The organism is Azohydromonas australica DSM 1124 (assembly GCF_000430725.1).
GTDB classification, from domain to species: domain Bacteria; phylum Pseudomonadota; class Gammaproteobacteria; order Burkholderiales; family Burkholderiaceae_C; genus Azohydromonas; species Azohydromonas australica.
Genome location: NZ_KE387203.1, coordinates 330,976 through 385,713, shown reverse-complemented (window position 1 = coordinate 385,713; position 54,738 = coordinate 330,976). Strand labels below are relative to the sequence as shown.

The 54,738-nt window shown below is 71.7% G+C and carries 52 protein-coding genes, 2 tRNA genes and 2 pseudogenes (1 of these 56 only partly in view); 31 read left to right on the top strand and 25 right to left on the bottom strand.

Going from position 1 to position 54,738, the window contains the following annotated elements:
• Together argH and ppc are read right to left on the bottom strand one after the other, a co-directional pair.
• Window positions 1-286 carry the 5' portion of an argininosuccinate lyase gene (argH, locus tag H537_RS0120880; RefSeq protein ID WP_028999394.1) on the bottom strand. The gene continues 1,112 nt to the left of window position 1, outside the view, so 286 of the gene's 1,398 nt are visible here — the first part of the coding sequence; its start codon is at window positions 284-286; its stop codon lies off the left edge, out of view.
• A 94-nt stretch (window positions 287-380) separates the two neighbouring features.
• On the bottom strand, window positions 381-3,212 hold the full coding sequence (gene ppc / locus H537_RS0120875) for a phosphoenolpyruvate carboxylase (RefSeq protein WP_084150848.1): 2,832 nt from the start codon (window positions 3,210-3,212) through the stop codon (window positions 381-383).
• Window positions 3,213-3,298: 86 nt separating this feature from the next.
• Here ppc and hemC point away from each other — a divergent pair, with 86 nt between their 5' ends.
• From hemC to greB, 9 genes are all read left to right on the top strand, one after another.
• On the top strand, window positions 3,299-4,234 hold the full coding sequence (hemC, locus tag H537_RS0120870; protein WP_028999392.1) for a hydroxymethylbilane synthase: 936 nt from the start codon (window positions 3,299-3,301) through the stop codon (window positions 4,232-4,234).
• 5 nt (window positions 4,235-4,239) lie between these two features.
• Window positions 4,240-5,040 carry a uroporphyrinogen-III synthase gene (locus tag H537_RS44470; RefSeq protein WP_169517058.1) on the top strand — a complete coding sequence of 267 codons (801 nt, stop codon included), beginning with the start codon at window positions 4,240-4,242 and terminating at the stop codon, window positions 5,038-5,040.
• Window positions 5,037-6,125, top strand: a complete 1,089-nt coding sequence (locus H537_RS0120860; protein ID WP_084150847.1) for a uroporphyrinogen-III C-methyltransferase — start codon at window positions 5,037-5,039, stop codon at window positions 6,123-6,125. The genes H537_RS44470 and H537_RS0120860 overlap by 4 nt, the downstream gene beginning before the upstream one ends.
• Window positions 6,125-7,366, top strand: coding sequence for a heme biosynthesis HemY N-terminal domain-containing protein (locus tag H537_RS0120855; RefSeq protein WP_028999390.1), 1,242 nt, complete (start codon window positions 6,125-6,127; stop codon window positions 7,364-7,366). The genes H537_RS0120860 and H537_RS0120855 overlap by 1 nt, the downstream gene beginning before the upstream one ends.
• A gap of 32 nt (window positions 7,367-7,398) precedes the next feature.
• Window positions 7,399-7,475, top strand: a tRNA-Arg gene (locus tag H537_RS0120850).
• 70 nt (window positions 7,476-7,545) lie between these two features.
• Window positions 7,546-7,677 carry a hypothetical protein gene (locus tag H537_RS56320; RefSeq protein ID WP_259375239.1) on the top strand — a complete coding sequence of 44 codons (132 nt, stop codon included), beginning with the start codon at window positions 7,546-7,548 and terminating at the stop codon, window positions 7,675-7,677.
• A gap of 114 nt (window positions 7,678-7,791) precedes the next feature.
• Window positions 7,792-7,868: transfer RNA gene (locus tag H537_RS0120845), tRNA-Arg, on the top strand.
• Between the two features lie 145 nt (window positions 7,869-8,013).
• Window positions 8,014-8,268 carry a hypothetical protein gene (locus H537_RS0120840; protein WP_028999389.1) on the top strand — a complete coding sequence of 85 codons (255 nt, stop codon included), beginning with the start codon at window positions 8,014-8,016 and terminating at the stop codon, window positions 8,266-8,268.
• A gap of 97 nt (window positions 8,269-8,365) precedes the next feature.
• A complete protein-coding gene (greB, locus tag H537_RS0120835) occupies window positions 8,366-8,926 on the top strand; it encodes a transcription elongation factor GreB (protein ID WP_028999388.1) in 561 nt (186 codons plus the stop codon).
• 66 nt (window positions 8,927-8,992) lie between these two features.
• Here the strand turns inward: greB and H537_RS0120830 are convergent, their stop codons facing one another.
• The 4 genes from H537_RS0120830 to H537_RS0120815 form a co-directional block, all read right to left on the bottom strand.
• Window positions 8,993-11,272 carry a RelA/SpoT family protein gene (locus H537_RS0120830; protein ID WP_028999387.1) on the bottom strand — a complete coding sequence of 760 codons (2,280 nt, stop codon included), beginning with the start codon at window positions 11,270-11,272 and terminating at the stop codon, window positions 8,993-8,995.
• A gap of 103 nt (window positions 11,273-11,375) precedes the next feature.
• Window positions 11,376-11,579, bottom strand: coding sequence for a DNA-directed RNA polymerase subunit omega (gene rpoZ / locus H537_RS0120825; protein WP_028999386.1), 204 nt, complete (start codon window positions 11,577-11,579; stop codon window positions 11,376-11,378).
• Between the two features lie 33 nt (window positions 11,580-11,612).
• Complete coding sequence (gmk, locus tag H537_RS0120820) at window positions 11,613-12,233, bottom strand: guanylate kinase (RefSeq protein WP_028999385.1); 621 nt, start codon at window positions 12,231-12,233, stop codon at window positions 11,613-11,615.
• A 39-nt stretch (window positions 12,234-12,272) separates the two neighbouring features.
• The gene (locus H537_RS0120815) at window positions 12,273-13,181 is read right to left on the bottom strand and encodes a YicC/YloC family endoribonuclease (protein ID WP_084150846.1); all 909 of its coding nucleotides are present in this window, start codon (window positions 13,179-13,181) and stop codon (window positions 12,273-12,275) included.
• Between the two features lie 28 nt (window positions 13,182-13,209).
• On the opposite strand from H537_RS0120815, the gene H537_RS0120810 reads away from it, so the two are divergent.
• From H537_RS0120810 to hemW, 5 genes are read left to right on the top strand one after another with little or no spacing between them, the layout of a single operon-like run.
• Complete coding sequence (locus H537_RS0120810) at window positions 13,210-14,178, top strand: serine/threonine protein kinase (protein ID WP_028999383.1); 969 nt, start codon at window positions 13,210-13,212, stop codon at window positions 14,176-14,178.
• A gap of 43 nt (window positions 14,179-14,221) precedes the next feature.
• Entirely contained in the window at window positions 14,222-15,127 is a 906-nt protein-coding gene (locus H537_RS0120805) for a PP2C family protein-serine/threonine phosphatase (RefSeq protein ID WP_028999382.1), read from the top strand.
• Window positions 15,128-15,151: 24 nt separating this feature from the next.
• The gene (gene rph, locus H537_RS0120800) at window positions 15,152-15,892 is read left to right on the top strand and encodes a ribonuclease PH (protein WP_028999381.1); all 741 of its coding nucleotides are present in this window, start codon (window positions 15,152-15,154) and stop codon (window positions 15,890-15,892) included.
• Entirely contained in the window at window positions 15,889-16,524 is a 636-nt protein-coding gene (locus tag H537_RS0120795; protein WP_028999380.1) for a non-canonical purine NTP pyrophosphatase, read from the top strand. The genes rph and H537_RS0120795 overlap by 4 nt, the downstream gene beginning before the upstream one ends.
• The gene (gene hemW, locus H537_RS0120790; protein WP_028999379.1) at window positions 16,517-17,728 is read left to right on the top strand and encodes a radical SAM family heme chaperone HemW; all 1,212 of its coding nucleotides are present in this window, start codon (window positions 16,517-16,519) and stop codon (window positions 17,726-17,728) included. The genes H537_RS0120795 and hemW overlap by 8 nt, the downstream gene beginning before the upstream one ends.
• A gap of 16 nt (window positions 17,729-17,744) precedes the next feature.
• Here the strand turns inward: hemW and H537_RS0120785 are convergent, their stop codons facing one another.
• From H537_RS0120785 to H537_RS0120770, 4 genes are all read right to left on the bottom strand, one after another.
• Window positions 17,745-18,839: a protein-glutamate methylesterase/protein-glutamine glutaminase gene (locus H537_RS0120785; RefSeq protein ID WP_028999378.1), complete on the bottom strand. Its 1,095-nt coding sequence runs from the start codon at window positions 18,837-18,839 to the stop codon at window positions 17,745-17,747.
• Between the two features lie 11 nt (window positions 18,840-18,850).
• Window positions 18,851-19,498, bottom strand: coding sequence for a chemoreceptor glutamine deamidase CheD (gene cheD / locus H537_RS0120780; protein WP_028999377.1), 648 nt, complete (start codon window positions 19,496-19,498; stop codon window positions 18,851-18,853).
• Window positions 19,498-20,346: a CheR family methyltransferase gene (locus H537_RS0120775; protein ID WP_028999376.1), complete on the bottom strand. Its 849-nt coding sequence runs from the start codon at window positions 20,344-20,346 to the stop codon at window positions 19,498-19,500. The genes cheD and H537_RS0120775 overlap by 1 nt, the downstream gene beginning before the upstream one ends.
• Window positions 20,347-20,551: 205 nt before the next feature.
• Window positions 20,552-21,049 (bottom strand): YajQ family cyclic di-GMP-binding protein, encoded by a 498-nt coding sequence (locus H537_RS0120770; protein ID WP_028999375.1) that lies wholly within the window; start codon window positions 21,047-21,049, stop codon window positions 20,552-20,554.
• A gap of 36 nt (window positions 21,050-21,085) precedes the next feature.
• Between H537_RS0120770 and murB the strand changes: the two genes are divergently transcribed.
• Entirely contained in the window at window positions 21,086-22,126 is a 1,041-nt protein-coding gene (gene murB, locus H537_RS0120765; RefSeq protein WP_375136334.1) for a UDP-N-acetylmuramate dehydrogenase, read from the top strand.
• Window positions 22,127-22,132: 6 nt separating this feature from the next.
• On the opposite strand, the gene H537_RS0120760 is transcribed toward murB, so the two are convergent.
• From H537_RS0120760 to H537_RS0120735, 6 genes are all read right to left on the bottom strand, one after another.
• Complete coding sequence (locus tag H537_RS0120760; RefSeq protein WP_028999373.1) at window positions 22,133-24,442, bottom strand: ATP-binding protein; 2,310 nt, start codon at window positions 24,440-24,442, stop codon at window positions 22,133-22,135.
• Between the two features lie 257 nt (window positions 24,443-24,699).
• Complete coding sequence (locus H537_RS0120755) at window positions 24,700-24,951, bottom strand: hypothetical protein (protein ID WP_028999372.1); 252 nt, start codon at window positions 24,949-24,951, stop codon at window positions 24,700-24,702.
• A 167-nt stretch (window positions 24,952-25,118) separates the two neighbouring features.
• Entirely contained in the window at window positions 25,119-25,598 is a 480-nt protein-coding gene (locus H537_RS0120750) for a RidA family protein (RefSeq protein WP_028999371.1), read from the bottom strand.
• A 16-nt stretch (window positions 25,599-25,614) separates the two neighbouring features.
• Window positions 25,615-26,190 carry a DUF924 family protein gene (locus tag H537_RS0120745; protein WP_028999370.1) on the bottom strand — a complete coding sequence of 192 codons (576 nt, stop codon included), beginning with the start codon at window positions 26,188-26,190 and terminating at the stop codon, window positions 25,615-25,617.
• The gene (locus H537_RS0120740; protein ID WP_028999369.1) at window positions 26,187-26,471 is read right to left on the bottom strand and encodes a GNAT family N-acetyltransferase; all 285 of its coding nucleotides are present in this window, start codon (window positions 26,469-26,471) and stop codon (window positions 26,187-26,189) included. Before H537_RS0120740 ends, H537_RS0120745 begins: the two co-directional genes overlap by 4 nt.
• Before the next feature lie 66 nt (window positions 26,472-26,537).
• A complete protein-coding gene (locus H537_RS0120735) occupies window positions 26,538-27,089 on the bottom strand; it encodes a YaeQ family protein (RefSeq protein ID WP_028999368.1) in 552 nt (183 codons plus the stop codon).
• 110 nt (window positions 27,090-27,199) lie between these two features.
• Here H537_RS0120735 and H537_RS44465 point away from each other — a divergent pair, with 110 nt between their 5' ends.
• The 4 genes from H537_RS44465 (at window position 27,200) to H537_RS0120715 (ending at window position 31,351) form a co-directional block, all read left to right on the top strand.
• Window positions 27,200-28,087 carry an ion transporter gene (locus tag H537_RS44465; RefSeq protein WP_043459368.1) on the top strand — a complete coding sequence of 296 codons (888 nt, stop codon included), beginning with the start codon at window positions 27,200-27,202 and terminating at the stop codon, window positions 28,085-28,087.
• A 56-nt stretch (window positions 28,088-28,143) separates the two neighbouring features.
• Complete coding sequence (locus H537_RS0120725) at window positions 28,144-28,887, top strand: 2OG-Fe dioxygenase family protein (RefSeq protein ID WP_043459366.1); 744 nt, start codon at window positions 28,144-28,146, stop codon at window positions 28,885-28,887.
• An 84-nt stretch (window positions 28,888-28,971) separates the two neighbouring features.
• Window positions 28,972-30,174, top strand: a complete 1,203-nt coding sequence (locus H537_RS0120720; RefSeq protein WP_043459520.1) for a cation:proton antiporter domain-containing protein — start codon at window positions 28,972-28,974, stop codon at window positions 30,172-30,174.
• A 43-nt stretch (window positions 30,175-30,217) separates the two neighbouring features.
• Complete coding sequence (locus H537_RS0120715; protein WP_028999366.1) at window positions 30,218-31,351, top strand: YbdK family carboxylate-amine ligase; 1,134 nt, start codon at window positions 30,218-30,220, stop codon at window positions 31,349-31,351.
• Between the two features lie 16 nt (window positions 31,352-31,367).
• Here H537_RS0120715 and H537_RS0120710 read toward each other — a convergent pair whose 3' ends face one another.
• On the bottom strand, window positions 31,368-32,618 hold the full coding sequence (locus H537_RS0120710; RefSeq protein WP_084150845.1) for an MFS transporter: 1,251 nt from the start codon (window positions 32,616-32,618) through the stop codon (window positions 31,368-31,370).
• A gap of 161 nt (window positions 32,619-32,779) precedes the next feature.
• Here H537_RS0120710 and thpR point away from each other — a divergent pair, with 161 nt between their 5' ends.
• Window positions 32,780-33,340: an RNA 2',3'-cyclic phosphodiesterase gene (gene thpR, locus H537_RS0120705; protein WP_051243029.1), complete on the top strand. Its 561-nt coding sequence runs from the start codon at window positions 32,780-32,782 to the stop codon at window positions 33,338-33,340.
• A 4-nt stretch (window positions 33,341-33,344) separates the two neighbouring features.
• Here the strand turns inward: thpR and H537_RS0120700 are convergent, their stop codons facing one another.
• Genes H537_RS0120700 through H537_RS44460 form a run of 3 tightly spaced genes read right to left on the bottom strand, consistent with a single transcriptional unit; the run spans window position 33,345 to window position 35,358 of the window.
• A complete protein-coding gene (locus H537_RS0120700; protein ID WP_043459365.1) occupies window positions 33,345-34,115 on the bottom strand; it encodes an SDR family NAD(P)-dependent oxidoreductase in 771 nt (256 codons plus the stop codon).
• Window positions 34,112-34,708, bottom strand: a complete 597-nt coding sequence (locus H537_RS0120695) for a flavin reductase family protein (RefSeq protein ID WP_028999362.1) — start codon at window positions 34,706-34,708, stop codon at window positions 34,112-34,114. Before H537_RS0120695 ends, H537_RS0120700 begins: the two co-directional genes overlap by 4 nt.
• Window positions 34,709-34,728: 20 nt before the next feature.
• Window positions 34,729-35,358: an RluA family pseudouridine synthase gene (locus tag H537_RS44460; protein ID WP_043459363.1), complete on the bottom strand. Its 630-nt coding sequence runs from the start codon at window positions 35,356-35,358 to the stop codon at window positions 34,729-34,731.
• Window positions 35,359-35,608: 250 nt separating this feature from the next.
• On the opposite strand from H537_RS44460, the gene H537_RS0120685 reads away from it, so the two are divergent.
• On the top strand, window positions 35,609-35,821 hold the full coding sequence (locus tag H537_RS0120685) for a cold-shock protein (protein ID WP_028999361.1): 213 nt from the start codon (window positions 35,609-35,611) through the stop codon (window positions 35,819-35,821).
• 69 nt (window positions 35,822-35,890) lie between these two features.
• Here H537_RS0120685 and H537_RS0120680 read toward each other — a convergent pair whose 3' ends face one another.
• On the bottom strand, window positions 35,891-36,442 hold the full coding sequence (locus H537_RS0120680) for a protein-tyrosine phosphatase family protein (protein WP_238446745.1): 552 nt from the start codon (window positions 36,440-36,442) through the stop codon (window positions 35,891-35,893).
• Window positions 36,443-36,459: 17 nt separating this feature from the next.
• On the bottom strand, window positions 36,460-37,467 hold the full coding sequence (locus H537_RS0120675; RefSeq protein WP_028999359.1) for a Tim44 domain-containing protein: 1,008 nt from the start codon (window positions 37,465-37,467) through the stop codon (window positions 36,460-36,462).
• A gap of 102 nt (window positions 37,468-37,569) precedes the next feature.
• On the opposite strand from H537_RS0120675, the gene H537_RS44455 reads away from it, so the two are divergent.
• Window positions 37,570-39,771, top strand: a complete 2,202-nt coding sequence (locus H537_RS44455) for a TonB-dependent receptor plug domain-containing protein (protein WP_051243028.1) — start codon at window positions 37,570-37,572, stop codon at window positions 39,769-39,771.
• Between the two features lie 20 nt (window positions 39,772-39,791).
• Here the strand turns inward: H537_RS44455 and H537_RS0120665 are convergent, their stop codons facing one another.
• Together H537_RS0120665 and H537_RS0120660 are read right to left on the bottom strand one after the other, a co-directional pair.
• Window positions 39,792-40,046 (bottom strand): RNA-binding S4 domain-containing protein, encoded by a 255-nt coding sequence (locus H537_RS0120665; RefSeq protein WP_028999358.1) that lies wholly within the window; start codon window positions 40,044-40,046, stop codon window positions 39,792-39,794.
• A gap of 7 nt (window positions 40,047-40,053) precedes the next feature.
• Window positions 40,054-41,067 carry an LLM class flavin-dependent oxidoreductase gene (locus tag H537_RS0120660; RefSeq protein ID WP_028999357.1) on the bottom strand — a complete coding sequence of 338 codons (1,014 nt, stop codon included), beginning with the start codon at window positions 41,065-41,067 and terminating at the stop codon, window positions 40,054-40,056.
• Window positions 41,068-41,234: 167 nt separating this feature from the next.
• Between H537_RS0120660 and dbpA the strand changes: the two genes are divergently transcribed.
• From dbpA to H537_RS0120640, 4 genes are all read left to right on the top strand, one after another.
• Window positions 41,235-42,659, top strand: a complete 1,425-nt coding sequence (gene dbpA / locus H537_RS0120655) for an ATP-dependent RNA helicase DbpA (RefSeq protein ID WP_028999356.1) — start codon at window positions 41,235-41,237, stop codon at window positions 42,657-42,659.
• Between the two features lie 16 nt (window positions 42,660-42,675).
• A complete protein-coding gene (locus H537_RS44450; protein ID WP_238446744.1) occupies window positions 42,676-44,601 on the top strand; it encodes an ABC transporter ATP-binding protein in 1,926 nt (641 codons plus the stop codon).
• Window positions 44,602-44,856: 255 nt separating this feature from the next.
• The gene (locus H537_RS44445) at window positions 44,857-47,319 is read left to right on the top strand and encodes a response regulator (RefSeq protein WP_084150841.1); all 2,463 of its coding nucleotides are present in this window, start codon (window positions 44,857-44,859) and stop codon (window positions 47,317-47,319) included.
• A gap of 91 nt (window positions 47,320-47,410) precedes the next feature.
• Window positions 47,411-48,178 (top strand): ParA family protein, encoded by a 768-nt coding sequence (locus tag H537_RS0120640; protein WP_028999355.1) that lies wholly within the window; start codon window positions 47,411-47,413, stop codon window positions 48,176-48,178.
• A 37-nt stretch (window positions 48,179-48,215) separates the two neighbouring features.
• On the opposite strand, the gene H537_RS0120635 is transcribed toward H537_RS0120640, so the two are convergent.
• On the bottom strand, window positions 48,216-49,538 hold the full coding sequence (locus H537_RS0120635) for a PQQ-dependent sugar dehydrogenase (RefSeq protein WP_375136333.1): 1,323 nt from the start codon (window positions 49,536-49,538) through the stop codon (window positions 48,216-48,218).
• Between the two features lie 395 nt (window positions 49,539-49,933).
• Here H537_RS0120635 and H537_RS57065 point away from each other — a divergent pair.
• The 5 genes and pseudogenes from H537_RS57065 to H537_RS44435 all read left to right on the top strand — a co-directional run.
• Window positions 49,934-50,302, top strand: a pseudogene (locus H537_RS57065) (glycosyl transferase family 1); the annotation flags it as partial.
• Window positions 50,285-50,971 carry a glycosyltransferase gene (locus H537_RS44440; protein WP_441293982.1) on the top strand — a complete coding sequence of 229 codons (687 nt, stop codon included), beginning with the start codon at window positions 50,285-50,287 and terminating at the stop codon, window positions 50,969-50,971. The pseudogene H537_RS57065 and the gene H537_RS44440, both read left to right, overlap by 18 nt.
• Before the next feature lie 98 nt (window positions 50,972-51,069).
• A complete protein-coding gene (locus H537_RS56840; protein WP_169517065.1) occupies window positions 51,070-51,489 on the top strand; it encodes a M10 family metallopeptidase C-terminal domain-containing protein in 420 nt (139 codons plus the stop codon).
• Window positions 51,490-51,594: 105 nt separating this feature from the next.
• Entirely contained in the window at window positions 51,595-52,149 is a 555-nt protein-coding gene (locus tag H537_RS0120620) for a hypothetical protein (protein ID WP_156901866.1), read from the top strand.
• 125 nt (window positions 52,150-52,274) lie between these two features.
• Window positions 52,275-54,738: pseudogene (locus H537_RS44435) on the top strand (hypothetical protein); the annotation flags it as partial.

Genomic DNA, 54,738 nt, shown 5'->3' with positions numbered 1-54,738 from the left:
CGTTGAGGTGCACGTCCTCCAGGTCCAGCTTCCACTCGAAGCTGCCGGCCTCGATCTCGGCGCGGATCTGCGCCATGCCGCGGCGGATGTCGGCGAGGTCCTGCTCGGAGATGATGCCCACGGCCTGCAGCATGGCCGCGTGCGCGAGGCTGCCCTCGATGTCGGCCTGCCACAGCCGCTTGTCGAAGTCCACGCTGGCCGTGTAGCGCTTGACCAGCTCGCTCATCGGCTCGGAAAAGAGGGCGGACCAGGCTTGCGCCTTCTTGTCGAGTTGGTTCGAGGACATGGCTGTGATGAAAAGGAAGAGCTTCGGGAATCGGGAGGCGAACCCGCGATTTTAAGCGGCGGGTCCGCCCGGCCCCGCAGGGCCGGTGGGAAGCTCAGCCGGTGTTGCGCAAGCCCGCCGCTACCCCGTTGATCGAGATGTGGATGCCGCGCTTCAGGCGCTCGTCGTTGTGCTCGGTCTCGCGCCGCCAGCGCCGCATCAGCTCCACCTGCAGGTGGTTGAGCGGGTCCAGGTACGGGAAGCGGTGCTCGATGGAGCGCGCCAGCGCCGGGTTGCTGGCCAGGCGCTGCTGCTGCCCGGTGATGAGGTTCAGCGCGTCATAGGTGCGCTGCCACTCGGCCTCGATGGCGGCAAAGATCTTCTTGCCCACGCGCTTGTCCTCGACCAGGTCCACGTAGCGCCGCGCGATGCCGAGGTCGGTCTTGGCCAGCACCATGTCCAGGTTGGACAGCAGCGTGCGGAAGAAGGGCCACTGCTTGTGCATGCGGCGCAGCAGCGCCAGCCGCTTGGTGCGCTCGCCCTCGTCCGTGCCCAGGAAGGTTTCCACCGCCGAGCCGAAGCCCGCCCAGCCCGGCAGCGCCACGCGGCACTGGCCCCAGCTGAAGCCCCAGGGAATGGCGCGCAGGTCCTCGATGGCGCGCGTGGCCTTGCGCGAGGCCGGGCGCGAGCCGATGTTGAGCTCGGCGATCTCGCGGATCGGCGTGGCGGCGAAGAAGTAGTCGACGAAGCCCGGGGTCTCGTACACCAGGTGCCGGTAGGCCTCGAAGCTGGCCTGGCTCAGCTCGGCCGCGGCCTGCAGGAAGGCCTTGCTCGCGCCCTGCGTCGGGTGCAGCAGCGTGGCCTCCAGCGTGGCGGCCACCAGCGTCTCCAGGTTGCGCCGGCCGATCTCGGGGTTGGCGTACTTGGAGGCGATCACCTCGCCCTGCTCGGTCAGGCGGATCTGCCCGTTCACGGTACCCGGGGGCTGCGCCAGGATGGCCTGGTAGCTCGGGCCGCCGCCTCGGCCCACCGTGCCGCCGCGGCCGTGGAACAGGCGCAGCGTCAGGCCGTGCTTCTCGCGCAGCGGCCCGAACAGCGCCACCAGCGCGGTCTCGGCCTGGTAGAGCTCCCAGTTGCTGGTGAAGAAGCCGCCGTCCTTGTTGCTGTCGCTGTAGCCCAGCATCACGTCCTGCTCGGCGCCGGAGCGCTTGATCATCTCCAGCACGCCGGGCAGCGCCAGGTACTCGCCCATGATGGGCGCGGCGCGGCGCAGGTCGCCGATGGTCTCGAACAGCGGGCTGACGATGAGGTCGGCCTTCGCGTCCTCGGCCAGCAGCCCGCGCAGCAGGCCCGTCTCCTTCTGCAGCAGCAGCACTTCGAGCAGGTCGCTGACCTCCTCGGTGTGGCTGATGATGTAGTGGCGCAGCGCCGCGGGGCCGAAGGTCTGGCGCATCTGGCGCGCGGTCTCGAACACCGCCAGCTCGCTCTGCGCCCAGGGCGTGTACTCGTGGCCCATGACGCGCAGCGGGCGCGCGTCGTTGAGCAGCTTCACGAGCAGCTCGCGCTTGGCGGCCTCGTCCAGCCCGGCGTAGTTCGCCTCCAGGCGCGCCACCTGCAGCAGCTCGGCGATGACAGCCTCGTGCTGGTCCGAACTCTGGCGCAGGTCCACGGTGGCCAGGTGGAAGCCGAAGACCTGCACCGCGCGCATCAGCGGTGCCAGGCGCGGGGCGATCAGCGCTTCGGCGTGGTGGGTCTTGAGCGAGGCCTCGATCACGCGCAGGTCGGCCAGGAACTCGTCGGCGCTGAGGTACGGGTTCTGCGGCGCCACGGCATGGCGCAGCGCCTCGGTGCCGGTGAGCTCGTGCAGCGTCGCGGCCAGCCGCGCGTACATGCCGGTGAGGGCGCGGCGGTAGGGCTCGTCCTCGCGGTGCGGGTTGTGGTCGGGCGAGCGCTCGGCCAAGGCCTGCATGTCGCCCGACACGGGCGCGAGCATCTGCGAGATGGACAGCTCGGCGCCCAACTCGTGCGCCTCCACCAGGTAGTGGCGCAGCGCGACCTCGGCCTGGCGCGCCAGCGCCAGCTTCAGCGTCTCGGCCGTGACGTTGGGGTTGCCGTCGCGGTCGCCGCCAATCCAGTTGCCCATGCGCAGGAAGTTGCCGACCTGGTAGCCGGGCAGCAGGTGCTCGATCTCGCCATACAGGCGCGGGATCTGGCGCAGGAAGGTGGTGCGGTAGTAGGACAGGGCGTTGTCGATCTCGTCCGCGACCGTGAGCTTGGTGTAGCGCAGCATGCGCGTCTGCCACAGCTGCGTGATGCGCCCGCGCAGCAGCGCCTCGTTCTCGGCCAGCTCGCGCGACGTGTTCAGGTGGTCGCGCTGCGCCACCAGCTCGGCGATGGCGCGCTCGGCGTCGAGGATGCTCTTGCGCTGCACCTCGGTGGGGTGCGCGGTGAGCACCGGCGAGACGTAGGCGTTCTGCAGCATGCGGGCGATGTCGCCGGTGCGCACGTCGGCGGCGGTGAGCTTCTCGAAGCTCGCGTCCAGCGAGCCCTCGTGCGGCGGGTGGCCTTCCTGCGTCGCGGCCTGGCGCTCGTGGAACTCGCGCCGGCGCACGTGGTGGCGGTCCTCGGCGATGTTGGCCAGGTGGCTGAAGTAGCTGAAGGCGCGGATGACGCTCACCGTCTGGTCCGACGACAGGTTCTTCAGCAGCTTGTCCAGACTCTTGCCGGCGTTGGCATCGTTCTTGAGCCGGTAGGCCACCGAGAGCTGGCGCACGCGCTCGACGAGCTCGTAGGCGGCCGATCCCTCGTGTTCGCGAATCACCTCGCCCAGCAGCCGTCCCAGCAGGCGAATGTCTTCGACCAGTGGGCGGTTCTTCTCAGCGGCGTCGTCAGCGGGAGCAGGGCGGCGGGGCATGGGGTGTGGCTCGCGAAAAACAAAAGCCCGCATCCTAAGGGGTGGCGCTGTCGTGCCGTTTTCACGCCGGTGGCGGCTATGGCCGGAGAGGCCGTAGCGGGCGCCGATAATCCGGCCTCATGAGCAATTCACTGATCATCGCCACGCGCGAAAGCCGCCTCGCCCTGTGGCAGGCCGAGCACGTGCGCGCGCTGCTGCAGCAGCGCCTGGGCGCCAGCGTGACGCTGCTGGGCATGACCACCCGGGGCGACCAGATTCTGGACCGCACGCTGTCCAAGGTCGGCGGCAAGGGGCTGTTCGTCAAGGAGCTGGAGACGGCGCTGGAAGGGGGCCGCGCGCACCTGGCGGTGCACTCGCTCAAGGACGTGCCGATGGTGCTGCCCGAGGGGTTCGCGCTGGCGGCCATCCTGGAGCGCGAGGACCCGCGCGACGCCTTCGTCTCCAACCAGTTCGAGAACCTGGAAGCGCTGCCGCAGGGCGCGCGCGTGGGCACCTCCAGCCTGCGCCGCGTGGTGCAGCTGCGCGCGCTGCGCCCGGACCTGCGCATCGAGCCGCTGCGCGGCAACCTCGACACGCGGCTGCGCAAGCTCGACGAGGGGCAGTTCGACGCCATCGTGCTGGCCGCCGCGGGCTTGAAGCGCCTGGAGCTGGCGCATCGCATCCGCTCGGTGTTCGACGAGAAGCAGATGGTGCCGTCGGCCGGGCAGGGCGCGCTGGGCATCGAGGTGCGCAGCGACAACGCGGCGCTGATCCAGCAGCTCTCCACCTTCATCGACCGGCCGACCTGGCTGTCCACCATCGCCGAGCGCGCCGTCTCGCGCGCGCTGGGCGGCAGCTGCAGCATGCCGCTGGCCGCGCACGCGACCCTGGCCGGCGACCAGATGCACATCGACGTGCTGCTGGGCGAGGACAAGCCCGAAGGCGCCCGCGCACCGCTGCGCGCGCAACTGCAGGCGGTGGTGGGCGACGAGGCCCAGGCCGAGGCGCTGGGCATGCAGGCCGCGCAGGCGCTGCAGCAGCAGGGCGCGGCCGGCTATCTGGGCGCGGCGCACTGAACGCCGTGCCGTCCTCGCTGCGCGTGCTCGTCACGCGCCCGCAGCCGCAGGCCGACGAATGGGTGGCGCGGCTGCGCGGCGCGGGCTTCGACGCGCTGGCGCTGCCGCTGCTGCACATCGACGCGGTCGCCATCGAGCCGCTGCGCGCGGCTTGGCACGCGCTGGCGCAGGCGACGGTCGATGCGCTGGTCTTCGTCAGCCCCAACGCCGTGAGCCACTTCTTTGCCGCGCGGCCGCCGGGGCAGGCCTGGCCGGCGCCCGTGTGGGCCGCCGCGCCGGGGCCGGGCACGGCGCAGGCGCTGATCGACGCCGGCGTGCCGGCGTCGAGCGTGATGCAGCCCGCGCCGGATGCCGAGCGTTTCGACTCCGAGTCGCTGTGGGCGCGCCTGCAGGCGCTGCCCTGGGCGAGCCGGCGCGTGTGCGTGGTGCGCGGCGAGGGCGGGCGCGACTGGCTGGCGCAGCGGCTGCAGGAGGCCGGCGCCCGGGTGGACTTCATCCAGGCCTATGGCCGCGGCGCGCCGCGGCTCGATGCCGCGCAGCAGGCCCTGCTGCGGCAGGCGCTGGCCGACCCTGACCACTTCATCTGGCTGTTCAGCAGCTCGGAGGCCATCGGCCACCTGCCGGCGCTGGTGCCGCCGGGCGCGGACTGGTCGCGCTCGCGGGCGCTGGCCTCGCACCCGCGCATCGCGCAGGCCGCGCGCGCGCTGGGCTTCGTGCAGGTCGATGCCGTGTCGCCCGCCTTCGATGCCGTCTGCGCCGCACTGCGGGACGCGCAAACCCGCTCCCTACAATCCCCGCGACCGTGAATTCATCCGCCTCTCCCGCTGATGCGCCGCCGACGTCGGCGCCCCCGACTTCTCCCCGCCGCCGTGACGCCTGGCGCAACTGGGCCCTGATCGGCGCCTGCGCCGTGGCCGTGGGAGCCTTGGGCCTGGGCTGGAACACCCAGCAGCGGCTGCGCGTGCTGGAGAAGGAGCTGGTCAAGCGCCAGGAGGACAGCCAGGGCGAGGCCGCGCAGGCGCTGCTGATGGCCAAGCAGGCGCAGGACGCCTCGCGCGAGGCCGGCGCGCGCGCGGCGCTGCTGGACGCGCGCGTGTCCGAGGCAGCGCTGCAGCGCACGCAGATCGAGGAGCTGATCCAGTCGCTGGCGCGCTCGCGCGACGAGAACGTGGTGTCCGACGTGGACGCCGGGCTGCGCGTGGCGCTGCAGCAAAGCGCCATCACCGGCAGCACCGAGCCGCTGCTGCAGGCGCTGCAGCAGGCCGACGAGCGGCTGGCGCGCTACAACCAGCCGCGCCTGGAGCGCGTGCGCCGCGCGCTGGCGCGCGACCTGGACCGCGTCAAGGCCGTGGGCGTGAGCGATCTCTCCAGCCTCACGCTGCGGCTCGACGAGCTGGTGCGCCTGGTGGACGAGCTGCCGCTGCTGGCGGCCACCGAATCGCGCCGCACGGTGCCGCGGCCGGCGGCGCGCGGCGCCTCGGCGGCCGAGGCCAGCGCTTCCGGCGCCTCCTGGAACGACGAGCTCAACGCCTGGTGGCAGGCCTGGCCGGTGCGGCTGTGGGAAGAGGTGCGCTCGCTGGTGCGCGTGGCGCAGGTGCAGCAGCCCGAGGCGCTGCTGCTGGCGCCGGAGCAGATGTACTTCCTGCGCGAGAACCTCAAGCTGCGGCTGCTCAACGCGCGGCTGGCGCTGCTGTCGCGCCAGTACGCCACGGCGCAGGCGGACCTGCGCGACGCGCAGGCAGCGCTGGACCGCTATTTCGATCCGGGCTCGCGCCGCGTGCAGGTGGCCACGGAGCTGCTCAAGCAGGTGGCGGGGCAGGCGCGGCAGGTGTCGCTGCCGCGGCCGGACGAGACGCTGGCGGCGCTGGCCGCAGCGGCGGCGGGTCGCTGATGCGCTCGGTCGTCTGGCTGGTGCTGCTCTTCGTGGCAGCGGTGGTGGCCGCCATCACCCTGGGTGCCAACGACGGCATCGCCTCGTTCTACTGGCGCGGCTGGCGCGTGGACCTGTCGCTCAACCTGTTCCTGCTGGGGCTGCTGGCCGGCGTGGCGGTGCTGGTGTCGGCGCTGCAGGCGCTGCGCGCGCTGGTGGGGCTGCCGCAACGTGCGCGCGAGTGGCGCGCCCTACGCCGCGAGCGGGCCGTGCAGTCCGCGCTGCGCCAGGCGCTGGCCGAGTTCCTGGCGGCGCGCTACACCCGCGCGCAGAAGGCGGCGCAGCGCGCGCTGTCGCTGCGCGACGCCACGCCCGAAGGCGGCGAGCAGGAGCTGGCGCAGCTGTCGCACCTGCTGGCTGCCGCCAGCGCGCACCGGCTGCAGAACCGCACCGAGCGCGACGAGCAGCTGCGCCAGGCGCTGGCCACGCGCCGCGTCGCCGTGCCGCGCCCGGGCGACGACGCCGCGCTGCTGCTGGCCGCGGAATGGGCACTGGACGACCGCGACGCGGCGCAGGCACTGGTGCTGCTGTCGGAGCTGCCGCCCGGCACGGCCCGGCGCACGCAGGCGCTGCGGCTGCGGCTGCAGGCCCAGCGCCTGGCGCAGCAGCCACTGCAGGCGCTGCCCACGGCGCGGCTGCTGTCCAAGCACCAGGGCTTCTCCAAGCTGGCGGCGCAGGGGCTGCTGCGCTCGCTGGCCTTCCAGGCGCTGGACCAGGCGCACGACCAAGACCAGCTGGAGCAGGTCTGGCAGAGCTTCGATCCGTCGGACCGGCGCGATGCCTTCGTGGCTGCGCGTGCGGCGCAGCGGGCCGCAGCGCTGGGCTCGCATGGCGACGCGCGCGGCTGGCTGCGTCCGCTGTGGGATCGGCTCGACGAGCTCGGCGCGGACGAGCGCGAGCAGATCTCGCTGGCGTTGCTGCACGCGCTGCCGGGCATGGGCGCCGACTGGCTGCCGCGGCTGGAGTCGGCATTGCAGTCCTATGCGCAGGAGCCGGCAGTGGTGGTGGCGGCCGGTGCGGCCTTCGCCGAGCGCCAGCTCTGGGGCAAGGCGCGGCGGCTGCTGGAGCAGTCGGCACGCGATGCGCGGCTGGATGCGGCGGCACGGCGTCGCGCCTGGCGCACGCTGGCGCAGCTCGCGCGGGAGGAGGGCGACGAGCCGCGCGCTCATGAATGCACTGAATTCGCGGCAGCACTTGATTGATGTGCGAAACCTAGTATAGAATTCAAGGCTTCGCGGCTGTAGCTCAGTTGGATAGAGTACTTGGCTACGAACCAAGGGGTCGTGGGTTCGAATCCTGCCAGCCGCACCAACATTTCGATGAGCCAGCACCGGTTGCTGGCTCATCGAGAAAGACAAAGCCAGTACGCAAGTGCTGGTCAGTGAAGAAGAAAAAGCCCTCGCGTGAAAGCGCGAGAAGCTTGAAACAACAAGAAGCCCGTTGCCTGCTCAACAAAAAGAGCGACGGGACGCAGCTGGGAACCGGTGCTGCGCCGGATCCCGGTTTTGATTGATGCCCTGTCAGGTGTCACAGTTTTGGCAGTCGCCAGCGACTGAAAAGACTGACAAAAATAATCGGCTTTGAGTGGTGAAAATTTCAAAAAGCAGGTTATACTGATGGGCTCGCAGCGGCTGTAGCTCAGTTGGATAGAGTACTTGGCTACGAACCAAGGGGTCGTGGGTTCGAATCCTGCCAGCCGCACCAAACTAGCAAGGGCCAGCACGAAAGTGCTGGCCCTTTTGCTTTGTCTGGCCACTTTCCCGGGGCCGCGTTCGGGCACGCGGCTCTTGAACATCACGGGCACCTACCTTGCTGCCGGGGCATGACGCTCAACCGCAGGAGATTTCCCATGAAAGGTGTTCACGACGAGGCTTCCTTCGCCGCCATCGACGGCATCTACCGCCAGCTCAAGAAGGGCTTGGGGCGCGAGCTGGTCGATGACGGCAACGTGTTCGCACTCATCGAGATGGCCAATCGCGATGGCCAACAGGTGCTGGAGCAGGAGTTGCGCGAATGGCAGTCGCTGTGCGGTAGCGGCATGCCCAGCGGACCGACGCTGTCCGCGCCGACGCCCGGCTTCAACAAGCTCAACACGAAGCACTGAGTGGCACGGGGCGCGCCCGTGCCACCGGGGCGGGGCGCCGGCGGCGCGGCGTTCCCGCGCTGCAGAGGGCGCGCTGCGGCGCACGCACAATCGCGCCATGAGCAAGGCATTCACGAAGGAAAGCGACGGCGACGAGGACGACGACCTGGCGCTGCCGCCGCTGCCCCCGGGCGGGCGCAACTACATGACGCCGCAGGGCTACGCGCGGCTGCGCACGGAGCTGCTGCAACTCATCGACGAGGAGCGGCCCAAGACGGTGGAAGTGGTCTCCTGGGCCGCCAAGAACGGTGACCGCTCGGAGAACGGCGACTACCTGTACGGCAAGAAGCGGCTGCGCGAGATCGACCGCCGCATCCGCTTCCTGACCAAGCGGCTGGACATCGCCGAGGTCGCCGACCCATCGGCGCACTTCGGCAAGGACCAGGTCTTCTTCGGCGCCACCGTCACCTACGCCGATGCGCAAGGCGATGAGCACACCATCACCATCAAGGGCATCGACGAGGTGGACAACCTGCAAGGCGAGGTGAGCTGGATCGCCCCCATCGCGCGCGCGCTGCTCAAGGCGCGCGAGGGCGACGAGGTGCAGTTCATGTCGCCCGGCGGGCTGCAGGTGCTGGAAGTGCTGGAGGTGCGCTATCCCGAGCCGGGACAGGCCTGAGGCGTGAGGCCCGGCGGTCCGCGCCGCGCGGGCTAAGCAGGCCAAAGCCCGCCGCGGCTCAAGGCTTCAGGGCTTGACCCGCTGCGCGCGCAGCACCGCCGGCGCGCGCTTGAGCGTGCGCAGCACGTCGGCCAGGTGCAGCCGGTCGCGCACGCTCAGCAGCAGCCGCATCTCCACGCTGTCGCCGCCATGCTCGTCGCCCATGTCGATGTGGGTGATGTCGGCCTCGGCAGCGCTCACGGCCGAGGCCACGCGCGCCAGCACGCCCTTGCCGTTCTGCACCAGCACCAGCACCGCGGCCTCGAAGGGGCGGGTGATGTCCTCGGCCCACTCCACCGGAATCCAGTGCTCGGCGTCGCGCTCGTGCAGCCGCCGCGCCACGGCGCACTCGGCGGTGTGCACCGTCAGGCCTTCGCCGCGGCCCAGGTAGCCGACGATGGAGTCGCCGGGGATGGGGCGGCAGCAGCGCGCCAGCTGCACCGAGGTGCCTTCGTTGCCGTCGATGGTGACGACGCCCTGCGAGGGCGAGCCTTCCTCGCGCGCGGCGAAGCGGCCCATCGTGAGCGTGACGGCGTCCGGACGCTGGCCCTGCTCGGCCATGAGCTGCGCCAGCCGCTTGGCGACGATGGTGGCGATCTTCTTGCCCAGGCCGATGTCGGTGAGCAGCTCGGCCGGGCCGCGGTTGCCGCTCCAGCGCGTGAGCGTCTGCCACAGCGCCGCGGCCTGCTCGTCGGGCTCCTCGACCGTGGGCAGCGGCAGCCCTTCGGCGCGCAGCGCCTGCGCCAGCAGCTTCTCGCCCAGTGCCCGCGACTCCTCCTGTTCCATGTTCTTGAGGTAGTGGCGGATCTTGGAGCGCGCGCGCCCCGTGCGCACGAAGTTCAGCCAGGCGGGGTTCGGGCGCGCGCCCGGCGCGGTGACGACTTCCACCACGTCGCCGCTCTTGAGCTCGGTACGCAGCGCCACGGGCTCGCCGTTGACGGTGGCGGCCACGGTGTGGTCGCCCACGTTGGTGTGGATGGTGTAGGCGAAGTCCACCGGCGTGGCGCCGCGCGGCAGCGCCAGGATCTTGCTCTTGGGCGTGAAGACGTAGACCGCGTCGGGGAACAGGTCGATCTTGACGTGCTCCAGGAACTCGCTGGCGTCGCGCGTCTCGTCCTGGATGTCCACCAGCGACTGCAGCCAGCGCGCGCCCAGGCGCTGCGCCTCGTTGAGCCCGTCCTCGTCCTTGACCTTGTACATCCAGTGCGCGGCGATGCCGCTCTCGGCCACGGCGTGCATGGGCTCGGTGCGGATCTGGAACTCCACCGCCGTGCCCAGCGGGTTCACGAGCGTGGTGTGCAGCGACTGGTAGCCGTTGGCCTTGGGGATGGCGATGTAGTCCTTGAAGCGCCCCGGCACCGGCTTGTAGAGCTGGTGCAGCACGCCCAGCGCGTGGTAGCAGTCGTAGAGCTCGGGCACCACGACGCGGAAGCCGAAGATGTCGTTGACCTGCGCGAAGCCGGTGTGCTTCTCGCGCATTTTCATGTAAATGGAGTAGACGGTCTTCTCGCGCCCGGAGATGGTCGCCTTGAGCTTGGCGGCGGCGAAGCCCTTCTCCACGTCGCCGCGGATGCGGTCCACGATGTCGCGCCGGTAGCCGCGCGCGCGCTGCACCGCCTTGGACAGCGCAGCGTGGCGCCACGGATGCAGGTACTGGAAGCTGAGCTCCTGCAGCTCGCGGTAGCTCTGGTTCAGGCCCAGGCGGTGCGCGATGGGTGCATAGATGTCCAGCGTCTCGCGCGCGATGCGCCCGCGCTTGTGCGGCGCCATCGCCGCCATGGTGCGCATGTTGTGCAGCCGGTCGGCGAGCTTGATGAGGATGACGCGCACGTCGCGCGCCATGGCCAGCAGCATCTTGCGGAAGGACTCGGCCTGCGACTCCTCGCGCGTGCTGAAGTGCAGCTTGTCGAGCTTGGTCAGCCCGTCCACCAGGTCCGCCGTGGCGGCGCCGAAGCGCTCGATGAGCTCGGGCTTGGTGATGCCGCAGTCCTCCATCGCGTCGTGCATGAGCGCGGCCATGATGGCCTGCGCATCGAGCCGCCAGTCGGCGCACAGGCCGGCCACGGCGATGGGGTGCGTGATGTAGGGCTCGCCGCTGGCGCGGAACTGGCCCAGGTGCGCCTCGTCGGCAAACTTGTAGGCCTCGCGCACCTTCTTCAGGTCGGCCTTGCTGAGGTAGGCGAGCTTGTCGGTGAGCGCGGCGAAGGAGGCGACGTCGACCGGGCGCGAGGCGGTCTGCGACGGCACGCGCGAGCCCAGGTGGAGCGCGGACGGCAGGAGATCGGCGGCGAAGGAACGGATGCCCATGGAGCGAATTTAGCGTGTCATCGCCCCCCGCATCTGCGGCAGGCCCAAATGAGAACGGGCGCCCAAGGCGCCCGTCACGGGAAGAACCGTCAGCCGAGCACGATCAGGTCGGCACCTTGCGCAGCATCTCCACGCCAACTTCGCCGGCGGCGATCTCGCGCAGCGCCGTCACGCCGGGCTTGTTCTTGCTCTCGATCTTGGCAGCGTGGCCCTGGCTCAGCATGCGCGCGCGGTACGTGGCCGCCAGCACCAGCTGGAAGCGGTTGGGGATCTTCTGGAGGCAGTCTTCGACGGTGATGCGGGCCATGCGTGCTAGTCCTTCAGATGGAAGCTTTGGGGTTCAGATCAGGTCCAGCGCGGCGAACACCTGCGACTTGCTGCGCTGCTGTGACGCGTATTTCAGACGCTGGGAGTGGACGACGGTCTTCAGATCAAAGAGCGCCGTCTCGAAGAGGGCGTTGATTATAACGTAGTCGAAATGCCGGGCCTGGGCGACCTCGTGCCGGGCGTTGATCATGCGCTGCGCGATCACCTCCGGGTGGTCCTCGCCGCGGCGCTGCAGGCGCTGGCGCAGTTCCTCCCAGCTCGGCGGCAGGATGAAGATCAGCACCGCGTGGCTGAAGATCTGCTTGATCTGCAGCGCGCCCTGGTAGTCGATCTCCAGCACCACGTCCTCGCCGTTCTGCAGCCGACGCTCGATGGCGTTGCGCGAGGTGCCGTAGCGGTTGCCGTGCACCTCGGCCCATTCGAAGAAGTCGCCGTGCTCGATCATGGCGTCGAACTGGTCGTTGCTGATGAAGTGGTACTCGCGCCCGTCCTGCTCCTGCCCGCGCGGCGGGCGCGTGGTGTGCGAGACCGACACCGCCAGGTGCGAGTCCAGCTCCAGCAGCGCCTTGACGAGGCTGGATTTGCCCGCGCCGCTGGGCGCGGCGACGACGAAGAGATTGCCCGGGGTTTCCATGCCTGTACCTTCCTGTGCTGCCGACCGTCTTCTTGGTTCTTACTCGATGTTCTGGACCTGCTCGCGCATCTGCTCGATGGCCACCTTCATCTCCACCGACACCGCGGTGAGCTCCAGCGCCGCGGACTTCGATCCCAGCGTGTTGGCCTCGCGGTGCAGCTCCTGGATCAGGAAGTCCAGCCGCTTGCCCAGCTCGCCGCCCTTGTCCAGCAGCCGCTCGATCTCGTCGAGGTGCGCCTTCAGCCGCGAGAGCTCCTCGGCCACGTCGATGCGGATGGCGTAGGCCGCGGCCTCGGCCAGCGCGCGCTCGGCCTGCGCCTCGGCGCTCACCGACGCCCCGGCGCCCGCCGTCTGCAGCGCCTCGCGCCAGCGCTCTAGGAAGCGCTGCTGCTGGCGCTGCACCACCTGCGGCACCAGCGGCTCGGCCTGCGCGGCCAGCTCGCGCAGCCGCTGCACGCGCTCCATCAGGATCGCCACCAGCCGCGCGCCCTCGCGCTCGCGCGCCTCGCGCAGGCCTTCCACCGCGGCGCGCGCGGCTTCCAGCACCACCTCGTCGGGCTGCTCGCTGCCGCCGCCGCTGCGGCACCACTGCAGCACCTCGTGCACCGACAGCGGCGCTGCCTTGGACAGCCAGCCCTGCACCGTGCTCTCCAGCCGCGACAGCAGGTTCAGCTGCTCCGTCGTGGGCCGCGGCCAGGCGCCATCGCCCTCGCGCCCGGTGCTCAGGCGCAGCTCGATCTTGCCGCGCTTGAACCCGCCGCTGACCAGCTCGCGCAGCGCCGGCTCCAGCGCACGCAGCTCCTCGGGCAGCCGCAGGCTCAGGTCCAGGAAGCGGCCGTTGACCGAGCGCAGCTCCACGCTGGCCGTGCCTGTCACCACGCCCGTTTCCGGATTCGTGGACCCGCCTGCGCTGGCGCTGGCGTAACCGGTCATGCTGTAAACTGGCATCGCGTTTATCGCATTGCAAAATTCGATTATGTCAAAGCCCAAGCCGGCCCCGTTGCCAGCCGGCACCGTGGTGGGCGGCTACCAGATCATCAAGAAGCTGGCAGCCGGGGGCTTCGGGGTGGTGTACCTGGCCGAGGATGCACAGCGCCATCTTGTTGCGCTGAAAGAGTATTTGCCTTCCTCGCTGGCCGAACGCGCCCCCGGCGAGCTCGCCCCGCGCGTGCGCCAGGACAAGCAGTCGCTCTATCGACTGGGACTCAAGAGTTTCTTCGAGGAAGGGCGCTCGCTCGCGCAGATCAGCCATCCCAGCGTGGTCTCGGTACTCAATTTCTTCCGGGAGAACGAGACCGTGTACATGGTGATGAATTACCTGCAGGGCGACACGCTGCAGGACTTCATCGTCACCGCGCGCGACCTCAAGCGCGACAAGGTGTTCCGCGAGTCCACCATCCGCAGCCTGTTCGACGAGGTGCTGCGGGGCCTGCGGATCGTGCACCAGCACAAGATGCTGCACCTGGACATCAAGCCCGCGAACATCTTCATCACCGACGACAACCGCGCCGTGCTGCTGGATTTCGGCGCCGCGCGCGAGGTGCTGGCCAAGGAAGGCGACTTCATCCGCCCGATGTACACCCCCGGCTTCGCCGCGCCCGAGATGTACCGCCGCGACGGCACGCTGGGCCCCTGGACCGACATCTACGCCATCGGCGCCTGCATCTACGCCTGCATGCAGGGCTACCCGCCCAACGACGCGCCGCAGCGCATCGAGAAAGACCGCCTGGCACTGAGCCTTTCCCGGCTGCGCAACATCTACTCCGACAACCTCATCGAGGTCACGGAGTGGTGCATGTCGCTCGATCCGCTGTCGCGTCCCCAGAGCGTGTTCGCGCTGCAGAAGGAACTCGGCCGCGAGACCGAGCGCCGCTACACCAAGCTGTCCTTCAGCGAACGGCTGAAGCTGCAGATCGAAAACCTCAAGACCGGGAGCAAGGTCTGAGCACCGCCGTGCGGCGCGCGGCAGCCACGGTGGCCGTGCAGTCATGAAGTTCAGCGTCTACCAGCTCAGCCGCAAGGGCGGGCGGCCCCGCAACGAGGACCGCATGGGCTACTGCTACACGCGCGACTCGGGCCTCTTCGCCCTGGCCGACGGCATGGGCGGCCATCCCGAGGGCGAGGTTGCGGCGCAGCTGGCGCTGCAGACCCTGGCCGGCCTGTTCCAGCGTGACGCCCAGCCGCGGCTGCCCGATCCGCAGCGCTTCCTGCAGGAGTCGCTGCTGGCGGCGCACCAGCAACTGCTGCGCTACGCCGGCGAGCATGGCCTGGCCGACACGCCGCGCACCACCATCGTGGCCCTGGTGCTGCAGGGCCGCCACGCCTACTGGGCGCACTGCGGCGACTCGCGGCTGTACCTGCTGCGCGAAGGCGTGCTGCTGGCGCGCACGCGCGACCACTCCTATGCCGAGCTCGCGCGCGCGCTCGCGCCGGACGGCGCCGCGCGGCGCAACCGCAACGTGCTCTTCACCTGCCTGGGCAGCCCGGGCAAGCCGGTGGTGGACGGCGGCGGGCCGCAGCGGCTGCAGCGCGGCGACCGGCTGCTGCTGTGCTCCGACGGCCTGTGGAGCGGCGTGGCCGACGACCAGATCGCGCGCGCCCTGGCGTCCGCGCAGCCGCTGGCCGAGGCCGTGCCCACCCTGGTGGAGCGCGCGCTGCAGGCGGCCGGCCCGCGCGCCGACAACGTCACCGCGCTGGCGCTGCAGTGGGATGCGGTTGAAGATCCGCTGCAGGCGGCCCAGCCCACCACCAGCGTCGCTTTTTCCACCACCATCCAGCCGCCCGAAGGACTGCCCGGACTCCACGACGACTTCGACGACGAGGAGATCGAGCGCTCCATCCGCGAGATCAACGAAGCCATCCGGCGCACCGCCCAGCGGCGGCGCGCCAAGTAACCTTTACCCATTCCCTGGAGAAGCATGCCCGCTTTTGAACGCACGCAAGACCGTGCCGCGGACGCCCTGCGCCCGGTGCGCATCGTCCGCCGCTACACCCGCCACGCCGAAGGCTCGGTGCTCGTCGCCTTTGGCGACACCCAGGTGCTGTGCACCGCCTCGGTCGAGGAACGCGTGCCGCCGCACAAGAAGGGCAGCGGCGAAGGCTGGGTCACGGCCGAGTACGGCATGTTGCCGCGCGCCACCCACACCCGCGGCGCACGCGAGGCCGCCAAGGGCAAGCAAAGCGGCCGCACGCAGGAGATCCAGCGCCTCATCGGCCGCTCGCTGCGCGCGGTGTTCGACCTGGCCGCCCTGGGCGAGCGCAGCATCCTCATCGACTGCGACGTGCTGCAGGCCGACGGCGGCACCCGCACCGCCGCCATCACCGGCGCCTACGTGGCTGCGCACGACGCGGTGAGCTGGCTGCTGGAGCGCGGGCTCATCCAGCGCTCGCCGCTGCGCGACGCGGTGGCCGCCATCTCGGTGGGCCTGGTCGAGGGCACGCCGCTGCTGGACTTGGAGTACGTCGAGGACGCCGCCTGCGACACCGACATGAACATCGTCATGACCGGCAGCGGCGGCATCGTCGAGGTGCAGGGCACGGCCGAGGGCGCGCCCTTCAGCCGCGAGCAGCTCGACGCGCTGCTGGCGCTGGGCGCCAAGGGCATCGCCGAGCTGGTCGAGCTGCAGCGCCGCGCGCTGGCGGAAAAGGTGGCGGCATGAGGCTCGTCCTCGCCTCCAACAACGCCAAGAAGCTCGCCGAGCTGGGCAGCCTTTTCGCGGAGCTGCCGGTGGAGCTGGTCACGCAGGGCTCGCTGGGCATCGCCGAAGCCGAGGAGCCGCACATCAGCTTCGTGGAGAACGCGCTGGCCAAGGCGCGCCACGCCGCGCAGGCCGCGGGCGGGCCGGCCATCGCCGACGACTCCGGCCTGTGCGTGGACGCGCTGGGCGGCGCGCCGGGCGTGATCTCGGCGCACTACGCGCCGCTGGAGCCGCCGCCGTCGTGGCTGCCGCGCGAGGCCTACCGCGATCGCCAGGACAACGCCAACAACGCGCTGCTGCTGCAGCGGCTGCAGGGCCAGGCGAACCGCCGCGCGCGCTTCGTGTGCACGTTGGTGGCGCTGCGCCACGCGCAGGACCCGGAGCCGCTGATCGCCTTCGGCCGCTGGGAAGGCGAGATCCTGCAGCAGCCGGCCGGGGAGGGCGGTTTCGGCTACGACCCGCTGCTGTTCATCCCGGCGCTGGGTCAAGCCGTGGCGCAGCTCGATGCCGCGGTGAAGAACCAGCACAGCCACCGCGCGCTGGCCGCACGCCAGATGGCGACGCTGATGCAGGAGGCCTGGCACCTTGGCTGACTCCGCCCCCATCCGGCTGCTGCGCCCGGGCGCCGTGGCGCTGCAGGCGCTGCCGCCGCTGTCGCTGTACGTGCACATGCCCTGGTGCCTGCGCAAGTGCCCGTACTGCGACTTCAACTCGCACGAGGTGCGCGACGGCGCCGGGCTGACGCCGGCGCTGCAACGCGAGTACCTCGACGCGTTGGTGACGGACCTGGAATCCGCGCTGCCGCAGATCTGGGGCCGGCGCGTGCACAGCATCTTCATCGGCGGCGGCACGCCCAGCCTGTTCGAGCCCGAGGCCATCGACCGGCTGCTGGCCGACATCCGCGCCCGGCTGCCGATGGAGCCGGGCTGCGAGATCACGCTGGAGGCCAACCCCGGCACCTTCGAGAAGGACCGCTTCCGCGGCTACCGCACCGCCGGCGTGACGCGGCTGTCGGTGGGCGTGCAAAGCTTCAATGACGCGATGCTGCGGGCCGTCGGGCGGGTGCACGACGCCGAGCAGGCGCGCGCGGCGGTGGCCGAGGCGGCCTCCGCCTTCGACACCTTCAACATCGACCTGATGTACGCGCTGCCCGGGCAGAGCCTGGAGATGCTCGCGCGCGACCTGGACGAGGCGCTGTCCTTCGCGCCGCCGCACCTCTCCATCTACCACCTGACGATGGAGCCCAACACGTTCTTCGCCACGCGGCCGCCCGAGGGGCTGCCGGACGACGACTTGGCGTCGGACATGCTGGACCTGCTGGCGCAGCGCACGGCCGAAGCCGGGCTGCAGCGCTACGAGGTCTCGGCCTTCGCGCGGCCGGGCCACCGCTGCGTGCACAACCTGAACTACTGGGAGTTCGGCGACTACCTGGGCATCGGCGCCGGCGCGCACGGGAAGATCAGCTTCCCCGACCGCATCCTGCGCCAGCAGCGCTGGCGCGAGCCCGTGACCTACATGGCCAAGGTGCGCGAGGGGCAGGCCGTCTCCAACGAGCAGGCCGTCACGCCCAAGGAACTGCCCTTCGAGTTCGTGCTCAACGCGCTGCGGCTCAAGGAAGGCTTCGAGCTCACGCGCTTCAGCGAGCGCACCGGGCAGCCGCTGCAGTCCATCCAGCGCGCGCTGGCCGAGGCCGAGCGCCGCGGGCTGCTGGAGCGCGAAGGCGACATCGCGCGGCCGACGGCGCGCGGCTTCGACTTCCTGAGCGATTTGCAGGCGCTGTTCCTGCCGCCGGGCTGACCGGCGGCAGCCGGGATCACACCCGGTGCGTCGGCCCGCTGGAGGTGGCGGCGAGCTGTTCCATGAGGCGCGTGCCGATGCGCTGCAGCGGCAGCACCTCGTGCGCGGCGCCGGCGGCGATGGCCTCGCGCGGCATGCCGAAGACGACGCAGCTGGCCTCGTCCTGGCAGATGTTGTAGGCCCCGGCGTCGCGCATGAGCTTCATCGCCTTGGCGCCATCGGCGCCCATGCCGGTGAGCATCACGCCGAAGGCGTTGGGGCCGGCCACGCGCGCGGCCGACTCGAACAGCACCTCCACCGAGGGCTTGTGGCGGTTCACCGGCTCGCCGTCGCGCACCCGCGCGATGTAGTTGGCGCCGCTGCGCTCCACGCTCAGGTGCAGCCCGCCCGGGGCCAGGTAGGCGTGGCCGGGCAGCAGGCGCTCGCCGTCGGTGGCCTCGCGCACCGTGAGGCGGCACAGCGAGTTCAGCCGCGCGGCGTAGCTGCGCGTGAAGCCCGGGGGCATGTGCTGCGTGATCAGCACCGCCGGCGAGTCCGGCGGCAGGCTCACCAGCACCTCGCGCGTGGCTTCGGTGCCGCCGGTGGAGGCGCCGATGAAGATCAGCTTCTCGGTGGACAGCCGCCCCAGCGGGCGCGTGGCCGGGGCGGGGGCGCGCGGGGCGTCCGCGGCGGCAGGCGCCGGGGCGGGCGCGCTCACGCGGCGGTGGATGCGCGAGCGCGCGGCGGCGCGGATCTTGTCGCAGATCTCCTCGGCGAGCTGGTTCAGCCCCTCGGCCACGCCCAGGCGCGGCTTGCTCACGAAGTCCACGGCGCCCAGCTCCAGCGCGCGCATCGTCGCCTCGGCGCCGCGCTCGGTCAGGGTGGAGACCATCACCACCGGCGTCGGCCGCAGCTTCATCAGCCGCGACAGGAATTCGAGCCCGTCCATGCGCGGCATCTCGATGTCCAGGGTCACCACGTCGGGCGAGACCTCCCGGATGAGCTCGCGCGCCGCGAAGGGATCGGCCGCGGTGCCCACGCACTCCATGTCGGGCTGTCGGTCGATGAAGGTCTTGAGCAGCGAGCGCACCAGCGCCGAGTCGTCCACCACCACCACACGAATAGAAGCCATCTCTGTTCCAGTCAGAAGAGTTCGATCGAGCCCGTTTCGGAGGGCACGGTCTTGGCCGCCGCGCGCTCCTGCGCCAGCAGCTGTTCGCCCATGGCCGTGGGTGCCAGGCGCTTGACCTTGGCGCGGCCGCTGGCGGGTTCGAAGCACACCTTGCGCGGGTACACGTCCATCACGTCCTGGCTGATGACGGGAATGCGCTCGGTCTTGAGGTAGTCCAGCACGAAGCGCGTGTTGCGCTCGCCCACGTTGAGCGTGGTCATGTTGCCCAGCACCGCGCCGCCGCCGAAGACCTTGGCCTCCAGCGAGGAGCGCGTAGCGCCGCGCTTCATGAGCTCGTTGATGAGCAGCTCCATCGCGTACAGGCCGTAGCGCGCGCCGTCGCCGGCGTCGGGCAGCATGAAGTGGTTCATGCCGCCCAGGCGGCGGTCGCGGTCCCACAGGCACGCCGCGATGCACGAGCCCAGCGTGGTCATGATCAGGATGTCCTCGTCGTACACGAAGTACTCGCCGGGCAGCACCTTCACGGCCTCGCGGCGGAAGTGCGCGTCGTAGAAGAAGAACGAGGCTTCGTGCGGCTTGCGCCGCTCGGCACGCAGCTTCTCCAGCAGCGCCGTGCTCTGCAGCCGTGCGGAGATGGCCTGGATGGGGCGTACCGTCATCAGAGGCGCTCGTAGATGGTCTTGCCGCGCAGCTTGAACAGCGTGCGGGCATCGCCGAAGTTTTCCGAGTGCCCCACGTACAGCAGCGCGCCGGGGCGCATGGTGCGGTGCAGGCGCTGCAGCACCTGCATCTGGGTCGGGGCGTCAAAGTAGATCATCACGTTGCGGCAGAACACCGCGTCGAAGGGCTCGCCCAGGTCCCTGGACGGGCTCATCAGGTTGAAGGCGAAGAAGCTCACCAGCCGCGCCAGCTCGGGCTTGACCTTCATGCGCCCGGCGTTGGCGCCGGTGCCGCGCAGGAAGTGGCGGCGCAGCCGCTCGGGGCTCAGGCCGCGCGAGCCCGCGTCGTACACGCCGCGCTGGGCGGTGCCCAGCACCTTGGTGTCGATGTCGCTGGCCAGGATGCGCACGTTCTGCGGATTCGGCGAGTGCTCCAGCACCGTCATCGCCAGCGAGTAGGGCTCCTCGCCGGTGGAGGCGGCACAGCACCAGATACGCTGGATGTGCGCGCCGGGCTTGCGCAGCTCCTCGGCCAGGGCGTGGAAGTGGTGCTCCTCGCGGAAGAAGGCGGTGAGGTTCGTGGTCAGGCAGTTCACGAACTCCTGCCACTCCGCGTCGGCCGCCGCGCCGCGCGCCGTCTCCAGCGCCTGCAGGTAGGAGGCGAAGCTGCGGTGGCCCGTCTCGCGCAGGCGCCGCGACAGCCGGCTGTACACCATGGCCTGCTTGCCGTTGTGCAGGCTGATGCCGGCGCGCTGGTAGATGAGTTGGCGCACGCGCTCGAAATCCGCGCTGCCGAAAGCGAATTCGCCATCGGGCTGCACGGCGACGGAAGACGGGGAAAGGCTCATGGCGAGGTCAGGACGCTTCCGGTGACCGGGGGAGTTGCACTTGGATACATCAACACAGTCCGCCAGTCTGCACCGCCGGAGCCGCGATTCAGCGTCCCCAGTGCACCGCCAAGGTGGCGGAAGTCACACACCCCGCGTCCGCACACGCCGGCGCGTGGCGGCACGGACCCTCTCGCCAGGTCCGAGGTGCCGCCAGAGCAGGGATTCAGTCGCGGAAGTTTTCGAACTTCAGCGGCAGGTCGATGTCCTTGCGCAGCAGCGCGATGACGGCTTGCAGGTCGTCGCGCTTGGTGCCGTTGACGCGCACGGTGTCGCCCTGGATGGAGGCCTGGACCTTGATCTTGCTCTGCTTGACCAGGCCCTGGATCTTCTTGGCCGTCTCGGCGTCGATGCCGGCCTTGAGCTTGACCAGCTGCTTGAGCTTGTCGCCGCCGATCTTCTCGGGCTTGGCGCTGTCGTCCAGGAAGCGGACGTCCACGTTGCGCTTGGTGAGCTTGGCCAGCAGCACGTCCTTGACCTGGCTGAGCTGGAAATCGCTGTCGGCGTAGAGCGTGAGCTCCTTGTCCTTGCCCTTGTCGGAGAACTCCACGCGGGCGTCGGAGCCCTTGAAATCGAAGCGGGTCCCGATTTCCTTGTTGGATTGGTCGATGGCGTTGCGCACCTCGACGAGTTCGGGCTGCAGGACGGTGTCGAAACTGGGCATGGCTAGGGTCAAGAAGGGATCGGCGAAAATTCTCTCATGCAGCAATCCCTGTCCATCGAGCGCGGCCTGAGCCTGCGCCCCTACAACAGCTTCGGATTGCCGGCGCAGGCGCAGCAACTGGTGCGCATCCGTAGCGATGCCGACGTACGCCGGGTGCTGGACCATCCCGAGATCGGCCGCGCCCAGAAGCTGGTGCTGGGCGGCGGCAGCAACCTGGTGCTCACGCGCGACGTTTCCGCGCTGGTGCTCAAGGTGGAGGTGGCCGGCATCCGCCTGGTCGAGACGCGCGAGGACGCCTTCATCGTCGAGGCCGGCGCCGGCGAGAGCTGGCACGCCCTGGTGCAGTGGACGCTGGACCACGGCCTGCCCGGCCTGGAGAACATGGCCCTGATTCCCGGCACCGTGGGCGCCTCGCCGGTGCAGAACATCGGCGCCTATGGCCTGGAGCTCAAGGACCGCTTCGAGTCGCTGGACGCGGTGGACCTGGTCACCGGGCGCAGCGTGACGCTGGACGCGCGCGCCTGCCGCTTCGGCTACCGCGACAGCGTCTTCAAGCAGGGCGGCTTCGCCGGCCTGGCCGGCAAGAGCCTCATCACCCGCGTGCGCTTCAGGCTGCCGCGGCCCTGGCGCCCGGTGCTGGGCTACGTCGACCTGGAGAAGAAGATGGCCGAGACCGGCGTGCGCGACCCGGACGCGCGGCAGATCTTCGACTGGGTCTGCGCCGTGCGCCGCGCCAAGCTGCCCGACCCGGCGGCGCTGGGCAACGCCGGCAGCTTCTTCAAGAACCCGGTGGTCAGCGCCGAGCAGTGCCGCGACATCATCACCCGCGACCCGCACATCGTTCACTACCCGCTGGCCGACGGCAGCGTCAAGCTCGCCGCGGGCTGGCTCATCGACGCCTGCGGCTGGAAGGGCAAGAGCATCGGCCGCGCGGGCGTGTACGAGAAGCAGGCGCTGGTGCTGGTCAACCGCGGCGGCGCCAGTGGCGCGGAGGTGCTGACGCTGGCGCGCGCGATCCAGGAGAGCGTCTACGGCCGCTTCGGCATCCGGCTGGAGCCGGAGCCGGTGGTGGTCTGACGGGCCTTACACCGTCGCGCCCGGCGTCACCTCCAGCAGCCCGCACTGCTGCAGCGCCTCGCGCGTGGCCGGCAGCAGCGCGTCCCAGTGCTGCAGCGCCTCCAGCAGCGTGGCGGGCTCGGCGGTGGAGGCGTTCTTCTCCACCTCCATCGCGGCCTGCGCCAGGCCCGTGAGGCCCAGGTTCAGCGCCGCCCCCTTGGCCGCGTGCGCGGCCGCGCGTAGCGCGCTGCGCATCTGCGGCTCCTGCGCGCGCACCTCGTCGGCAGCGGCCAGGTCCACCTGGACGCCGGCCGCCTCGGCCGCCTCGGCCCCCAGCGCCTCCTGCAGCGACCGCACCTGGGCGCTGAGCTGCGGCAGCTGCGCGGCCAGGTCGTCCAGGTAGCGCTGCGCCAGCGAGCGGTAGTGCGGGGTGGTGAGCACCTGCGCCACGGCGCCGGCGGCGGCCTCGTCCACCAGCGCCGCGACGGGGGGCGCGGCCGGGGCCGGCGCGGCGCCGCCCTCGGGGCTGGTGCAGGCGTGGTTGCGGGCGCGCACCTGGTTGCGCATCACCTGGGCGAGTTGTTGCAGGGTCACGGGTTTGGTCAGCACGTCGTTCATCCCTGCGCTGAGGCAGCGCTGGCGGGTTTCGGGCAGGGCATCGGCGGTCAGCGCCACGATGGGCACCTGGCCCGCCGCCGCGGGCAGCGCACGGATGGCCTGCGTGGCGCCCGCGCCGTCGAGCACGGGCATGTGCAGGTCCATCAGCACGAGGTCGAAGCGCTGCTCGGCCACCGCCTGCACCGCGTCCACGCCGTTGCGCACGATGCGCGCGCGGTGGCCCAGCCGGTCCAGCAGCGCGCCGAGGTAGCGGCGGTTGATCTCATGGTCCTCGGCCACCAGCACGCGCAACCCCGCCACCGGCAGCCGCTCGTCGGCCTCGGGCTCCACGGGCTCCTGCGTCTCCACCAGCGGCAGCACCAGCGTGAAGCTGCTGCCCGCGCCGGGGCTGCTCTGCACCAGCAGGTCGCCGCCCATGAGCCGCGCGAGGTGGCGCGAGATCTCCAGCCCCAGCCCGGTGCCGCCCTGGCGCCGCGGCCCGCCGGGCTGCACGAAGCGCTGGAACAGCCGGCTCAGGGTGTATTCGTCCATGCCGATGCCGGTGTCGGTGACGGCGCATTCCATCGTGCCGCTGACGTTGCCCAGGTGCACGTTGAGCGTGACCGAGCCGCTGTCGGTGAACTGGATGGCGTTGTTCATCAGCTTGTTGAGCACCTGCTTGAGCCGCGTGCCATCGATCTCGACCGCGGCGGGCAGCTCCGGCGCCACGTGCACGCGCAGTGCCAGCCCCTTGGCCATGGCGCGCGGGCGCATCACCTGCTCGACCTCGGCCACCAGCGCGCGCAGCGGCACCGACTCGCTCAGCAGCGCCAGCGTGCCGGACTCCAGCTTGGACATGTCCAGGATGTCGTTGAGGATCGACAGCAGGTGGTCGGCCGCCTCGTTGGCGGTGCGCAGGTACTCCTGCTGGCGCGGCTCCAGCGGCGTGTCGCGCAGCAGCGCCAGCATGCCCAGCAGGCCCTGGAAGGGCGTGCGGATCTCGTGGCTCATGTTGGCCAGGAAGGCGCTCTTGGCCTGGCTGGCGGCCTCGGATTCCTGGCGCGCCTCGCGCAGCCGTTGCGCCAGCAGCTCCACGCCGGCGCTGCGCTGGTCGAGCTGCTGGCGCTGGCGCAGCAGCAGCAGGCCCATGCCCAGGCCGCCCAGTGCCAGGAGCAGCGTCAGCGCCGTTTCCACGTCCGCGTGCTCGTCGATGGCGGCGTGGCGCTGCGTGATCTGCAGCGCCGCCTCGCGCGCGCCGTCGTGCGCCAGGGCGCGCACGGGCTCGTCCAGCGCCTCCAGCTCCTGCTGCAGCGCGCGGTGCGATTCCTCGCTCAGCCGGGCCCGCGGGTGCGCGCCGAGGTAGAGGTCGGCCCGGGCGACGAAGTCGCGCAGCGTGCGCGCCGCCTGTTCCAGCCCGGGGCTGCGCGACAGCAGCCGCTGCCCCTGCGGGCCTTCGAGCAGCTCCACGCGGTTGACGAAGCGCTGGTAGCGCTGCTGCAGCGAGTCGTTCTCGCGTGACGGCCCGGCCGGCGCGCGCCACTGGCTGCGCAGCTCCAGGTACTCGGCGTGCAGCTGCGGCAGGCCCAGCAGCAGCACGGTGTCGTCCTTCACGTCGGCCGCGCCGTGCAGGCGCTGGATCTGCAGCCACTGCACCGCGCCCACGCTGGCCAGCAGCACCAGCGCCACGGCCAGCCAGCGCAGCAGCCGCGCGCGCTGAAGGGTGCGCGCGGTGGCGTTCACGGCATGGCCGCCCGCAGCAGCGGGCGTTCAGGAAAGGAGAGCAGTGCCCGAAGGGTCGCGTCCGGGGGCGCGACACGGGCCGGGGGAGGGAGGCTGCAACGCGGCGGGGCTCTCAAGGCTCGGGACTCCAGGCGCACGGCGCGCGTACGTGTAACCCCCCGATTATCGCGCCCGCCCATGGTGCATCTGCACAACGGCGCGCCGGCCCCGCGCTGGGCAGGCGATTGGCACGCCGCGGCGGCGCCGGATCAGCGCGCTCAGGCCGCAGCGGGGGCGGGAGCCGGCTGGGCCTTGATCACGCCGTCGGCGATGAGCTTCTCGACCACGGTCTTCTGCATGCCGAAGGCGCGCAGGAAGCCGTCCAGCGGCATGACCAGCTGCTGCGTCGGCGTGGCGACCAGCTCCTGCTTGCCGTCCTTGCTCTGGCTGAGGACGGTGCCCAGGTCCAGGCGCACCAGCGGGCCGGTAACGGTGATGTTGATGATGGCGTCGGCGAAATTGGTTTGCATGGTGGTTGGCAGTGGGTTGCGGCGCCCCGGCCGCTCAGCCGCCAAGGGCGCGGGCGGCATTGTCCAGCCGCAAACTGCTGCCGTTGTGACCGACCGGGAACGGCATGCCCCAGGCAAGCGCGTCCGTCATGCCGGGCGTGAAAAAGTCGGCACCGCCGCCGCCGGGCTCAGCCGCCGCGCACTGCTGCCAGCAGCTCCAGCTCGACGGTGGCGTTCTTGGGCAGCTGGTACGCGCCGACCGAGGTGCGCGCATGCGCGCCCACCGCGTCGCCGAGCACTTGGCACAGCAGGTCCGAGGCGCCGTCGGCCACCTCGCTGTGCTGGGTGAAGTCGGCCGTGCACTGCACGTGCACGGTCAGCCGCAGGATGCGCTCGACCTGCTCCAGCGAGCCCAGGCTGCGCTGCAGCAGCGCCAGGGCGCGCATGGTGCAGATGCGCGCGGCCTCCTGCGCGCGCTCCAGCGGCACCTCGGCGCCGGCGCGGCCGGTCACGACCACGGTGTCGCCCACGCGCGGAATCTGGCCGCTGAGGTGGACCACGTCGCCGTGGCGCACCAGCGGCACGTAGTGGCCGCCGATCTTGATCTCGCCGTCGAAGCGGTGGCCGAGCCGCCGGGCGGCCTCCTGGAAACGTTCGTCTGCGGACATGCGATGCCTCTGGCTGTCAGAACCGCGACCCGGGCTGTTTCAGGAACTCGATTTCCTCCGGCGTCGAGGCCCGGCCCAGGATGGCGTTGCGGTGCGGGAAGCGCCCGAAGCGCTCGACGATCACGTGGTGCTTGCGCGCCCACTCCTCGTTGTCCGCCAGCGAGGGCTCCGCGGCGCTGAGCGCGGCGTACAGGCGCAGCGACTCCTCTTGCGCCTGCAAATCCTCGGCGTGCTCGAAGGGCAGGTAGACGAACACGCGCTGCAGCGGCTCCAGCGCCTGGTCGAAGCCGCGCGCCACCATGTCGCGCGCGCCGGACAGGGCCTGCGCATCGCCGGCGAAGGCGCGCGGCGTGTCGCGGAAAGCGTTGCGCGTGAACTGGTCCAGCAGCAGCAACCGCGCCAGCGCGGTGTCGGGCGCCGCCTGCCAGGCGTCGAAGCCGCCGCGCAGCGCGGTCTCGATCAGCAGCGTGAAGCGCGCGCGGATCTCGACGTCGAAGACCGGGTCCTTGGTGAACCACTGCGGCCGCGCCACCAGCGGCGGCTCGCCGAACCAGAAGCGCAGCACGGTGCGCGCATCGGCGGCGGGGCTCATGGCCGCGCCTCCAGCAGGTCCTGCGTCTCGGGATGGCGGCGCATGTAGGACGCCACGTAGCTGCACAGCGGGCGCACCTTCAGCCCTTCGGCGCGGGCCCATTCGAGCGCTTTCTGGACCAGCGCCGCGGCCACGCCCTGGCCGCTCATCGCCTCGGGCACCTCGGTGTGGACGAATTCCACCGTGCCGCCGTCGCGGCGGTAGACGCACTGCGCCAGCGCGCCCTCCAGGCGGCACTCGAAGCGGCTCTCGGCCGGGTTGTGTCGTACGGGGTGATTCATGGGGACGGTGGGCTCCTCGACCAGGGTCGGGCCATTGTGGCGCCGGCCCGCCGCCCCCTATGGCGCTCAGGCCGTGAGCTTCACCGGCTCGATCTGCACCGAGCTCTGCCCGTCGCCGACCCACACGATGCCGTCCTGCACCGTCACCTGCAGGTTCATGCCGCGCTGCGCCAGCGCCGCCAGCGCCTGGCTCTGCTCGGCCGGGATCTGCCACACCGTCACGTTGGGCACGCGGGTGAGCTTGCCCTGCAGCGGCGCCCACCACACCGGCGTGGAGCTGGCGTAGGAGATCACCGTGACCCGGTCGGCGCGCCCGGCGGCCTTGAGCAGCCGGCGCTCCTCGGGCTGGCCCAGCTCGATCCAGTGCAGCAGCTGACCGGTGAGGTCCTTGTGCCAGAGCGCGGGCTCGTCCACGTCCGACAGGCCCTTGGTGAATTCGAGCTGACCCCGGTGGTCGTCGGACGCCACGTGCAGCGCGAAGGCCAGCACCCGCATCATCAGCCGCTCCTCGGTCTCGGAGGGGTGGCGCGCCAGCGTCAGCGAGTGGTCGGCGTAGACATGGCGGTCCATGTCGGCCAGCTGCAGCTGGACCTTGTAGATGGTGGACTTCAGCGCCATGTGCGCGCTCCGGCGGTACGGGACATCGGGAATAACTCTTCTGGGTTTGCGAAAGGGCAGCGGGGCGGGACTGTGCCACAGCCGAAAATCCGGCCCTGGAGTCTTTGCCCATGGATCACAGCACCGCGCCCTTCGCCCCCGTCATTCCCGATGCCCGGCGCCTGGGCCGGCCGCTGTCGGGCTGGCGGCTCAGGGTCTACACCGTCATCTTCGAGGCCGACACCCCGGCCGGCCGCGCCTTCGACCTGGCGCTCATCGGCCTGATCGTTGCCAGCGTGGTGGTGGTGATGCTCGACAGCGTGGAAAGCCTGCACGCGCGCTGGAAGCCGATCTTCGACGCGCTGGAGTGGGCCTTCACGCTGGCGTTCACGCTGGAGTACCTGGCGCGCTTGGTCTGCGTGCAGCGCCCGATGCGCTACGCGCGCAGCTTCTTCGGCGTCATCGACCTGCTGGCGATCCTGCCCACCTACCTCTCGTTCTTCGTGCCGGGGCTGCACGCGCTCATCGACGTGCGCGTGCTGCGGCTGCTGCGGCTGTTCCGGATCCTCAAGCTCGCCGAGTACGTGGCCGAGTACGGCGCGCTGGGCCGGGCGCTGATGGCCAGCCGGCGCAAGATCCTGGTGTTCCTGTCCTTCGTGCTCATGGTGGTGGTGGTCATGGGCACGCTGATGTACGTGGTGGAAGGCCCGGCCAACGGCTTCAGCAACATCCCGGTGTCGGTGTACTGGGCCGTCACGACCATGACCACCGTGGGCTTCGGCGACATCACGCCCAAGACCGACCTGGGCCGCCTCATCGCCTCGGTGATGATGCTGCTGGGCTGGGGCACGCTGGCCGTGCCCACGGGCATTGTCAGCGCCGAGTTCACGGCCCAGCGCACGCGCCACCACCCCACCACGCGCACCTGCCCGAGCTGCCTGAGCGAGGGCCACGAGCCCGACGCCCGCTTCTGCCGCGACTGCGGCGCGCCGCTCACGCCCTACCGCCACGGCCGCTGAGGCACCGCGCCGCGCGCTCTATCCTTGCCGGTTTTTCCCGCATCAAAGAGGTCCCCATGCTGGCCCCGCCCTTCACCGACCCCGCCCGGCTCGACGACGTCCTGTGCACGCAAGGCCACGCGGTGCTGTCGCCGCAGGCACTGCAGTCGCTGCTGCACGCCGAGCCCGACGCGCTGCAGGCCTGGCAGCCGTTCTGGGACCGGCTGCCGCCCGACGCCTACCTGCGCGACGGCGGCCGCTACCGGCGCCGCCGCCACGCCAACTATGTGATCACCGAGGGCCGCGTGCAGCCCGTGCCGCACCGCGCGCACTGGCAGCCGGTGGAATACAACGCGCTGCACGGCGGCATCGAGCGCTGGTTCGAGCCCCTGGAGCCCGCGCTGGAGGCCGACCCGCTGTGGATGGAGCTGCTGCGCCTGCTGGCCGCGCGCGCCGACGCGCTGCGCGGCGTGCAGCCCTGGTTCGTCGAGGCGCACGTGTTCCGCATCGACACCACCGACGGCATCGGCCGGCCCACGCCCGAGGGCGCGCACCGCGACGGCGTGGACCTGGTGTCGGTGCTGATGCTGCAGCGCCACGGTGTCAAGGGCGGCGAGTCGCGCGTGTTCGACATCAACAGCCCGCAGGGCCTGCGCTTCACCATGAGCGAGCCCGGCACGCTGCTGCTGCTGGACGACACCCGCGTCATCCACGAGACCACCCCTATCCAGCCCGAAGGCGAGCTCGGCTGGCGCGACACGCTGGTGGTGACGCTGCGCAGGGGCGGCTTCCAGGGACCGGAAGACCCGCTGCACCGCTGATCCCCGGCGGGGGGACACCTCCCGTTGCAGCCCTGCATGCTGCGCTGCGGCAAAGTCGGCGACCCCCGATCAGCCGGCAGCGTCATGGAGAGCTTCGTCACCGCCCCCTGGGCCCTGCGCCCGGACACCCTGCTGGGCGCGACCCTGGCGCTGATCCTGGCGGCGCTGCTGGGCGAGGGCGTGTGGCGGCTGCTGCACTGGCCCCGGCTCATGGGCTACGGCGCCGTCGGCTGCCTGCTGGCCATCGCCGGCCTGGGCGCCAGCGGCGGCGAGACCGCGCTGCGCCTGGTGGTGGACATGGCGCTGGCGCTGCTGCTGTTCGAGGCCGGCGCGCGGCTGAACCTGCACTGGCTGCTGCGCAACCCGGCGCTGCTGGCCACCAGCGTGATGGAGTCGCTGCTCAGCGCGCTGGCGGTGTACCTGGCGGCGCTGTGGCTGCAGGTGCCGCAGTCCGTGGCCGGGGTGCTGGCGCTGATCGCGGTGAGCGTGTCGCCGGCGGTGGTGCAGCGCGTGATCGCCGAGTGCGACGCCGCCGGGCAGGTCACGGAGCGGCTGAGCACGCTCAGCGCGCTCAACACCCTCTACGCCGTGCTGCTGCTGCAGGCCTGGAGTGCCGGGCTGCGCCTGAGCGACCCGGCGTGGCAGCAGGCGCTGCTGCCGGTGCTGCTGAACTTCGGCGGCTCCATCGTGCTGGGCGCGCTGCTGGGGTCGGCGCTGGGCCTCATCGCGCAGCGGCTGGACCTGCGCCAGGACAACGCCGTGGCGCTGCTGCTGGGTTGCGTGCTGCTGGCCCTGGCGCTGGCCAAGACGCTGCAGCTCTCCACGCTGCTGGTGCCGCTGCTGGCGGGCATCTGGCTGCGCAACCGCCATCCGCGGCCTTGGGTGTGGCGGCGCCAGTTCGGCAGCGCCGGCGGGGTGCTGGCGCTGGTGCTGTTCGTGGCGGCGGCCTCGGCCTGGTCGCCCTCGGCGCTGCCCGAGGCCATCGGCATCGCCGCCGCGCTGCTGCTGGCGCGCGCCCTGGCCAAGCTCGGCGCGGTGGCGATGCTGGCGCCCGCCAGCGGGCTGAGCTGGCGCCAGGCCGGCTGCCTGGGCGCGGCGCTGCTGCCCATGTCCGGCACCGCCTGGCTGCTGGCGCTGGACTTCGCGGCGCTGCACCCGGGCAGCGCGCCGCAGCTCATGCCTCTGCTGCTGAGCATGCTGGCCCTGCTGGAGCTGCCCGCGCCGCTGGTGCTGCTCTACGGACTGCGCTTTGCCCGGGAAACCGAGGTGCACGAGTTGCCGCGCTGAAGCCCGCCTTCGTCCCGCCCCCGCTGCCGCAAGGAGAACCGCCATGAGCCTGCCGCCCTTCGCCAGTTCCGAGGCCTTCACGCTGGGCGTGGAACTGGAGCTGCAGATCGTCAGCCGCCATGACTACGACCTCACGCCCGGCGCGGACGACCTGCTGCGCCTGGTGAGCCGCCACAAGCTGGCCGCGGACGTGAAGCCCGAGATCACCAGCAGCATGATCGAGCTCTCCACCGGCGTGTGCCGCGAGCACGCGCAGGTGATCACGCAGCTGCGTGAGGTGCGCGACGCGCTGGTGGAATGCGCGCAGCAGCAGAACCTGCGCCTGTGCGGCGGCGGCACGCACCCCTTCCAGGACTGGAGCCGGCGGCGCATCTACGACACCCCGCGCTACCGCCAGGTCTCCGAGCTCTACGGCTACCTCAGCAAGCAGTTCACCGTCTTCGGGCAGCACGTGCACATCGGCTGCCCCGGCGCGGACCAGGCGCTGTGGCTGCTGCACGCGCTGCAGCGCTACGTGCCGCACGCCATCGCGCTGTCGGCGTCCTCGCCCTATGTGCAGGGCAGCGACACGGGCTTCCAGAGCGCGCGGCTGAACTCGGTGTTCGCCTTCCCGCTCTCAGGGCGCGCGCCGTGGGAGCTCACCTGGAAGGACTTCGGGACCTACTTCGGCAAGATGCACCGCACCGGCGTGGTGGAGTCGATGAAGGATTTCTACTGGGACATCCGCCCCAAGCCCGAGTACGGAACGATTGAGGTGCGCGTGATGGACACGCCGCTCACCATCGAGAAGGCCGCCGCCATCGCCGCCTACCTGCAGTGCGTGGCGCGGCGCCTGGTGCTGGAGGAGCCCTTCCAGCCGCGCGAGGACGACTACCTCGCCTACACCTACAACCGCTTCCAGGCCTGCCGCTTCGGGCTGGACGGCGAGGTCGTGGACCCGCGCAGCGCCGAGCGCCAGTCGCTGCGGGCGCAGATCGCGCAGACGCTCAAGGAGATCGAGCCACACGCCATCGAGCTGCGTGCTGAACCCGCGCTGCTGCTGCTGCGCGACATGCTCGGCCGCGACGACGGCAGCGACGCCACCTGGCTGCGCGCCGTGCAGGCGCACGAGCGCTACCTGCCCGAGGTCGTGCGGCGGCAGTGCCTGCGCTTCGAGGGGCGGGCGGCGACGCTGTGACGGCTCAGGCCCGGGCTCAAGGCGCCGGCGTCTGCATCCGGTCCCGCTGCGCCAGCGCCGGGAACAGCTTGAACCACAGCCCCACCACCAGCAGCGTGCCCACGCCGCCCAGGATCACCGAGCCCACCGGGCCGAAGGCCGCGGCGGTGGCGCCGGACTCGAACTCGCCGAGCTGGTTGCTTGCGCCGATGAAGATCGAATTGGCCGCCGCCACGCGTCCGCGCATCTCGTCGGGCGTGTCCAGCTGCACCAGCGTCTGGCGGATCACCACGCTCACCATGTCCGCCGCGCCCGACACCAGCAGCGCCACGAACGAGACGACGAAGCTGGTGGACCAGCCGAACACCAGCATGCACACCCCGTACACGCCCACGGCCAGCAGCATCGCGCGCCCCACGCGGCGCTCGATGGGCACGCGCGTGAGCCACACCGACACCGCCAGCGCCCCCACCGCCGGCGCCGCGCGCAGCAGGCCTAGGCCCCAGGGCCCGGTGTGCAGCACGTCGCGCGCGAAGATCGGCAGCAGCGCTGTGGCGCCGCCCAGCAGCACGGCGAAGAGGTCCAGCGACAGCGCGCCCAGGATCGCCTGGCGGTGCCAGATGAAGCGCAGGCCCGCGAGCATTGTGTTCCAGCTCGCCGGCTCGCGGTGCGCCGGTCGCGCCACTGGCGTGATGCGCAGCACCAGCACGCAGCCCAGCGCGAACAGCGCCGCGCACACGCCGTAGACCACCGTGGCCCCGGCGGCGTAGAGGAAGCCGCCCAGCGCCGGCCCGGCCACCACCGCCGCCTGCGTCGCGCCGGAGCTGAAGGCCAGCGCCCGCGGCAGCACGGCCGCCGGCACCAGCGTGGGCGCCAGCGCCTGTTGCGAGGGCATCTGGAACGCGCGCGCAACGCCCAGTAGCAGCGACAGGCCCAGGATCAGCTCGCGCCCGATCCAGCCGCCGGCCGTGCCCAGCGCCAGCAGCAGGCCCACCACCAGCTGCAGCCCCAGGCACATCGCCAGCAGGCGGCGGCGGTCGTGGCGGTCCACGATGTGGCCGGCCGGCAGCGTCAGCACCAGCGCCGGGATGAACTGCAGCAGGCCCACCAGGCCCAGGTCCCAGGCGCTGGCGGTGGTGTCGTACATCTGCCAGCCCAGCGCCACCATGAGCATCTGCTGCGCGGTAGTGCCGGCCAGGCGGCCCCACCAGAAAAGCATGAAGGGGCGGAAGGAGCGCAGCGGCGCGGAGGGCGCCACCGCGGCGGCGGGAGGAACGACAGCGGTCATGACTGACGGCCGGCCGACGCACGCGGCGGCCGGGAACAACGGTGTGGGGTGGGGGCTCGTTGCGGCGGACGCCCGGTGGGCGGGCCGCGATGCCTGCGCGCGGCAGGGAAATGAGTAGTAACAGCTTACGCGAAGCGCGCGGGCCGGCTAGGGTAGGGGACATGCAACCGTTCGAAGCCTCCGCCGTGCAGTCCGATAACAACTCCACCTCACCGGCCGCTGCCCAGGCGCGGCTTTTCATTGGCTTGTGGCCTGACGACGCGCAACGCTGGGAAGCGCGCTCGCACCAGCAGCTCTGGCGCTGGCCGCCGCAGGCACGGCCCACGCCAGCGTCCAAGCTGCACCTGACGCTGCACTTCATCGGCGAGGTGCCGCAGTCCGCGGTGGAGGGGGTGGTGCAGGCCATGCCCGCGTCCTTCAGCGCCGCGGAGCTGACCTTCTCGCACCCGGCGCTGTGGCGCGGCGGCATCGCGGTGCTGGAGCCCGAGGCGGTGCCGGCGTCGCTGCAGTCGCTGCATGCGCAGCTGGGGCTGCGGCTGCGCCAGCTCGGCATCTCGCTGGAAGCGCGCCCCTGGCGCCCGCACCTGACGCTGGCGCGCCAGGCCCAGGGCGCCAAGCCGCCCACCAACTCGCCGCCGCTGCACTGGCGCTTCTCGCAGATGGCGCTGGTGCAGTCGGACGCGGGCTTCTACAAGGTGCTGAGGACGGCGGAGGCGGTGTGAGGGCTCAGGGCTCGCGCACGTCCGCCACCGGCTGCGTCCCGTAATCCGGGCGCTCCAGGTACGCCAGCAGCTTGGCGGCGGCCTGCTCCGGGCTGTCCAGCAGGCCCTGTTCGCGCAGCTGCACGAAGCGATCGTGGTCGGGGAAGTGCGCGGGGTCGGCGCCGCGCAGCTGCACCTGCATGTCGGTATCGATCACGCCCGGCGCCAGCGACACCACGCGCGCGCCCCGCGGCTTGAGCGCCTCGTCCAGCGCCAGCGCGCGGGTGAAATGGTCCAGCCCGGCCTTGACCGCGCAATAGGGCGCGCTGGCCGCCATGGCGCGCCGGCCCAGGCCCGAGGAGATGTTGAGCACCTTGCGCGCCGCGCTCCAGGGCTCGGTGGCGCGCAGGAAGGCGCGCGTGAGCAGCACCGGCGCCTCCAGCCCCACGCGCAGCGCGTCCGACAGCAGCGGCGCCTCCACGCCTTCCACCGGGCCGGGCGGCGCCAGCAGCGCGGCGTTGTTGACCAGGACCGCCTCGGCCACGGGCGTGGCGGCCTGCGCCCGCAGCCAGGCCTCCAGCCGCTCGGCCGCCGCCACGGGCTGCGCCAGGTCCTGCGCCCACTGCTCCAGCGTCACGCCTGGGGGGCGCGCCTCGCCTTCCAGCGTCGCGTCGGGACGGCGCGACAGCGTCAGCAGCCGCGTGCCCTCGCGCCGCAGCAGCGCCACGGCCAGGGCGCGACCCATGCCGCGCGAGGCGCCGGTGAGGATGACCAATCGGTTCAGGTTCGTGCTCATGTCTTGTCCGCCATCGAATGGGCTTGCACCTGCTCGCCGCAGAGGAAGAAGCGCCCGCCGGCGATGTGGTGCAGCGTGCGCAAGGCGTCCAGCGCCGGGTCCGCGTCGGGGCCGTCGCGGAACTGCCAGCGCCCGTGGGCGTAGGCGCGCGCGTCGGCCTGCGCCGCCACCACCTCGGCCAGGAAGAGATCGTGCTGCGCCTGCAGCGCGGGTTGCGGCAGCAGCCGGCACTCCAGCCAAGCCACGCAGCCCTCGACCAGCGGCGCCTGCGTCGCCTGCCCGGCGAAGCTGCCGATGCCGAACGCCTCGAACTTGTCCAGCGCCTCGCCGCCGCAGCTGCCCACGGTGTAGGCCATGTCGGCCTGCGCACGGCAGGGCAGGTTGAGCGCGAACTCGCCGGAGGACTCGATCAGCCGCCTCGTGAAAGTGCTCTTGTCCAGCACCACCGCCACCTTGGGCGGATCGAAGTCCAGCGGCATGGCCCACGCGGCGGCCATGAGGTTGCGGCGGCCGCCGTGGGCGGCGCTCACGAGCACGGTCGGCCCGTGGTTCATCAGGCGGTAGGCCTGGGGCAGGGGGACGTCTTGTCGCATGGCGCCATGATGCCGGCGCTCTAGAAGGGCGCCGGATCGGCGAAGCGCCTGACCGTGCCGTCGCCTGGGTGCGGCAGGGCCAGCGCCGCCGCGTGCAGCAGCAGCCGCGGCGCGCGCGCCAGCACCGCCGGCGGCGCATACAGCTCGTCGCCCAGAATCGGATGCCCCAGCGCCGCCAGGTGCACGCGCAGCTGGTGCGAGCGCCCCGTTACCGGCTCCAGCTCCACGCGCGTGGCGCCGTCCTCGTGTGCCAGCACGCGCCAGCGCGTCAGCGACGGCTTGCCCAGCGCGTGGTCGACCATCTGTCGCGGCCGGTTGGGCCAGTCGCAGCGCAGCGGCAGCGCGATCTCGCCCCAGCCGCCAAGCGGCGCCTCCAGGTGCCCGTCCACCACCGCCACGTAGCGCTTGTGCACGCGGCGCTCGGCGAAGGCCATGCTCAGCGAGCGCTGCGCCTCGGCGCCCCGGCCCATGGCGATCAGCCCCGAGGTCGCCATGTCCAGCCGGTGCACCACCAGCGCATCGGGAAACTGCGCCTGGGCGCGCGCCGCCAGGCAATCGGGCTCGGTGCGGCCCGGCACCGCCAGAAGTCCGGAAGGTTTGACGAGGATCAGAAGATACTCGTCAGAATGAAGTAAGGAAATTCGGTCCATATGAGTTTGTGAGCATATAGGTCCGATTTCTTGTCGCGGTGGCAGAGAAGGCCGTGTGTAGAATGGTTCGCGCAGAAACGTCCAGATACGTCATGACGTGGCTTTCCTCCTGAGCCCTGCGGCGCCCTTGCGGATGCCGTCGCGGCCGGCCCGGTTTGAATTTCCATGCTGCGCTTCTGGAGCATTTCTGCTCCGGCCTCGGGAGGAACACCGGCCGGATTCCAGTGCATCCACAAATAAGGTTTTTCTCATGAGCATCCAACAATCCGGCATCGTCAAGTGGTTCGATGACGGCAAGGGCTTTGGTTTCATCACGCCGGATGGCGGCGGCAAGGACGTGTTCGCCCATTTCAGCGAAATTCAGTCCGAGGGCTTCAAGAGCCTGAAGGAAAACCAGCGCGTGGAATTCGAAGTGCGCGAGGGGCCCAAGGGCCTGCAGGCTGCGAAGATCCGCGCCCTGTAAGCGGTTCTCCTCCCATGAAAAAACGCGGCCTCGGGCCGCGTTTTTCGTTGAAGCCGGGCGCGGGCAGTTTCAGAAGCGCTCGACCAGCCCCGTCTGCTGCGCCGTCTGCGGGTTGGAGCCCGCCTCGCGCACGCGCTGAAGCGCCTGCGCCGTGGGCAGGCCCAGCGCCTTGAGCACGCAGGCCGCGGCGCTGCCGGTGCGCCCCAGCCCGGCGGCGCAGTGCAGCAGCACCGCGTCGCCCGCGCGCAGCGCCTCGATGGCTTGCGCGATGCCGGCGTGGAACTCCGGCAGGTCCGGCGGCAGCCCGAAGTTGCGCATCGGCAGGTTCAGCCAGCGAAAGGGCAGCGTGCCCTGCGCCACGGCCGAGCGGTAGGCGGGCGACAGCTCCACCAGTTCCTCCACCGGCGCCAGGCACAGCACCAGCGCCAGCTGGCGCTGCTTCGCCTCGGCCAGGAAGCGCTTCATCGGCTCGAAGCGCCCCGGCATGGCCGACAGCCACAGCTGTCCCGGCACGCCGGTCGGCAGCGCCACGCCGCGCATCACCGGCACGCTGCCGTGGCCCGCCGGCGCCGCGCCGGCGGGCGGCACGGCGCCCGCGCTCGTGGTGGACGGGGCGTTCATGCGCCGCGGCTCCCGGCTCAGTGCGAGTACTGCTGGATGCCGGCGATGGCCCAGTCGCGGCTGCCGTCGGCCGGACGCACCAGGTGCCAGACCTCGTCGAAGTCGGCCGCCGGCGCGTCGCGCTCCTCGCGGACCAGGCCGCTGTAGCGCACGCTCACCACCTGCTGGTCACGCTCCTGCACCCAGTCCAGCACCTGCGCGTCCACGCGCACCACGTCGGTGGTCTGGGCCTTGCCGGTGCGCTCCTGCAGGTCCAGGCGCAGGTGGGCGAACAGCTCCGGCGTCGTGAACTGGCGCAGGTCGTTGAGGTCGGCGCTGTCGTTGGCGGCCTGCATGCGGATGAAGATCATCTTGGCCGCGCGCTCGAAGGACGCCTGGTCGAAGTCCGCCGGCAGGTTCGGGCCGGAGGAAGCCGGCGCCACCGTGCTGCCGCCCATGCCGGCCGAGTTGAAGCCCGTGCCCGGCTGCGCGACGTTGAAGCCCTCGGCCTGGCGCTGCATCGGCTGGCTCAAGCCCTGCTGCGCGTTCCACGGCGAGGCCATGCCGTTGCTGCCGGCACCCGCGCCGGCGCCGGCGTAGGCCGGCTGCGGACCGGCCTTCTTGCCGGCGAAGCGGCTGACCAGGAAGCGGACCAGGAAGATCGCGGCGATGGCCAGCAGCGCCATCATCACGAAGTTCGCCACCGCCTCGCCCATGCCGAAGTGGCTCAGCAGTGCCGCGATGCCCAGGCCCGCGGCCAGGCCGGCCACGGGGCCGAGCCAGTTGCGCTTGGGCGCCGCGGCAGCGGCAGCCGTGCCGGCAGCCGCCGCAGGCGCGGCCTGCTGGGCTGGCGTGGCCTGGTTGGGGGCGGCCTGGTTCGGCGTCGTGTGGTTCGGCGTCGCGTGGTTCGCCGGCGGGGTGCTGCGCTGCATGCCCGCCGAGCCGCCGCCGCCCAGGCGCTTGGCCTCGGCCATCACGGGCGTGAACGACGCGGCCGCCACGGCCAGCATCAGCGCGCCCAGCAGTCCAGTCCTTGTCTTGCTCATTGCTCTGTCTCTCTCCGAGGTCCGGGCAACGGCCCGGGCTAGATGCTCTGAATGATGAGGGCGCCCCAAAGTTCCCCAAGACGGGTGAATGACAATTTCGGGATGCCTTTCCCGAAACCTGTCTTCCGCGCCCATGGCCTGGGCCTGAACCTCATCGCCGCGGCCTGTGCCCTGGCCGGCGGCGCTTCCGCCCAGACCGTGCCGGCTCCACCGGCAGCCCCCGTGCCCGCCCCGGACGGCGCGGCGCCGCAGCGGGTGGAGATCACCGGCGAGCGCAGCGGCGGCGAGATGCAGGAGCGGCGCCAGTCCACCGTGGCCAAGACCGTGGTCGGGCGCGAGGAGATCGAGCGCTTCGGCGATGCCTCGCTGGGCGAGGTGCTCAAGCGGCTGCCGGGCGTGACGCTGGACGGCGCGCCCGGGCGCGGCGGCAATCCGCGCCTGCGCGGGCTGGGCGGCGGCTACACGCAGATCCTGCTCGACGGCGAGCGCGTGCCGCCGGGCTTCGAGATCGACTCCATCGCGCCCGACCAGATCGAGCGCATCGAGATCCTGCGCGCCCCCACGGCCGAGACCGGCGCGCGTGCCGTCGCTGGCACGATCAACATCATCACGCGCGAAAGCTTCAGGAAGCGCCTCAACGACCTGCGCCTGTCGCTGGGCCTGGAGGACGGGCGCTGGAGCCCCGGGCTGAGCTGGACGCGCAGCGGCAGCGACGGCGCGCTGTCCTACACCTTCGGCGCCAACGCGGTGCAGACGCGCTTCAACACGCACAGCGTCAGCACTCTGGAGCAGGACGTCGCGGGCGTGCCCACGCTGCGCCGCCAGGAAACCACCGACGGCGCGACCGAGCGCCGGCGCCTCACGCTCAACGGCCGGCTGCAGTGGAAGCTGGGCGAGGGCGAGGCCGTCACGCTCACGCCCTTCGCCATCCTGTCCAGCACCGACAGCCGCCGCCACAGCACGCTGGTGCAGGACCCGGCGGCCACCGCCCCCTACACGCAGCTCGACGGCCGCGGCGAGTCCGACTTCAACCTGCTGCGGCTGAGCGCGCAGCGCACGCAGCGCCTGGGCGACGGCACGCGGCTGGAGTGGCGCGCCGGCGCCGGGCGCTGGCGCTACGAGGACGAGGTGCAGCGCGTCGCCAGCGATCTGCAGCAGGACCGGGCCGACATCACCGACCGGAGCTGGAACGCCAGCGTCAAGGCCTCCACGCTGCTGGCCGACGCGCACAGCGGCGTGGCCGGGCTGGAGCTCGAAGGCGCGCGGCGCGAGGAGGTGCGCAGCTACCTGACCGACGGCCAGCCCCGCTTCCCCGGCTACGGCAGCGCGCTGCAGGCGCGCTCGCAGCGCGTGGCCGTCTACGCGCAGGACGAGTGGGAGATCAACCGGCACTGGGCCGCGCATGCCGGCTTGCGCTGGGAGAGCATCGAGACCCGCGGCGCGGGGCTGGACGGCGGGCAGCGCAACCGCAGCGCCGTGTGGAGCCCGCTGCTGCACGCGGTGTGGAAACCCGATCCGAAGCAGCGCGACCAGCTGCGCATGAGCCTCACGCGCAGCTATCGCGCGCCGGCGCTGAACAGCCTGGTGGGCCGCCCGCTGCTGAGCGTGAACAACAGCGCCACCAGCCCGGACCGCACCGGCAACCCGGCACTGCGCCCCGAGCTGGCCACCGGGCTGGACTTGACCTTCGAGCGCTACCTGCCCGGCGGCGGGCTGCTGAGCGCCGGCGTGTTCCACCGCCGCATCAGCGACCTCGTGCGCTACGAGACGCTGCCGCCCGCGCCGGGCGGGCGCTGGGTGAACCGGCCCTACAACGTGGGCGACGCGACGGTGCAGGGGCTGGAGCTGGAGGCGAAGGTCGCGCTGCGCGAATTCATGGCGCAGGCGCAGGCGCCGGCGGTGGACCTGCGCGCCAGCGCCAACTTCTATCGCTCGCGCGTGGAGTCGGTGCCGGGGCCGGACAACCGCGTGGAGCAGCAGCCGGGCATGACGGCCAACCTCGGGGCGGACTGGACGCTGCGCGCGCTGCCGCTGAAGGTGGGCGGCAACCTGCACTGGACGCCGGGCTACGTGACCCGGCTGTCGGCCACCGAGACGGCGGTGCAGGGCCGCAAGCCGGTGTTCGACGCCTATGCGCTGTGGACCGTGAGCCCCACGCTGGGCGTGCGGCTGTCGGCCTCCAACTTCACTTCGCCGGACTACGTGCGCGGCAGCGTCTACGACAACGGCACCCTGTACGAGAACTCGCGGACGGTGAGCCGCAGCTACGTGGACTGGATGCTGCGGGTGGAGATGAAGCTGTAAGGGCGCCGCGGCACCGGCGCCTACTCCGCTTGCGCTTCCTCCGCCGCCGGCCCGCTTCCCGGCGGGAGGATGCGCACTCGCGCGCCGGCCACCGCCACCACCTGGCCCGGGCGCAGCTTGGCGGTCTTGCGCAGCTCCTGCTGGCCGTCCACCTGCACCTTGCCGGCAGCGACCAAGGCCTTGGCCGCGCCGCCGTTGTCGGCCAGCCCCGTGGCCTTCAGCAGCGCGTCCAGCGGGATGAACTCGCCGCGCAGCTCGAAATCGATGTGTTGCATGCGCATGTCAGGCCGCACTTTCCAGGTTGAATTCACGCGCCAGCAGCGCATAGGAACGCCGGCGCACGGCCGGCTCGAAAGCCCAGGTGTTGACGACCAGCTCGTCGAGCTCCAGCGCCGCGGCCAGCGCGCGCAGCTGCGTGCCCACGCTCGCCGGCGTGCCGACGAAGGCCTTGCTGCGCATCGGCGCGAGCTGCTGCAGCTCGGCGGCGTCGAAGCCGCGGCGGGCGATGTCGTCCGGCGGCTGCAGCGCGCCGAAGACGCCGCGCGCGCGGTCCAGCCGCCAGCGCTCGCGCGACAGCGCGTGGTGGCGCGCCTCCTCCTCGGTGTCGGCCGCCAGCGCCCAGACGCAGATGGTGGCCTGCGGCTTCGGATGCCGCGCGCTCGGCCGGTACAGGCTGCGGTAGAGGTGCAGCGCCTGCTCCACGCCCTGGCCGTCCATGAAGAAGTAGGCGAAGGCGTAGGGCAGCCCCAGGTGCGCGGCGAGCTGCGCGCCGTAGTCCGAGCTGCCCAGCAACCACAGCGTGGGCGAGCGCTCCTCGCCGGCGTCTTCGGGCGGGCGCGGATGCGCCGTGATGCCCTGGTGCGACGCGCCGCTGACCCAGGTCTGCAGCTCCTGCACCTGCTGCGGGAAGTTCTCCGCCGCGGCGTAGGCGTTGGGGTTCAGGGCGCGCGCGGTGCGCATGTCGCCGCCCGGGGCGCGTCCCACGCCCAGGTCGATGCGCCCGGGCGCCAGCGCGTCCAGCACGCGGAACTGCTCCGCGACCTTGAGCGCCGAGTAGTGCGGCAGCATCACGCCGGCGCTGCCCAGGCGGATGCGCGAGGTGCGCGCGGCGATGGCCGCCAGCAGCAGCTCCGGCGCGCTGCCCACGATGGTCGGCAGGTTGTGGTGCTCCGAGCACCAGAAGCGCTGGTAGCCCAGCGCCTCGCAGTGCACGGCCAGGTCCAGCGTGTCGCGCAGGGCCGCGTCCTCCCCGGCGCCGGCCAGGGAGACGGATTGGTCGAGGACTGAAAGTTTCATGAGGAAGCCGGCGGCGAGGCGCCGGCGTGGAAGGAGAAGGGCCGTCGGACCCCGGCGCCGCGCGGTGCCGGGACGGGCAGGGCGGGCAATCTAACCCAGCCCCGCTGCCGGCTTGCCGGCAAGGCCCTTGCCGGTGCGCCCCGGTAGGGCTCCGGATAATGGCCGCGATGACCGAATCGAACACTTCTGCAGCGGCCGGCCCGAGCTTCGGGCAACTGCCGCTGGCGCCCGCGCTGCTGGCCAACCTCGAACAGCTGGGCTACCTCTCCATGACCCCGATCCAGGCCGCGGCGCTGCCGCTGGCGCTGGCTGGGCACGACCTGATCGCGCAGGCGCGCACCGGCAGCGGCAAGACCGCCGCCTTCGCGCTGCCGCTGCTCACGCGCCTGGACGCGGCGCGGCTGGAGGTGCAGGCCCTGGTGCTGTGCCCCACGCGCGAGCTGGCCGAGCAGGTGACGCAGCAGATCCGCCGCCTCGCCCGCGCCGAGGCCAACGTCAAGGCGCTCAACCTCAGCGGCGGCAGCCCGATCAAGCCCCAGGCCGAGAGCCTCGCCTACGGCGCCCACGTGGTGGTGGGCACGCCCGGGCGGCTGCTGGACCACCTGCAGCGCGGCACCCTGAAGCTCGACGCGCTGTCCACCCTGGTGCTGGACGAGGCGGACCGCATGCTCGACATGGGCTTCTTCGACGACATCGCCGCCGTCGCCGCGCAGTGCCCGAAGCAGCGCCAGACGCTGTTGTTCTCCGCCACCTACCCCGAAGGCATCGCCAAGCTGGCGCAGCGCTTCCTGCGCGAGCCCAAGGAGGTGAAGGTGGCCGAGAAGCATGCGCCGGGCCGCATCGTCGAGCACTGGTTCGAGGTCACGGAGGAGCAGCGGCTGCATGCCGTGTCGCAGCTGCTGGCGCACTACCGCCCGGTCAGCAGCCTGGCCTTCTGCAACACGCGCCAGCAGTGCCGCGATCTGGTGGACGTGCTGCGCGCCCAGGGCATCGAGGCGCTGGCGCTGCACGGCGAGCTGGAGCAGCGCGAGCGAGACCAGGTGCTGGTCCGCTTCGCCAACCGCAGCTGCTCGGTGCTGGTGGCCACCGACGTGGCTGCGCGCGGGCTGGACATCGAGGGGCTGGACGCGGTGATCAACGTCGAGATCACGCCCGATGCGCCGCAACACGTGCACCGCATCGGCCGCACCGGGCGCGCCGATGCGCCGGGCTTGGCGCTGAACCTCGCCACCCTCGACGAGATGGGCCGCGTCGGCTTGATCGAGCAGCAGCAGGGGCGGGAGTCGCGCTGGGAAAAGCTCTCCGCGCTGACGGAAGCGCCCGGCGGCGCGCTGCGCCCGCCGATGCACACGCTCCAGATCCTGGGCGGGCGCAAGGACAAGATCCGTCCCGGCGACGTGCTGGGCATGCTCACCGGCGAGGGCGGCCTGGAGGCCGCGCAGGTCGGGCGCATCAACGTCGGCGACTACCAGACCTACGTGGCGGTGGCGCGCGAGGTGGCCGCGGCCGTGGTGGCGCGCCTGGCCCAGGGCAAGATCAAGGGCCGGCGCGTGAAGCTGCGCCTGCTGCAGGACCCGCCCCAGGACGCCTGAACAGGAGACCGGCCCCGTGTTGCGTTCCCTCGCCGCCTTCTTCGAGCGCCTGGTCGATCCCTACCCGGACGGCCCGCCGCCCGCGCCGCCCAAGAGCTTCTTCGCCTTCCTCTGGGCCTGCTCGCGGGGCATGCGCCCGTGGCTGCTGGGCATGACGCTGCTCACCGCCGTCATCGGCGCCTTCGAGGCGCTGCTGTTCGGCATGCTCGGCCGCATGGTGGACTGGCTTGCCGGCGTGCCGGCCTCGGAGCTGTGGGCGCGCGAGAAGTGGAGCCTGCTGGGCCTGGCGGCCATCCTGCTGTTCAGCCCGCTGGTGGTGGCGCTGCAGACGGCCTTCAAGCACCAGACGCTCGCGGGCAACTTCCCGATGCGGCTGCGCTGGAACTTCCACCGCCGCATGCTGGGGCAGAGCCTGGCCTTCTATCAGGACGAGTTCGCCGGCCGGGTGGCCACCAAGGTGATGCAGACCGCGCTGGCGGTGCGCGAGGCCTGGTTCACGCTGGGCGACATCCTGGTGTTCGTGACCATCTACTTCGTCACCGTGGTGGTGGTGGCGGGCGCCTTCGACCTGCGCCTGGTCTGGCCCTTCGCCGCCTGGGTGCTCTGCTACGGCCTGGCGCTGTGGTACTTCGTGCCGCGCCTGGGGAAGGTGTCGAAGGCGCAGGCCGACGCGCGCTCGCTCATGACCGGCCGCATCACCGACGCCTACACCAACATCGCCACGGTGAAGCTGTTCTCGCACGCGCAGCGCGAGGCCGGCTACGTGCGCTCGGCGATGCAGGAGTTCATGCTGACCGTGCACGGCCAGATGCGGCTGGTCAGCGGCTTCGAGATCGTCAACCACACGCTGAGCATGGCCCTCATCGGCAGCACCGCCGGCGTGGCGCTGTGGCTGTGGCTGCAGGGCCAGGCCAGCGCCGGCGCGCTGGCGGCGGCCACCGCCATGGCGCTGCGGCTCAACGGCATCTCGCACTGGATCATGTGGGAGATGGCCTCGCTGTTCGAGCACGTCGGCACGGTGCAGGACGGCATCAACACGCTGAGCAGGTCACGCACGGTGGTGGACGTGCCCGATGCGCCGCCGCTGCGCGTCACGCGTGGCGAGGTGCGCTTCGAGCACCTGCGCTTCGCCTACGGCGCCGAAGGGACCGCGGCCGAGCCGCTGCTGGCGGACTTCAACTTGCACATCCGCCCGGGCGAGAAGATCGGCCTGGTGGGGCGCTCCGGCGCGGGCAAGAGCACGCTGGTGAACCTGCTGCTGCGCTTCTACGACGTGCAGGGCGGGCGCATCCTGATCGACGGCCAGGACATCGCGCAGGTGACGCAGGACAGCCTGCGCGCGCAGATCGGCATGGTCACGCAGGACACCTCGCTGCTGCACCGCTCGGTGCGCGACAACATCGTCTACGGCCGTCCCGACGCGAGCGACGCGCAGGTGCTGGCCGCCGCCAAGCGCGCCGAGGCGCACGACTTCATCCAGGTGCTCAACGACGCGTCCGGCCGCCACGGCTACGAGGCGCACGTGGGCGAGCGCGGCGTGAAGCTCTCGGGCGGGCAGCGCCAGCGCATCGCCATCGCGCGCGTGATGCTCAAGGACGCGCCGATCCTGCTGCTGGACGAGGCCACCAGCGCGCTGGACTCCCAGGTGGAAGCCGCCATCCAGGCCAGCCTCTACAAGCTGATGGAGGGCAAGACGGTGGTGGCCATCGCGCACCGGCTGTCCACCATCGCCGCCATGGACCGGCTGGTGGTGCTGGACCGCGGCCGCATCGTGGAGGAGGGCGACCACCGCAGCCTGCTGGCGCGCGGCGGCATCTACGCCCGGCTTTGGGCGCACCAGAGCGGCGGCTTCATCGGCGAGGAAGAGGAAGAGACGCTGCACGTGCTGCGCCGTGCCGACGACGACGCCGACGAGGAAGAGGCGCAGCGGCCGACGGCCTGAGCCCGGCACCCGGCGGCAACACCGGCGCGCCGTTGCACGCCTTACGGCCTGTTGCCCGGAGCCAATTCCGGTAACCTCAATCCCGAGCGGTCACACCCGAAGCCGGGGACGTACTCCCCGAATGGCCTTCGGGCTGCCTCCCATGCCGTTGCCCATGTCCATGTCCGTCGTCGCCCCGTCCGTTCTGCTGTCCTGCCGTTGGGCCGCTTCGCCGTGGCGCGCCGGCGCCCGGGGGCGAAGTCAAGGCGGCCGATCATGAGCGCCGTCCTGCAGGGGCCCAGGTTGGGTGCGTCGATCCGACGTCAGATGCGCTGGGCCGTGGCCGCCGCGGCCATGCTCGCGGCGCTGCTGCTGGGGGCGGTGGAAGTCTCGCGCGGGCTGCTGGACGACCGGGCGCAGATGCGCACCGAGTCGCTGAGCGTGGCGCGCATGCTGGTGCATCACCTGCGCGCGGCGCTGGTGCTGGACGACCTGGACGCGGCGCAGGTGGTGCTGGAGGGCCTGTCGGAGCGGCCCGAGGTCCAGGGCGCGCTGCTGCTGGACGACAGCGGCGTCGTGCTGGGCGCCTACCGCCGCAGCGGCCCGCCGCGGGACCCGCGCTGGCAGTCGGAGCTGCGCGCCCGCGCCAGCGCGCTGGAGCAGCGCCCGGGTGCGGGCCACGCGCTGGAGCAGGGCTGGAGCGACCAGGTCAGCCGCCACGACATCGTGCTCGACGGCTACCGCGCCGGGCAGCTGGTGATCGATTCGGACATGGGTGCGCTGTGGGCCGTCGCGGCGCAGCACCTGGCGGCCTCGCTGGCGCTGGCGGCGATGGCTGCCGGCGGCGCGGTGGTGATCTCGGCGCGGCTGCGGCGCAAGCTCATCGACCCGGTGCAGCGGCTGTCCGAGGCGATGGACCGCGTCACCCGCGAACACCGCTACGACCTGCGCGTGCAGGAGGGCGCGCCCGACGAGCTGGGCCGCCTGGTGCGCGGCTTCAACGCCATGCTGGGCGAGATCCAGCAGCGCGACGCCGCGCTGGCGCGCCAGGCCATCCAGCTCGAAGCCACCGTCGCGCAGCGCACCGCCGAGCTGCGCCAGGCCAAGGACGCCGCCGAGGCCGCCAGCCGCGCCAAGAGCGAGTTCGTCGCCAACATGAGCCACGAGCTGCGCACGCCCATGAACGGCGTGCTGGGCATGCTGGACCTGCTCATGGACACGCCGCTGTCCCCGCACCAGAGCGATTTCGCGCGCACCGCGCGCGCCTCGGGCGAGTCGCTGCTGTCCATCCTCAACGACGTGCTGGACCTGGCCAAGATCGAGGCCGGGCGCCTGTCGGTGGAGAGCGTGCCCATGGACCTGGGCCAGGTGGTGGAGGAGAGCGTGTGCCTGTTCGGGCCCACGGCACAGGGCAAGGGGCTGGAGCTGCTGTGCGGCATCGACCCCGGGCTGCCCGGGCGCGTGCTGGGCGACCCGCTGCGGGTGCGGCAGATCGTCTCCAACCTGGTGTCCAACGCACTGAAGTTCACGGCCCGCGGCGAGGTGGCGGTGTGGCTGCGCGCGGGCGGCGAAGCCGGCGCCGAGGGGGTGCCCTCGCACTTCGAGGTCGAGGTGCGCGACACCGGCCCCGGCATCGCGCCGGAGGTGCAGGCGCGGCTGTTCACCGTCTTCACCCAGGCCGACAGCTCCACCACGCGGCGCTTCGGCGGCACGGGGCTGGGACTGAGCATCAGCCAGCACCTGGCGGGGCTCATGGGCGGCGAGATCACGCTGCGCAGCCGCGCGGGCGAGGGCGCCGTCTTCACCCTGCGGCTGCCGCTGCGCCCGCTGGCGGCGGAAGGCGGCCTCACGCCGCGGCCGCCCGGCCTGCCGGGGCTGCGCGTGCTGCTGGTGGACGACAACGACGCCAGCCGCGACATCCTGCTGGGCTGCCTGGCGCAGTGGGACGTGCAGGCCGAGGCGGTGCGCGACGCCACCCAGGCGCTGGCGCGGCTGGCGCAGGCGGCTGGTCGCGGCGAGCGCTGGGACCTGCTGCTCACCGACCACCACGGCCCCGAGCTGGACGGGCTGGGCCTGGCGCGTGCCGTGCACGCGCAGCCCGCCTGGCGCGGCCTGACGGTGGCGGTGCTGAGCTCCCTGGCCAGCGCCGACGGCGACGCCGCCAGCGACGGGCCGGTGCGCTGGCTGTCCAAGCCCGTGCGCCGGCAGGCGCTGCACGAGTTGCTGTGCTCGCTGCACGTGCACGGGCAGGCCGCGGCGCCGGTGCCCGCGCCGGCACGGCCTGCGCTGACCGCGGCCCCGCTGCGCGTGCTCCTGGCCGAGGACAACGAGATCAACCAGATCCTGGCGCAGGCGCACCTGGAGGCGCTGGGCTGCGAGGTGACGCTGGCGGCCAACGGCGTGGAGGCCCTGCAGCGCTGGCAGGAGGGGCACCACGACCTGGTGCTGATGGACTGCCAGATGCCCGAGCTCGACGGCTACCAGGCCACGCGGCGGCTGCGCGAGCTGGAGCGGGCCCGGCCCGGGCAGCCGCGCACGCCCATCGTGGCGCTCACCGCCAACGCCATGGAGGGCGACCGCGAGCGCTGCCTGGCCGCCGGCATGGACGACTACCTGAGCAAGCCCTTCACGCGCGAGGCGCTGGGCGCGGTGATGGAGCGTGGCATCGCCCGCGCCCGGACGCACGGCGGCGGCGGCGGCACGGCGCCGCACGCGGAGCACTGGGCCGCGGCGGCTTGACCCCGCCGCAGGGGTTGCGTTTTTGCCGCACTGCACAATACGCGGCTCGCGGCCCCGGCAGCCGCATGTCACGCAAGCGGAAGGGAAGGCCATGCGGTACGTCGTGTTCAACCAGAAGGGCGGGGTGGGCAAGTCCACCATCGCCTGCAACCTGGCCGCGATCAGCGCGCACCAGGGCCTGCGCACCCTGCTGCTGGACTTGGATCCGCAGGGCAACTCCACGCACTACCTGCTGGGCGACGCGCTGGCCGAGGACAAGGGCCGGCACCTGGGCCGCTTCTTCGAGTCGGTGCTGAGCATCTTCAACGAGCGCCCGCTGGCGGAGTACGTGGTGTCCACGCCCTTCGAGAACCTGGAGCTGCTGGCCTCGCACCCGATGCTGGAGGAGCTGCAGGGCAAGCTGGAGTCGCGCTACAAGATGAACAAGCTGCGCGACGCGCTGGCGGTGCTGGCTCCCGGCTACGACCGCATCTACATCGACACCCCGCCGGCGCTGAACTTCTACACGCGCTCGGCGCTGATCGCCGGCACGGGCTGCCTCATTCCCTTCGACTGCGACACCTTCTCGCGCCGCGCGCTGGACTCGCTGCTGGCGAGCATCCAGGAGATCCGGGCCGACCACAACGCGGCGCTGCGCGTGGACGGTATCGTCGTCAACCAGTTCCAGCCCCGTGCCAACGTGCCGCAGCAGCTGGTGCAGCAGCTCATCGACGACGGCCTGCCGGTGCTGCAGCCCTACCTCAGCGCCTCGGTGAAGATCCGCGAATCGCACCAGCGCGCCCAACCCATGGTGCACCTGGACCCGCGGCACAAGCTCACGCAGGAGTTCCAGCGGCTGCACGAGGCGCTGCCGGGCTGACAACAGCTTCCTGCACGGGGCCTGCCGCAGCGCCTTTTCACTGCGCCCCCGTCACCCTCCACACCGCGTTCCCCACGTCGTCGGCCACCAGCAGCGCGCCGCGGTTGTCGATGGCCACGCCCACCGGGCGGCCCTGGGCGTCGCCCTTGTCGTTGAGGAAGCCGCCGAGCACCTTGCGCGGGTCGCCCGCCGGGCGGCCGTCGCGGAAGGGCACGAACACCACCTCGTAGCCCGAGGGCGGCTTGCGGTTCCAGCTGCCGTGCTCGCCCACGAACATGCCCTCGCGCAGCGCCGGCGGCAGCGCCGACGCACCGCCGCCCCACGTCAGGCCCAGCGCCGCCACGTGCGCGCCCAGCGCGAAGTCCGGCTTCACGGCCTTGGCCGCGGCCTGCGGATTGGCCGGCTGCACGCGCCGGTCCACGTTGTCGCCCCAGTAGCTCCAGGGCCAGCCGTAGAAGGCCCCGTCGCGCACCGAGCTCAGGTAGTCCGGCACCAGGTCGTTGCCGATCTCGTCGCGCTCGTTGACCACCGTCCACAGCGCGCCGGTGGCCGGCTCCCAGGCCAGGCCGTTGGGATTGCGCAGCCCGGTGGCGTAGAGGCGCTTGCGGCCGGTGGCGCGGTCGATCTCCCAGATCGCCGCGCGCCCCTCCTCGGCCTGCAGTCCGTTCTCCGCCACGTTGGAGTTGGAGCCCACGGTGGCGTAGAGGGTGCGGCCGTCGCGGCTGGCGATGAGGTTCTTGGTCCAGTGGTGGTTGATCGGGCCGCCGGGCAGGTCGGTGAGCTTCTCGCCGGCGGCGGTGATGCGCGTCTGCCCGGCCTGGTACGGAAAGCGCACCACCGCGTCGGTGTTGGCCACGTACAGCTCGTTGCCCACCAGCGCCATGCCGAAGGGCGAGCTCAAGCCTTCCAGGAAGGCTGATTTCGTTTCCGCCACGCCGTCGCCGTCGGCGTCGCGCAGCAGCGTGATGCGGTTGGCGCTGGGCACGCCGGCGCCGGCCTTGGACATGGCCTGCTTCATGAACCAGCCCTTGAGGCCCTTGTTGTCCTGCGGCTTGGGCGGCGCGTTGGTCTCGGCCACCAGCACGTCGCCGTTGGGCAGCACGAGCAGCCAGCGCGGGTGCTGCAGCCCGGTGGCGAAGGCGGCCACCTGCAGCCCCGGCGCCGCCGCCGGCTTGGCATCCGCCGCCCAGCCCACCGCGGGCGCGATGTCCACCGTGGGAATGAACTTCTTGTGCGGCGGCGGCAGCGTGGGATCGGGCCCGGTGATCTCGCCCGGCGTCAGTCGGGCGGTGTCGCTGCCGCAGGCCGTCACCAGCGCGGTGGCGGCGGCCAGGGCCAGCAGGGCAGGGCGCAGGTTCACGGCGGGCTCCTTCGTGCAATGCGGTCGGTCGTTCCTGGCCCTGGGGCAAGTCCCGGGCCGGGCGCGAGGACGCAAGGCGTGCAGTTGTGCCGCAGCCAGCACAGAGGGCTCAATGGCAGAAACATCTTGTAAGCGCGACGCGGCAGACTCGTGGGTTGGCTCTCAAACCTCTTTCCCTGCAGTCCCGAGGCTCCCCATGCGCGTTTGCTTCATCCACCAGAACATGCCGGCGCAGTTCCGGCACCTCATCGGCGCGCTGCTGCAGCGGGGCGACGAGGTGCTGGCCGTGGGCGAGCGCGGAGCCGTGGAGCGCTGGGGCGCGCGCCATCCACGCCTGAGCGTCTTCGGCTACGGGCTGCCCAAGCCCGAGCAGTTCGCCGCCACGCCGGCGCACCTGCGCGAGCTCGACGGGCAGGTGCGCCGGCGTGGCGCGTGCGCTGCAGACCTTCAACGCCAAGGGCCTCAAGCCCGACCTGATCGTGGTGCACCCGGGCTGGGGCGAGGCGATGTTCATCCGCGCCGAGTGCCCGGACACGCCGATGCTGGGCTACTGCGAGTTCTTCTACCGCGCGCGCGGCGCCGACGTGGGCTTCGACCCCGAGTACCCCACCAGCGCCGACGGCCTGGCGCGGCTGCAGCTGCGCAAGACGCCGCACTTGCTGGCGCTGGACGACATCGACGCCGGCGTGTGCCCCACCGAGTGGCAGCGCGCGCAGTTCCCCGCCGATTGGCAGCACAAGCTTAGCGTGGTGCACGAGGGCGTGGACACGCGGCTGGTCAGGCCCGACGCCAAGGCCGAGTTCGAGTGGGGCGGCCTCAAGCTGCGCCATGGCGACCCGGTGGTGACCTACGTCGCGCGCAACCTGGAGCCCTACCGCGGCTTCCATGTCTTCATGCGCTCCCTGCCGGCGTTGCAGGCGTGCGCGCCCGAGGCGCGCGTGGTGATGGTGGGCGGCGACGATGTCAGCTACGGCCAGCGCCTGCCCGAGGGGCAGAGCTACCGCGCGCGGCTGCAGTCCGAGCTGGGCGAGCGCGTGGATTGGTCGCGCGTGCACTTCACCGGCAAGCTGCCCTACGCGCAGTACCTGAAGCTGCTGCAGGTCTCGGCCGTGCACACCTACCTCACGTACCCCTTCGTGCTGTCGTGGTCGATGCTGGAGGCCATGGCCAGCGGCTGCGCGGTGGTGGGCTCGAACACGACGCCGGTGCGGGAGGTGATCGAGCACGGCCGCAACGGCTGGCTCACCGACTTCTTCGACACCGAGGCCCTGGCGCAGCAGGTCGCCCAGGTGCTGCGCGGCGGCGCCGAGGTGCAGGCCGCGCGCGAGGCCGCGCGCGCCACCGTCGTGCAGCGCTACGACCTGCTCACCCGCTGCCTGCCCGACGGGCTGAAGCTGCTGGAGCGGGTGGCGGCGCGGGGCCAGGCGGTGTGAAGGCGACCTGACCACAGGCACCGGCCCGCGCCGCGCGGCGGAGGACTGCACCCCGGGCGCCTCCAGGCGCCCACGACAACACAACGGGGGAGAAAACGATCGCCACTTGGCAGGGCACGCGGGGCAACGACAACTACACCGGCACCGACGGCGCCGACTCGCTCGACGGCGGCACCGGCGACGACACGCTGATCGGCGTCACCGGGCGCGACCAGCTCTCGGGCGGCACGGGCCAGGACGCCTTCCGCTTCGCCGAGGCGCCCGCGGCGACGGGCCGCGACCCGATCCTGGACTTCAAGACCGCCGACGACCGGCTGGAGTTCAGCCACGCCGCCTATGCCGCGCTGGGCACCCAGGCGGACCAGGCCGATGACCGGCTGATCTACGACGAGGCCACCGGCGCGCTGCGCTACGACGCCGACGGCAGCGGCGCCGGCGCCGCGGTGCTGATCGCCACGCTCACGCCCCCACACCGCGCTGGGGGCAGCGGACCTGTTCGTGGTCTGAGCCCGGGCTGAACCGCCCCGGGGGATAAACCTCCCGGGTGGCAGGAGAAAGCGCCTAGCGCGCGGCACACAGTCCTCCCATGTGCCGTCCGGGGCAGGGGTGTGAGATTGGCGCCCATGGCACATCTCCATACCTCCCCCTGCGACGTCCTCGCCGCGGGCGCGCGCGGAAGTGCATCGCGCGGCGGCCGTTCCGGTGTCGTCGCTTTCCGGGCCGAGCAGTTCGTGCTCGGCGCGTCCTACGTCCCGGACTTCAGGCCCGGCCCCGGCGGCGACGTGATCTCGCTGCGCCGCCTCTACGCCGAGCTCGCACCCGTGGGCTGCGACGGGCGCCACCCCTTCATCGACCGCTTCCGCTTGGCGCGCGATGGCTGCCGCGTGGTCCAGGTGGGCGCCGGGGTGCTCGGCGGCAACAGCTGGCTGCGGCTGCGCCAGTCGGGCACCGACCTCGTGGTGGAGGCCGACACCGGCGCCCACCCCGACACCGCCGTGTACCGCCCGGTGCTGGTGCTGCGCGGCGTGGACCTGGCGCAGATCGTTCCCCAGAACTTCGACCCGCCGCTGCGCCTGGGCGGCTCGCTGGTGCGTGCCGAGCACGGCACCGCGCGCCGCGGGCGCACGCCAGTGCGTCCGCGGCAGCGCGACGACCTTCCCTGCGCGGCCGCGGCCTGAAGCCGCCGCTTGGCTCGCCACAACGCCCCTTGCGCGATGCCCCCCGGTTTGGGTGCCACTTGAGAAACAACGTGTGAAAATCTAAAAGTTGACGTTAATGCCGGAATCTTCCGGCAACTCCGGCCATGCCTACCTATTACGGTTCGAATTCTCCCGAAACGCTGGCCGGCGGTGCTGGTGGTGACGCGCTGTACGGCTACGACGGCGCGGACACGATCTACGGCGGCGGCGCGGGCGACACCATCGACGACCACAGCAGCGGCAACCTCATCTACGGCGACCGCTACGCCGAGGCGCCGCAGGACCGCGCCGACGCCGGCAACGACACCATCGTGGCCGGCGTGGGCAACACAGTCTTCGCCGGCGGCGGCAACGACGCGGTCACGGCCGATGGCAGCGCCACCATCGACGGCGGGCTGGGCAACGACACCATCACCTCGCTGGGCGGCACCAACCTGATCTACGGCGGCCTGGGCGCCGACGTGATCCGCGCCAACGGCACCCTCTACACCGACGACAACGACGCCGCCACGGCGCTGGAGGGCGGCGACCGCGTCGTGCTGTCCTACGCCGACCGCGTCGCGCACGGCATCTACGACGTGCAGGACTTCAAGCCCGGCGCCGGCGGCGACGTGCTGTCGCTGCACGAGCTCTTCGCCGACCTCGCGCCGGCCGGCTACGACGGACTGAACCCGCTCATCGACCAGGAGCGCTTCAAGCTCGACGGCACCCGCACCGTGCAGTCCGCCGCCGGCGTGCTCGGCGGCGCGAGCTGGCTGCGGCTGCGCCAGTCAGGCAGCGACCTGCTGCTGGAGGTGGACGCCACCGGCGGCCTGGACGGCTCGGTCTACGCCACCGTCGCGGTGCTGCGCGGCGTCACGCTGGCGCAGCTCACGGCGCAGAACTTCGACCCGCCCTTCAGGCTCGACGGCGTGGTCATGCACGCCAACCTGGCCGGCACGGCCGGCAGCGACCGGCTGTTCCTGCTCGACGGCAACGACACCGTCAGCGCCGGCGCCGGCAACGACCTGGTGCGCACCACCTACGGCAACGACAGCGTGGACGGCGGCCTGGGCAGCGACACGATCTACGGGGGCTTCGGCAACGACACCCTGGCCGGCGGCGCCGCCGACGGCAGCGTGGACCAGCTCTACGGCGAGGCCGGCAACGACCTGCTCAGCGGCGCGGGCCGCATCAACGCCGACGGCGGCGCGGGCGCGGACACCATCCTGGCCAGCGCGGGCGACGACACGCTCAGCGGCGGCGACGGGCAGGACAGCCTCTCGGGCGGCGCCGGCAACGACTACATCATGGGCGGCGCGCAGGACGACCGGCTCGACGGCGGCAGCGGGCGCGACTACCTCAGCGGCGACGGCGGGGACGACCGCCTGTGGGCCGGCGTGAACAACGTCGTCTTCGGCGCCACGCGCAACGACGTCAGCTACACCGTCATCGCCACCGACACCGCGGGCGACTACCTCTACGGCGGTGCCGACAACGACACCCTGGTCAGCGGCGCGGGCAACGACACGCTCGACGGCGGCGACGGCCAGCTCGTGGCCTTCGCCAGCGGCGGCGACGACCAGATCATCACCAGCGCCTACAGCAACAGCAGCGGCCATTACGTGGACGCCGGCGCCGGCAACGACACCATCAACGTCGGCGGCTCCTCCACCATCCTCGGCGGCGACGGCGACGACCGCATCGTGCTGCACGAGGACGGCAACCATGTGGACGCCGGCGCGGGCAACGACCTGGTGGACCTGGAGGAGTGGAGCGGCAGCCATGCCTCCGGCGTGATCACGCTGGGCAGCGGTGCCGACCTGGTGGAGCTGTCGCTGCGCGCCTACGAAGCCGGGCGCGTGCGGGCACGCATCACCGACTTCTCGGTGGCCGACGGCGACCGGCTGGACCTCACCAGCGTGCTGGGCCGGCTGCAGGAGCTGGGCTTCGACATGCGCAACCCCTTCACCGGCGGCTGGCTGCGCCTGGAGCCCACGGGCAGCGGCGGCACGCTGGTGCAGGTGGACCTCAGCGGCCCGGCCAACGGCGCCCAGTGGGTCAGCATCGCGCAGCTCGACGGCGTGCTGCCCGGGGCGCTGGACCAGGCCAGCTTCGTGTACGGGCTCGACCCGCAGGGCGACACGCTTGCACGCAAGTCCGCCGGCAGCCCCGACCCCGACACCCTCGTGGGCGCCGACGGCGCCGACAGCCTCTCAGGCTCCAGCGGCAACGACCTGCTCGACGGTGCCTTCGGCGGCAACGACACGCTGCGCGGCGGCGAAGGCAGCGACACGCTCTTCGGCTTCAGCGGCAACGACCTGCTCGACGCCGGCAGCGGCGGCGACGTGGTCCTGGGCGGCTTCGGCAATGACACGATCCTCGGCGGCGAGGGCAACGACCAGGGCTGGTACGGCCAGACCTACAAGGGCCGCAGCTACGGCGTCAGCGGCCTCCACGGCGAGGCCGGCAACGACTCCATCGACGGCGGCGACGGCGACGACAACCTCGACGGCGGCAGCGGCAACGACACGCTGCTGGGCGGCACGGGCAACGACTACATCAACGCCAGCACCGCGCCCGGCAACG

Excerpts from the sequence above, each read along its gene's own strand:
- ppc (WP_084150848.1), bottom strand. The coding sequence starts at position 3,212 with ATGCGGGCTTTTGTTTTTCGCGAGCCACACCCCATGCCCCGCCGCCCT.
- hemC (WP_028999392.1), top strand. The coding sequence starts at position 3,299 with ATGAGCAATTCACTGATCATCGCCACGCGCGAAAGCCGCCTCGCCCTG.
- H537_RS0120855 (WP_028999390.1), top strand. The coding sequence starts at position 6,125 with ATGCGCTCGGTCGTCTGGCTGGTGCTGCTCTTCGTGGCAGCGGTGGTG.
- H537_RS0120840 (WP_028999389.1), top strand. The coding sequence starts at position 8,014 with ATGAAAGGTGTTCACGACGAGGCTTCCTTCGCCGCCATCGACGGCATC.
- greB (WP_028999388.1), top strand. The coding sequence starts at position 8,366 with ATGAGCAAGGCATTCACGAAGGAAAGCGACGGCGACGAGGACGACGAC.
- H537_RS0120830 (WP_028999387.1), bottom strand. The coding sequence starts at position 11,272 with ATGGGCATCCGTTCCTTCGCCGCCGATCTCCTGCCGTCCGCGCTCCAC.
- rpoZ (WP_028999386.1), bottom strand. The coding sequence starts at position 11,579 with ATGGCCCGCATCACCGTCGAAGACTGCCTCCAGAAGATCCCCAACCGC.
- gmk (WP_028999385.1), bottom strand. The coding sequence starts at position 12,233 with ATGGAAACCCCGGGCAATCTCTTCGTCGTCGCCGCGCCCAGCGGCGCG.
- H537_RS0120815 (WP_084150846.1), bottom strand. The coding sequence starts at position 13,181 with ATGCCAGTTTACAGCATGACCGGTTACGCCAGCGCCAGCGCAGGCGGG.
- H537_RS0120810 (WP_028999383.1), top strand. The coding sequence starts at position 13,210 with ATGTCAAAGCCCAAGCCGGCCCCGTTGCCAGCCGGCACCGTGGTGGGC.
- H537_RS0120805 (WP_028999382.1), top strand. The coding sequence starts at position 14,222 with ATGAAGTTCAGCGTCTACCAGCTCAGCCGCAAGGGCGGGCGGCCCCGC.
- rph (WP_028999381.1), top strand. The coding sequence starts at position 15,152 with ATGCCCGCTTTTGAACGCACGCAAGACCGTGCCGCGGACGCCCTGCGC.
- H537_RS0120795 (WP_028999380.1), top strand. The coding sequence starts at position 15,889 with ATGAGGCTCGTCCTCGCCTCCAACAACGCCAAGAAGCTCGCCGAGCTG.
- H537_RS0120785 (WP_028999378.1), bottom strand. The coding sequence starts at position 18,839 with ATGGCTTCTATTCGTGTGGTGGTGGTGGACGACTCGGCGCTGGTGCGC.
- cheD (WP_028999377.1), bottom strand. The coding sequence starts at position 19,498 with ATGACGGTACGCCCCATCCAGGCCATCTCCGCACGGCTGCAGAGCACG.
- H537_RS0120775 (WP_028999376.1), bottom strand. The coding sequence starts at position 20,346 with ATGAGCCTTTCCCCGTCTTCCGTCGCCGTGCAGCCCGATGGCGAATTC.
- H537_RS0120770 (WP_028999375.1), bottom strand. The coding sequence starts at position 21,049 with ATGCCCAGTTTCGACACCGTCCTGCAGCCCGAACTCGTCGAGGTGCGC.
- murB (WP_375136334.1), top strand. The coding sequence starts at position 21,086 with ATGCAGCAATCCCTGTCCATCGAGCGCGGCCTGAGCCTGCGCCCCTAC.
- H537_RS0120755 (WP_028999372.1), bottom strand. The coding sequence starts at position 24,951 with ATGCAAACCAATTTCGCCGACGCCATCATCAACATCACCGTTACCGGC.
- H537_RS0120750 (WP_028999371.1), bottom strand. The coding sequence starts at position 25,598 with ATGTCCGCAGACGAACGTTTCCAGGAGGCCGCCCGGCGGCTCGGCCAC.
- H537_RS0120745 (WP_028999370.1), bottom strand. The coding sequence starts at position 26,190 with ATGAGCCCCGCCGCCGATGCGCGCACCGTGCTGCGCTTCTGGTTCGGC.
- H537_RS0120740 (WP_028999369.1), bottom strand. The coding sequence starts at position 26,471 with ATGAATCACCCCGTACGACACAACCCGGCCGAGAGCCGCTTCGAGTGC.
- H537_RS0120735 (WP_028999368.1), bottom strand. The coding sequence starts at position 27,089 with ATGGCGCTGAAGTCCACCATCTACAAGGTCCAGCTGCAGCTGGCCGAC.
- H537_RS44465 (WP_043459368.1), top strand. The coding sequence starts at position 27,200 with ATGGATCACAGCACCGCGCCCTTCGCCCCCGTCATTCCCGATGCCCGG.
- H537_RS0120725 (WP_043459366.1), top strand. The coding sequence starts at position 28,144 with ATGCTGGCCCCGCCCTTCACCGACCCCGCCCGGCTCGACGACGTCCTG.
- H537_RS0120720 (WP_043459520.1), top strand. The coding sequence starts at position 28,972 with ATGGAGAGCTTCGTCACCGCCCCCTGGGCCCTGCGCCCGGACACCCTG.
- H537_RS0120715 (WP_028999366.1), top strand. The coding sequence starts at position 30,218 with ATGAGCCTGCCGCCCTTCGCCAGTTCCGAGGCCTTCACGCTGGGCGTG.
- H537_RS0120710 (WP_084150845.1), bottom strand. The coding sequence starts at position 32,618 with ATGACCGCTGTCGTTCCTCCCGCCGCCGCGGTGGCGCCCTCCGCGCCG.
- thpR (WP_051243029.1), top strand. The coding sequence starts at position 32,780 with ATGCAACCGTTCGAAGCCTCCGCCGTGCAGTCCGATAACAACTCCACC.
- H537_RS0120700 (WP_043459365.1), bottom strand. The coding sequence starts at position 34,115 with ATGAGCACGAACCTGAACCGATTGGTCATCCTCACCGGCGCCTCGCGC.
- H537_RS0120695 (WP_028999362.1), bottom strand. The coding sequence starts at position 34,708 with ATGCGACAAGACGTCCCCCTGCCCCAGGCCTACCGCCTGATGAACCAC.
- H537_RS44460 (WP_043459363.1), bottom strand. The coding sequence starts at position 35,358 with ATGGACCGAATTTCCTTACTTCATTCTGACGAGTATCTTCTGATCCTC.
- H537_RS0120685 (WP_028999361.1), top strand. The coding sequence starts at position 35,609 with ATGAGCATCCAACAATCCGGCATCGTCAAGTGGTTCGATGACGGCAAG.
- H537_RS0120680 (WP_238446745.1), bottom strand. The coding sequence starts at position 36,442 with ATGAACGCCCCGTCCACCACGAGCGCGGGCGCCGTGCCGCCCGCCGGC.
- H537_RS0120675 (WP_028999359.1), bottom strand. The coding sequence starts at position 37,467 with ATGAGCAAGACAAGGACTGGACTGCTGGGCGCGCTGATGCTGGCCGTG.
- H537_RS44455 (WP_051243028.1), top strand. The coding sequence starts at position 37,570 with ATGCCTTTCCCGAAACCTGTCTTCCGCGCCCATGGCCTGGGCCTGAAC.
- H537_RS0120665 (WP_028999358.1), bottom strand. The coding sequence starts at position 40,046 with ATGCAACACATCGATTTCGAGCTGCGCGGCGAGTTCATCCCGCTGGAC.
- H537_RS0120660 (WP_028999357.1), bottom strand. The coding sequence starts at position 41,067 with ATGAAACTTTCAGTCCTCGACCAATCCGTCTCCCTGGCCGGCGCCGGG.
- dbpA (WP_028999356.1), top strand. The coding sequence starts at position 41,235 with ATGACCGAATCGAACACTTCTGCAGCGGCCGGCCCGAGCTTCGGGCAA.
- H537_RS44445 (WP_084150841.1), top strand. The coding sequence starts at position 44,857 with ATGAGCGCCGTCCTGCAGGGGCCCAGGTTGGGTGCGTCGATCCGACGT.
- H537_RS0120640 (WP_028999355.1), top strand. The coding sequence starts at position 47,411 with ATGCGGTACGTCGTGTTCAACCAGAAGGGCGGGGTGGGCAAGTCCACC.
- H537_RS0120620 (WP_156901866.1), top strand. The coding sequence starts at position 51,595 with ATGGCACATCTCCATACCTCCCCCTGCGACGTCCTCGCCGCGGGCGCG.